This window comes from Parabacteroides sp. AF21-43 (assembly GCF_003635435.1).
In the GTDB taxonomy this organism is placed as follows: domain Bacteria; phylum Bacteroidota; class Bacteroidia; order Bacteroidales; family Tannerellaceae; genus Parabacteroides; species Parabacteroides distasonis.
In genome coordinates, this window is sequence record NZ_QTMG01000027.1 from 26,476 (window position 1) to 80,206 (window position 53,731).

Annotated in this window: 52 protein-coding genes; 29 read left to right on the top strand and 23 right to left on the bottom strand. The window is 44.6% G+C overall.

Going from position 1 to position 53,731, the window contains the following annotated elements:
• The first annotated feature begins 285 nt into the window (after nt 1-285).
• From rsfS to DWX84_RS16605, 3 genes are all read left to right on the top strand, one after another.
• Entirely contained in the window at nt 286-645 is a 360-nt protein-coding gene (rsfS, locus tag DWX84_RS16595) for a ribosome silencing factor (RefSeq protein WP_005854895.1), read from the top strand.
• A 30-nt stretch (nt 646-675) separates the two neighbouring features.
• On the top strand, nt 676-2,730 hold the full coding sequence (gene ftsH, locus DWX84_RS16600) for an ATP-dependent zinc metalloprotease FtsH (protein ID WP_036612872.1): 2,055 nt from the start codon (nt 676-678) through the stop codon (nt 2,728-2,730).
• Between the two features lie 142 nt (nt 2,731-2,872).
• Complete coding sequence (locus DWX84_RS16605; RefSeq protein WP_048927667.1) at nt 2,873-3,706, top strand: phosphatidate cytidylyltransferase; 834 nt, start codon at nt 2,873-2,875, stop codon at nt 3,704-3,706.
• On the opposite strand, the gene DWX84_RS16610 is transcribed toward DWX84_RS16605, so the two are convergent.
• A complete protein-coding gene (locus tag DWX84_RS16610; protein ID WP_008778155.1) occupies nt 3,693-4,394 on the bottom strand; it encodes a porin family protein in 702 nt (233 codons plus the stop codon). The genes DWX84_RS16605 and DWX84_RS16610 overlap by 14 nt on opposite strands.
• Nucleotides 4,395-4,547: 153 nt before the next feature.
• Between DWX84_RS16610 and DWX84_RS16615 the strand changes: the two genes are divergently transcribed.
• Nucleotides 4,548-4,718, top strand: a complete 171-nt coding sequence (locus DWX84_RS16615) for a DUF362 domain-containing protein (RefSeq protein ID WP_005854886.1) — start codon at nt 4,548-4,550, stop codon at nt 4,716-4,718.
• A gap of 107 nt (nt 4,719-4,825) precedes the next feature.
• Here DWX84_RS16615 and DWX84_RS16620 read toward each other — a convergent pair whose 3' ends face one another.
• On the bottom strand, nt 4,826-5,215 hold the full coding sequence (locus tag DWX84_RS16620; protein WP_048927666.1) for a DUF3276 family protein: 390 nt from the start codon (nt 5,213-5,215) through the stop codon (nt 4,826-4,828).
• Between the two features lie 223 nt (nt 5,216-5,438).
• Here DWX84_RS16620 and nusB point away from each other — a divergent pair, with 223 nt between their 5' ends.
• The 11 genes from nusB to DWX84_RS16675 all read left to right on the top strand — a co-directional run bounded on the left by nusB (nt 5,439) and on the right by DWX84_RS16675 (nt 15,720).
• Nucleotides 5,439-6,365 (top strand): transcription antitermination factor NusB, encoded by a 927-nt coding sequence (gene nusB / locus DWX84_RS16625; protein WP_005864942.1) that lies wholly within the window; start codon nt 5,439-5,441, stop codon nt 6,363-6,365.
• A gap of 62 nt (nt 6,366-6,427) precedes the next feature.
• Entirely contained in the window at nt 6,428-6,742 is a 315-nt protein-coding gene (gene yajC, locus DWX84_RS16630) for a preprotein translocase subunit YajC (RefSeq protein WP_005864940.1), read from the top strand.
• 14 nt (nt 6,743-6,756) lie between these two features.
• A complete protein-coding gene (locus DWX84_RS16635; protein ID WP_005864938.1) occupies nt 6,757-7,770 on the top strand; it encodes a YbbR-like domain-containing protein in 1,014 nt (337 codons plus the stop codon).
• Nucleotides 7,763-8,344, top strand: a complete 582-nt coding sequence (coaE, locus tag DWX84_RS16640; RefSeq protein ID WP_048927665.1) for a dephospho-CoA kinase — start codon at nt 7,763-7,765, stop codon at nt 8,342-8,344. Before DWX84_RS16635 ends, coaE begins: the two co-directional genes overlap by 8 nt.
• Nucleotides 8,345-8,555: 211 nt before the next feature.
• Complete coding sequence (locus DWX84_RS16645) at nt 8,556-8,993, top strand: DUF5606 domain-containing protein (RefSeq protein ID WP_005854873.1); 438 nt, start codon at nt 8,556-8,558, stop codon at nt 8,991-8,993.
• Between the two features lie 121 nt (nt 8,994-9,114).
• A complete protein-coding gene (locus tag DWX84_RS16650) occupies nt 9,115-9,939 on the top strand; it encodes an alpha/beta hydrolase (RefSeq protein ID WP_048927664.1) in 825 nt (274 codons plus the stop codon).
• A 144-nt stretch (nt 9,940-10,083) separates the two neighbouring features.
• Nucleotides 10,084-11,049: an ROK family protein gene (locus DWX84_RS16655; RefSeq protein WP_005864930.1), complete on the top strand. Its 966-nt coding sequence runs from the start codon at nt 10,084-10,086 to the stop codon at nt 11,047-11,049.
• A gap of 11 nt (nt 11,050-11,060) precedes the next feature.
• Nucleotides 11,061-11,801 (top strand): N-acetylmannosamine-6-phosphate 2-epimerase, encoded by a 741-nt coding sequence (locus DWX84_RS16660; protein ID WP_048927663.1) that lies wholly within the window; start codon nt 11,061-11,063, stop codon nt 11,799-11,801.
• Between the two features lie 65 nt (nt 11,802-11,866).
• A complete protein-coding gene (locus DWX84_RS16665) occupies nt 11,867-14,146 on the top strand; it encodes a pyruvate formate lyase family protein (RefSeq protein ID WP_048927662.1) in 2,280 nt (759 codons plus the stop codon).
• The gene (locus tag DWX84_RS16670) at nt 14,136-15,065 is read left to right on the top strand and encodes a glycyl-radical enzyme activating protein (RefSeq protein ID WP_048927661.1); all 930 of its coding nucleotides are present in this window, start codon (nt 14,136-14,138) and stop codon (nt 15,063-15,065) included. Before DWX84_RS16665 ends, DWX84_RS16670 begins: the two co-directional genes overlap by 11 nt.
• Nucleotides 15,066-15,129: 64 nt before the next feature.
• The gene (locus DWX84_RS16675; protein ID WP_005854862.1) at nt 15,130-15,720 is read left to right on the top strand and encodes a sugar O-acetyltransferase; all 591 of its coding nucleotides are present in this window, start codon (nt 15,130-15,132) and stop codon (nt 15,718-15,720) included.
• A 74-nt stretch (nt 15,721-15,794) separates the two neighbouring features.
• On the opposite strand, the gene DWX84_RS16680 is transcribed toward DWX84_RS16675, so the two are convergent.
• Nucleotides 15,795-16,688 (bottom strand): AraC family transcriptional regulator, encoded by an 894-nt coding sequence (locus tag DWX84_RS16680; protein WP_005864921.1) that lies wholly within the window; start codon nt 16,686-16,688, stop codon nt 15,795-15,797.
• A 168-nt stretch (nt 16,689-16,856) separates the two neighbouring features.
• Between DWX84_RS16680 and DWX84_RS16685 the strand changes: the two genes are divergently transcribed.
• The 6 genes from DWX84_RS16685 to DWX84_RS16705 all read left to right on the top strand — a co-directional run bounded on the left by DWX84_RS16685 (nt 16,857) and on the right by DWX84_RS16705 (nt 22,133).
• Nucleotides 16,857-17,633, top strand: coding sequence for a DUF1080 domain-containing protein (locus DWX84_RS16685; RefSeq protein ID WP_005854859.1), 777 nt, complete (start codon nt 16,857-16,859; stop codon nt 17,631-17,633).
• Nucleotides 17,634-17,654: 21 nt separating this feature from the next.
• Nucleotides 17,655-18,818 carry a Gfo/Idh/MocA family protein gene (locus tag DWX84_RS16690; RefSeq protein ID WP_048927660.1) on the top strand — a complete coding sequence of 388 codons (1,164 nt, stop codon included), beginning with the start codon at nt 17,655-17,657 and terminating at the stop codon, nt 18,816-18,818.
• Nucleotides 18,819-18,887: 69 nt separating this feature from the next.
• A complete protein-coding gene (locus DWX84_RS21920) occupies nt 18,888-19,394 on the top strand; it encodes a hypothetical protein (RefSeq protein ID WP_229103518.1) in 507 nt (168 codons plus the stop codon).
• Nucleotides 19,312-19,803, top strand: a complete 492-nt coding sequence (locus tag DWX84_RS21925; RefSeq protein ID WP_229103517.1) for an endonuclease/exonuclease/phosphatase family protein — start codon at nt 19,312-19,314, stop codon at nt 19,801-19,803. Before DWX84_RS21920 ends, DWX84_RS21925 begins: the two co-directional genes overlap by 83 nt.
• Before the next feature lie 30 nt (nt 19,804-19,833).
• Nucleotides 19,834-21,315, top strand: coding sequence for a Gfo/Idh/MocA family oxidoreductase (locus tag DWX84_RS16700; RefSeq protein ID WP_005864916.1), 1,482 nt, complete (start codon nt 19,834-19,836; stop codon nt 21,313-21,315).
• Between the two features lie 2 nt (nt 21,316-21,317).
• Nucleotides 21,318-22,133, top strand: coding sequence for a sugar phosphate isomerase/epimerase (locus tag DWX84_RS16705; RefSeq protein ID WP_044544664.1), 816 nt, complete (start codon nt 21,318-21,320; stop codon nt 22,131-22,133).
• Between the two features lie 137 nt (nt 22,134-22,270).
• Here DWX84_RS16705 and lon read toward each other — a convergent pair whose 3' ends face one another.
• On the bottom strand, nt 22,271-24,742 hold the full coding sequence (gene lon, locus DWX84_RS16710; protein ID WP_022192022.1) for an endopeptidase La: 2,472 nt from the start codon (nt 24,740-24,742) through the stop codon (nt 22,271-22,273).
• 88 nt (nt 24,743-24,830) lie between these two features.
• On the opposite strand from lon, the gene DWX84_RS16715 reads away from it, so the two are divergent.
• Entirely contained in the window at nt 24,831-25,544 is a 714-nt protein-coding gene (locus DWX84_RS16715) for a tRNA1(Val) (adenine(37)-N6)-methyltransferase (RefSeq protein ID WP_048927659.1), read from the top strand.
• Here DWX84_RS16715 and DWX84_RS16720 read toward each other — a convergent pair.
• Entirely contained in the window at nt 25,529-26,500 is a 972-nt protein-coding gene (locus tag DWX84_RS16720) for a diacylglycerol kinase family protein (protein WP_005854843.1), read from the bottom strand. The genes DWX84_RS16715 and DWX84_RS16720 overlap by 16 nt on opposite strands.
• Nucleotides 26,501-26,698: 198 nt before the next feature.
• On the opposite strand from DWX84_RS16720, the gene DWX84_RS16725 reads away from it, so the two are divergent.
• From DWX84_RS16725 to DWX84_RS16735, 3 genes are all read left to right on the top strand, one after another.
• On the top strand, nt 26,699-27,886 hold the full coding sequence (locus DWX84_RS16725) for an aminotransferase class I/II-fold pyridoxal phosphate-dependent enzyme (RefSeq protein WP_005854840.1): 1,188 nt from the start codon (nt 26,699-26,701) through the stop codon (nt 27,884-27,886).
• A gap of 174 nt (nt 27,887-28,060) precedes the next feature.
• Entirely contained in the window at nt 28,061-29,575 is a 1,515-nt protein-coding gene (locus tag DWX84_RS16730; protein ID WP_010183701.1) for a regulatory iron-sulfur-containing complex subunit RicT, read from the top strand.
• Nucleotides 29,496-30,068, top strand: a complete 573-nt coding sequence (locus DWX84_RS16735; RefSeq protein WP_029257204.1) for a gliding motility lipoprotein GldH — start codon at nt 29,496-29,498, stop codon at nt 30,066-30,068. The genes DWX84_RS16730 and DWX84_RS16735 overlap by 80 nt, the downstream gene beginning before the upstream one ends.
• Here DWX84_RS16735 and rodA read toward each other — a convergent pair.
• The 9 genes from rodA to DWX84_RS16780 form a co-directional block, all read right to left on the bottom strand.
• A complete protein-coding gene (rodA, locus tag DWX84_RS16740) occupies nt 30,028-31,473 on the bottom strand; it encodes a rod shape-determining protein RodA (protein WP_005854836.1) in 1,446 nt (481 codons plus the stop codon). The genes DWX84_RS16735 and rodA overlap by 41 nt on opposite strands.
• Entirely contained in the window at nt 31,463-33,331 is a 1,869-nt protein-coding gene (gene mrdA, locus DWX84_RS16745) for a penicillin-binding protein 2 (RefSeq protein WP_005864905.1), read from the bottom strand. Before mrdA ends, rodA begins: the two co-directional genes overlap by 11 nt.
• Nucleotides 33,321-33,839, bottom strand: coding sequence for a rod shape-determining protein MreD (gene mreD / locus DWX84_RS16750; RefSeq protein WP_005854832.1), 519 nt, complete (start codon nt 33,837-33,839; stop codon nt 33,321-33,323). The genes mrdA and mreD overlap by 11 nt, the downstream gene beginning before the upstream one ends.
• Nucleotides 33,832-34,686, bottom strand: coding sequence for a rod shape-determining protein MreC (gene mreC / locus DWX84_RS16755; RefSeq protein WP_005854831.1), 855 nt, complete (start codon nt 34,684-34,686; stop codon nt 33,832-33,834). Before mreC ends, mreD begins: the two co-directional genes overlap by 8 nt.
• A gap of 102 nt (nt 34,687-34,788) precedes the next feature.
• Nucleotides 34,789-35,808 carry a rod shape-determining protein gene (locus DWX84_RS16760; RefSeq protein WP_005854830.1) on the bottom strand — a complete coding sequence of 340 codons (1,020 nt, stop codon included), beginning with the start codon at nt 35,806-35,808 and terminating at the stop codon, nt 34,789-34,791.
• A gap of 11 nt (nt 35,809-35,819) precedes the next feature.
• The gene (gene purH, locus DWX84_RS16765) at nt 35,820-37,343 is read right to left on the bottom strand and encodes a bifunctional phosphoribosylaminoimidazolecarboxamide formyltransferase/IMP cyclohydrolase (RefSeq protein WP_005854829.1); all 1,524 of its coding nucleotides are present in this window, start codon (nt 37,341-37,343) and stop codon (nt 35,820-35,822) included.
• A 722-nt stretch (nt 37,344-38,065) separates the two neighbouring features.
• Nucleotides 38,066-39,160 (bottom strand): acyltransferase, encoded by a 1,095-nt coding sequence (locus DWX84_RS16770; protein ID WP_122377567.1) that lies wholly within the window; start codon nt 39,158-39,160, stop codon nt 38,066-38,068.
• A gap of 615 nt (nt 39,161-39,775) precedes the next feature.
• Complete coding sequence (locus DWX84_RS16775) at nt 39,776-40,126, bottom strand: DUF86 domain-containing protein (RefSeq protein ID WP_005864896.1); 351 nt, start codon at nt 40,124-40,126, stop codon at nt 39,776-39,778.
• A complete protein-coding gene (locus tag DWX84_RS16780) occupies nt 40,119-40,415 on the bottom strand; it encodes a nucleotidyltransferase family protein (RefSeq protein ID WP_005854828.1) in 297 nt (98 codons plus the stop codon). The genes DWX84_RS16775 and DWX84_RS16780 overlap by 8 nt, the downstream gene beginning before the upstream one ends.
• Nucleotides 40,416-40,611: 196 nt before the next feature.
• Between DWX84_RS16780 and DWX84_RS16785 the strand changes: the two genes are divergently transcribed.
• The 3 genes from DWX84_RS16785 (at nt 40,612) to DWX84_RS16795 (ending at nt 45,012) form a co-directional block, all read left to right on the top strand.
• On the top strand, nt 40,612-41,457 hold the full coding sequence (locus tag DWX84_RS16785; protein ID WP_122377568.1) for a Bro-N domain-containing protein: 846 nt from the start codon (nt 40,612-40,614) through the stop codon (nt 41,455-41,457).
• A 73-nt stretch (nt 41,458-41,530) separates the two neighbouring features.
• Nucleotides 41,531-43,147: an ABC-F family ATP-binding cassette domain-containing protein gene (locus DWX84_RS16790; protein ID WP_005864892.1), complete on the top strand. Its 1,617-nt coding sequence runs from the start codon at nt 41,531-41,533 to the stop codon at nt 43,145-43,147.
• The gene (locus DWX84_RS16795) at nt 43,144-45,012 is read left to right on the top strand and encodes an LTA synthase family protein (RefSeq protein ID WP_008773382.1); all 1,869 of its coding nucleotides are present in this window, start codon (nt 43,144-43,146) and stop codon (nt 45,010-45,012) included. Before DWX84_RS16790 ends, DWX84_RS16795 begins: the two co-directional genes overlap by 4 nt.
• A gap of 63 nt (nt 45,013-45,075) precedes the next feature.
• Here the strand turns inward: DWX84_RS16795 and rny are convergent, their stop codons facing one another.
• The 9 genes from rny to hpt all read right to left on the bottom strand — a co-directional run bounded on the left by rny (nt 45,076) and on the right by hpt (nt 51,622).
• On the bottom strand, nt 45,076-46,614 hold the full coding sequence (gene rny / locus DWX84_RS16800) for a ribonuclease Y (protein ID WP_005854819.1): 1,539 nt from the start codon (nt 46,612-46,614) through the stop codon (nt 45,076-45,078).
• 107 nt (nt 46,615-46,721) lie between these two features.
• The gene (locus DWX84_RS16805; protein WP_005864888.1) at nt 46,722-47,012 is read right to left on the bottom strand and encodes a cell division protein ZapA; all 291 of its coding nucleotides are present in this window, start codon (nt 47,010-47,012) and stop codon (nt 46,722-46,724) included.
• A 5-nt stretch (nt 47,013-47,017) separates the two neighbouring features.
• Complete coding sequence (locus DWX84_RS16810) at nt 47,018-47,311, bottom strand: hypothetical protein (protein WP_005864886.1); 294 nt, start codon at nt 47,309-47,311, stop codon at nt 47,018-47,020.
• A gap of 150 nt (nt 47,312-47,461) precedes the next feature.
• The gene (locus tag DWX84_RS16815; RefSeq protein WP_005854813.1) at nt 47,462-47,662 is read right to left on the bottom strand and encodes a winged helix-turn-helix domain-containing protein; all 201 of its coding nucleotides are present in this window, start codon (nt 47,660-47,662) and stop codon (nt 47,462-47,464) included.
• Between the two features lie 122 nt (nt 47,663-47,784).
• On the bottom strand, nt 47,785-48,474 hold the full coding sequence (locus DWX84_RS16820; protein ID WP_005854811.1) for a B3/4 domain-containing protein: 690 nt from the start codon (nt 48,472-48,474) through the stop codon (nt 47,785-47,787).
• 27 nt (nt 48,475-48,501) lie between these two features.
• Nucleotides 48,502-49,329: a peptidoglycan editing factor PgeF gene (gene pgeF, locus DWX84_RS16825; RefSeq protein WP_121773339.1), complete on the bottom strand. Its 828-nt coding sequence runs from the start codon at nt 49,327-49,329 to the stop codon at nt 48,502-48,504.
• Nucleotides 49,301-50,461, bottom strand: coding sequence for a GTPase ObgE (gene obgE / locus DWX84_RS16830; protein ID WP_005854807.1), 1,161 nt, complete (start codon nt 50,459-50,461; stop codon nt 49,301-49,303). The genes pgeF and obgE overlap by 29 nt, the downstream gene beginning before the upstream one ends.
• A 15-nt stretch (nt 50,462-50,476) precedes the next feature.
• Nucleotides 50,477-51,049 (bottom strand): adenylate kinase, encoded by a 573-nt coding sequence (locus tag DWX84_RS16835; RefSeq protein ID WP_005854805.1) that lies wholly within the window; start codon nt 51,047-51,049, stop codon nt 50,477-50,479.
• 36 nt (nt 51,050-51,085) lie between these two features.
• The gene (gene hpt, locus DWX84_RS16840) at nt 51,086-51,622 is read right to left on the bottom strand and encodes a hypoxanthine phosphoribosyltransferase (RefSeq protein ID WP_010183721.1); all 537 of its coding nucleotides are present in this window, start codon (nt 51,620-51,622) and stop codon (nt 51,086-51,088) included.
• A 123-nt stretch (nt 51,623-51,745) separates the two neighbouring features.
• On the opposite strand from hpt, the gene DWX84_RS16845 reads away from it, so the two are divergent.
• Nucleotides 51,746-53,257 carry a bifunctional ADP-dependent NAD(P)H-hydrate dehydratase/NAD(P)H-hydrate epimerase gene (locus DWX84_RS16845; protein WP_005854801.1) on the top strand — a complete coding sequence of 504 codons (1,512 nt, stop codon included), beginning with the start codon at nt 51,746-51,748 and terminating at the stop codon, nt 53,255-53,257.
• Nucleotides 53,258-53,731 lie beyond the last annotated feature (474 nt).

The window sequence follows — 53,731 nt, forward strand, 5'->3', positions numbered from 1 at the left end:
ATTTAACAAATCACCAACTCTCTTGTTAGCGGATGCAAAGGTATATACTTTTTCAAAATTTGCAAATAAACCTTCGAAAAAAATGTCCAGAAAAAACACGTACGTCTTTCGGATAAAACACGTACATGTTTTCTCAAAAAGACGTACGTGTTTTTTTAAAAGCTTATAACGATCGAGGAGATAGTCTCAAACAAGGTATTACACATATATTAATGAAAGAAAAAGACGTATGTAACGAATTAAGAAGTATATTTGCGACTTGGAAAATTATATCAATAGAAATAAATGGATCAAACAAAAGAATTAGTAAAAACGATTGTTGAAGGCCTTCAAGAAAAAAGAGGCAAAAATATTGTAACAGTAGATTTAAGCCAGACTTCTGGTGCCATTTGTCAATATATGGTTATTTGTGAGGGAAACACTCCTACCCAAGTTTCAGCGTTATCTGATTCCGTATGGGATTTCGCACGCAAGAACGCGAACGAGAAACCATTATCCATTGACGGTACACAGGGCGCTCAATGGATCGGCATGGATTATGGCACGGTTCTTGTACATATATTCCTGCCGGAACAACGTGCATTTTATAACTTAGAGAACCTTTGGGCAGACTCGAAGGTTATACAAGTACCTAACATTGATTAAGCCGGCCTAAATATTTGATGATAATCTCTTATGGAAAATAAAAACGATATATTTAATAAAACACCGAAGGGCGGGAAACCTAAGATGTTCCGCTTTAATTTGTATTGGATGTACGGGTTGATCTTCATCATGCTTGTTGCCCTATACATGACAAATGATTCTTCGGGAGCGAAAGAGCTAGGCTGGACAGAGTTCCAGAAACTAGCGCAGGAAAACGTATTCGATAAAATGACAGTCTACAACAAGAAGAACTTGGTGGAGGCTACAGTGAAAAATGGAAAGACTGAACAGGTCTTTGGGAATATGGACGTTTCTAAAATCGGGGTTTCTCCGAAAGTATACGTAAAGATCCCGTCGGCCGACAAGTTTTCCGATTTCTATGACAAAGCGGTAGCCGATAGTCACATCGATACACAAGTCCGGTTCGAGGAAGGCGATGACGCTATCTGGAATTTCTTGGTTTCATTTGGCCCGATTATCTTATTGATCGGTGTATGGATGTTCTTGATGAGACGTATGTCCGGTGGTACCGGCGCAGGTCCGGGTGGCGTGTTCAGCGTTGGTAAGGCAAAAGCTCAGCTTTTTGATAAAGATAATGACCGTAAGGTGACATTCAAGGATGTCGCCGGATTGGCGGAAGCGAAACAAGAGGTAGAGGAAATCGTCTCTTTCTTAAAGAATCCGGAAAAATATACCGAATTAGGAGGTAAGATACCCAAAGGTGCATTATTGGTAGGCCCTCCGGGAACCGGTAAGACATTATTGGCGAAGGCTGTTGCCGGAGAAGCTAATGTGCCGTTTTTCTCCTTGTCTGGTTCTGATTTCGTGGAGATGTTTGTCGGTGTAGGCGCCTCCCGTGTGCGTGACTTATTCCGCCAAGCGAAGGAAAAATCTCCTTGTATCGTCTTTATCGATGAGATCGATGCGGTAGGCCGTGCCCGTGGGAAGAACGCGAATATGAATAGCAACGATGAGCGTGAGAACACGTTGAACCAGCTGTTGACCGAAATGGATGGTTTCGGCTCTAACAGTGGTGTTATTATCTTAGCCGCTACAAACCGTGCGGACATTTTGGATAAAGCGTTGTTGCGTGCCGGACGTTTTGACCGACAAATCCATGTTGAATTACCGGATTTGAATGAACGTAAAGAGATATTCGGGGTGCATTTGCGTCCGATCAAGATAGATGAAAGCGTAGACGCTGAGTTCTTAGCAAGGCAGACTCCGGGCTTCTCGGGTGCTGATATCGCTAATGTTTGTAATGAGGCCGCTTTGATCGCCGCCCGTAACGGAAAGAAATTCGTACAGAAAGAAGACTTCATGAATGCGGTAGACCGCATTGTCGGTGGTCTTGAAAAACGTTCGAAGATCACGACGGAGGAAGAACGTAAATGTATCGCAAACCATGAGGCCGGTCACGCTACGTTAAGTTGGTTGTTGGAACATGCCAATCCGCTGGTTAAGGTGACAATCGTTCCCCGTGGTAAGGCATTAGGTGCGGCATGGTATTTGCCGGAAGAGAGACAGATCACCACCCGCGAGCAATTACAGGATGAGATGTGCGCTACCTTAGGAGGACGTGCCGCAGAGGAATTAGTCTTGGGAAAAATATCCACAGGCGCATCCAACGATTTGGAACGTGTCACGAAACAAGCATATGCGATGGTCGTTTACTTCGGTATGAGCGATAAACTTCCAAACTTGAACTATTACGACTCCACCGGACAGGATTGGGGATTCACCAAGCCTTATAGTGAGGAGACCGCGAAATTGATCGATACGGAAGTACAGAAGATCATCAATGAGCAATACGACAGGGCAAAACGGATATTATCCGAGAATAAGGAAGGACATAGTAAACTTGCGCAGGTATTATTGGATCGTGAGGTAATCTACTCGGAAGATGTAGAGCATATCTTCGGGAAACGAGCCTGGATCTCCCGTTCCCAAGAGATTCTGGAGTTGCAGGAAAAGGCTAACGGAAAGAACAAGGAGAATGCGGATAAGGAGGCGGAAGCGGACGCAACAACGGAAAACGTAACCGATACTCCTACTGAAGAAAACAAGACAGGGAAAATAGCTTGACCAAAGTCAAGACATTCATAACAAGTAAGGCTGGGGCGTATCTTTGATCAAAAGTTACTATCCAGCCTTCCTTATTGCTGTATTATCAATTTATTAGTTATATTTGCAGCCAAAATTACAAACAAGCAAAAACACTATTGTTTTGAAAAATCTGATTACACGTGCATTGACTGGCATCATTTTCGTCGCGGTATTAGTCGGTGCGATCTATTTCCACTCCTATTATTTTCTTACGGTATTTGGACTCATTACCGGACTTTCTCTATGGGAGTTCTACGGATTGGTTAAACATTATGAGAATGCCGCCATCAAACGATTTGTCAGCTCCTTGGGGGGAGCCTACCTCTTCGCCGCCACATTCGGTTACGCCAATGGCTTGATTGGAGGCAATATATTTCTCCCCTATCTTTTATTCTTAATGTATACCATGATCACCGAGCTTTACGATAAAGCCAGTAATCCAATCAATAACTGGGCATTGACCTTATTCGGTCAAATCTATTGCGCAGGCTCTTTCTCTCTGCTAAACTTTATTACATCGGTACCTAATACGCCGGGCGAGATCGTACATATCCCCTATTTTGCCTTGGCTATTTTCGTTTTCGTATGGGTAAATGATACGGGAGCTTATCTAGTGGGATCTATGCTTGGAAAAAGAAGATTGTTCGAACGTATCTCTCCCAAGAAGTCCTGGGAAGGTTTTTACGGAGGGTTGGCATTCGTATTAATAACCTCCCAAATATTCGCTTGGTTCATGCCGGCCACAAACTGGTACACATGGCTTGGATTAGCCGGCACGATCGTAGTATTCGGGACTTGGGGCGACTTGATCGAATCTTTGATGAAACGTACGTTAGGCGTGAAAGATTCCGGGCATGTATTACCCGGACATGGAGGCATGCTGGATCGCTTCGATAGCGTAATGATGGCTATTCCGGCCGCTTATATCTATATCGAGTTATTTATTCGAAATTAAATGTCAGGATCACCATACGGGATGTAGCTTTCGATAAGGCATCCGTATATTTGATATTTGCTTGATCTACCAAGTCCGGACGATCTTTCTCCAATAGGTTAACCAATCCGAAACAGAATTTCAGCTCCGGGCATAACTTAAAGTAGGGTAGATAGATATCACATCCCAAGCCAAACTCAAATCCGAAGTCCGTGCTTTTCAATAGAATCGGATTACCTTTCTTACGGCCTATATCCACGGAGCCATAGATACCGCCGATCAAATAAGGACGGTAATTATTCAAGCGTAAAGCCGTATATTTAACGTCTAAGGGGAAATTCAGATAACTGGAACGAACGTTCGTGATGAATTCCTCTCCCGTAGCCTGTTCCCGAAACTTAAATTTCTTATCCCCGAAATGGATAGAAGGCGTGAAGCGTAAATTGAAATAAGGATTCATATACATATCTCCGATCACCCCGACACTAAAGCCGGGTGAGTAAGAAGGAATCTCCGCGAACCAAGTCTCTCCATTGGTCATGACACCGGTATGGGTCAATAACAAATCCTGCGAGTGAATACCCACATGAAACCCCAGATGAAGCCATTTCAAATCAGCGTACGGCTGATTCCTCACCCTTTCCTTTTGAGCCATGGCTCCCATGGTAGCCAAGCTTACCACATATAATATAAGTAATAATCGTCTCAAATCTCAACCTATTTTGTTTAATAACGAAAACCCGACAAAGATATTGCAAAAAAGAAGATTTTTGAAGAAAATAAGCCAGTAGATATTTTTTAAATAGAAAGAAAGCTATATTTTTGCACCTACTAATAGTTATCAATTTAAACGTTTAAAAAAATGGCTTACGTAATTAGCGATGATTGTATTGCATGCGGAACTTGTATTGATGAGTGTCCGGTAGGAGCAATTTCAGAAGGTGATAAATACAGCATCAACCCTGAAATGTGTACAGATTGTGGAACTTGCGCTGACGCATGTCCTACAGAGGCTATCCACCCGGCTGAATAATTCGCAGCAAAGAATAGGATTTTCCTTTGCGGAAAGCTCCTAACACATAACGGGCTGTTTCTCTCCATGAGTAAAACAGCCCGTTATCTTTTTCTCTTCGTGTTACATTAAAACTCAATATCCAACTTTATAGCACCGGAAGCCATATCCTCCTCCGAGGAATCGCCATGAATCGTTTCCTCCTCTTCAGGTTCCACCACGTCTTCCGCGGATTTCTTCAGATTTGAGTTCTTGATATAACTGATTACATCTTGCATTCCCTCCATAAACTTCTCAAAGTCCTCCTTATAAAGGAAAATCTTATGCTTCTCAAATGAGATTTGCAAACCATCCTTTGATTGAATTTTCTTACTTTCCGTAACGGCAACGAATAGGTCATCTTTCAAATTCCTCTTCACATCCAGATAATAAATCCGTTTTCCCGCTTTAATGGCTTTAGAGTATAGAATCTCCCTGTCGCCACCTTCAACATGTTTTTTATTCCTTGATTCTTCCATGACAGCTAACATTCGTTAAAAAACCACCCACTTTATATAACTTGCTTCAAATATGTGCATTTTTTTTTAATTAGCAACTATTTTAACGATCGAAAATACGCCCATTGAGGCTAAATTTGTAAAATATCATCTAACACATATAAAATTAAGTAAATCCGGATTCTTTTATGGAAAAAACGACTACCTTTGCAGCCTAATTTATAATAAGAAGTTCCTTCAAACGATGATCAACAGAATTTTAATCCGCATTAAAGTTTTACAGATAGTATACTCTTACTATCAAAACGGAAACGGTGACCTCAAAGTTGCGGAAAACGAATTGCTTTTCAGCCTTCAGAAGTCATATGACTTATATTATTATTTCTTACTCCTAATTATCGAAGTTACCAACCTGCAAAGAAGGATCCTTGACACCCGGAAGTGCAAATACATGCCTACCGATGAGGAGTTAAACCCGAATACACGCTTCGTAGACAATCGTTTTGTCGCTCAATTAGCGGAAAACGATACGTTGAAAAAGTATGTGGACGAGCAAGGTCTCTCATGGAGTAACGACGAGGAGTTTGTTAAAAACGTATTGGATACGATCTTAAGCTCTGAAATTTACGCCGAATACTTGAAAAACGAAGAAGACTCGTACGAGACGGATCGTGAGTTCTGGCGCCAGATCTTCAAGAAAGTAATCTGTGGGAACGAGATGATAGAGGAATATCTGGAAGACAAAAGCATCTACTGGAACGACGATATTGAGATCGTAGAGACTTTCGCCTTGAAGACTATCAAGAAATTCGAGGAGAAGAAAGGTAGTAAACAAGCCTTATTGCCAATGTTCAAGGATTTGGAAGACAAGGCTTTCGCAATCAAGTTATTTCGTCAAAGTTTGTTGAAAGGTAAGGAATATCGTGAACGCATCGACAAACATATGAAGAATTGGGAAACCGAACGTATCGCCAATATGGACTTGATCATCATGCAAGTCGCCTTAGCCGAGATTTTATCGTTCCCGACCATTCCCATCAACGTTACCTTAAATGAATATATCGATGCCGCAAAGTATTATAGTACACCTAAAAGCGGAACATTCATTAACGGAATTCTGGATTCAATAGTCAACGAATTAAAAAAAGAGAAGTTATTGCTCAAAGATTAATTATTATCATTACATTTGTGCATATCATTATTGATATTAACTTGTAAAACGATTATTATAGTATGAACTTACTCAGTATTTTACTTCAAGCTCCAGCTGGAGGAAGTCAGTGGTCCGGTATTTTGATGATGGTAGTTATCGTAGCTATCTTCTATTTCTTCATGATCCGTCCGCAACAAAAGAAACAAAAAGAAATCCAGAAATCACGTGAGGCGTTGAAAACAGGCGATAAAGTGATTACCGCCGGAGGTATCTATGGAAAGATCAAAGAGATCGGTGATACTTATATGCTAATCGAGGTAGCGGATGGAGTACGTATCCGTGTAGATAAAACTTCTATTTTCGCTTCAGCGGAAGACGCTCAGCAGCAGAAATAATCTAACTACAGAATATGTCACGACTTGAGAACATACAAAATTCCTTCAAGTCTATCCAAGCAAAGACTAAGGCTTTTTTCCACGGAGACAGATGGAAAGAGGTCTTGGTCTTTTTCTTTTTCGCCCTTTTGGCTTTCGGTTTCTGGCTACTCCAAAGCTTGCAGCAGGAATATGAGATAGAACTTGTTTTTCCGGTTAAGTATAAGAACGTACCTGCCGATATAGCGTTTAATGCCCCTGAGGTGGAAACGATTACCGCAAAGGTAAAAGACAAGGGTAGCGTTTTACTCAACTATACTTTTGGAAGATCGTTTGCTCCGATCGAAGTGAACATGAAGAATACGAAGGAGAAAAATGGTTCGGTTCAAGTAAGTAAAAGGCAGATCGAGAACGATATTCAAAAACAATTGATAGCCACTACGGCATTACAAAGTTTTGATCCGCAACAAATAGATATGGATTTCAGTCAGCGGGTCCATAAGGAAATACAGGTCGTTTTTAATGGTGATATTCATATGGAAGCCGGCTTTCAATTATCCGGGGATATCCAAATCAATCCCCAAAAGATCAACGCTTATGCCACCGCAGCGATCTTAGATACGTTGACCTCGGTCAAGACGGCTTTCACTGAAGTTAAAAAAGCGAATAAAAACATTACGAGAACCGTACAACTAATCAAAGTAGACGGCGTTAACTTCGATCCGGAAAACGTATCTATCACGATTCCGATAGAGGAGTACACGGAGAAGACATTGGAAATACCTGTCTCTTGCAGTCATATACCGCCACATTATACGGTACGTATGTTTCCGGCGGTCGTAAAAGTGACTTGCAGTGTGCCCTTGTCCCGATTCAAAGGACTTTCGGAAGATATGTTCTCGATTCATATACCTTTTGAGGATCTGGAGCAAAACGTATCTGGTACCCTACCCGTCAAACTCACCAAGAAACCAGACTGGGTACATACGGCAACCTTATTGCCAGATAAGGTAGAATTTATTTTGGAACACAACAATAAGCATGATTAAAATAGGCATTACAGGAGGGATCGGGAGCGGCAAATCCGTCGTAGCCTCTTTATTAGCGTTATCCGGTGTACCCGTATACATAGCGGACGAGGAAAGTAAATGGCTGACAAATAACTCCCCGGTTATCCGTGAGAAATTAACAGCCCTTTTCGGTCCGGAGATTTATACGAATGAGGGATTGAACAAGAAACTTCTAGCCTCCCACATCTTTAATAATCCGGAACAATTACAACAGGTCAACCAGATCATTCATCCTGAGGTAAACCGTCATTTCTCGGCTTGGGTAGAGAGACAGACTTCCCCTTTATGTGCCATCGAATCCGCCATATTATTCGAATCCGGTTTCTACAAAGTGGTAGACATAAGCTTGATGGTCTATGCCCCAAGAGAACTCCGCATCGAAAGAGCCTTGGGGAGGGACTCAACCTCGAGAGAAGAAATCGAACGCAGAATCAACAGCCAAATGTCGGACGAGGAAAAGAAAGATCGCTCCGATTACGTTATCTATAATGACAACAGACAGGCCCTTATACCGCAAGTAGGCAAACTGTTATGTTGGCTTCAATCCCAATAATCACCGATAGCGGGACGAGTGGCTTTTACAGCATCTTACCTTCATCATCCAATGAACTTAAAATACTTCGTCAACGAACCTAAGATACTTTGTCGATGCACCTAAGATACTTCTCCAACGAAGTTAACTGTCCTCATGACGGAAGAATTCCACTTTTTCTTATTACCTTTGTCACCTCGAAGTTTAACACTAATAGAAAATAAAAAACATTATGTTGAAGACTATTTTGTCTATTTCGGGAAAACCCGGTCTGTATAAACTGGTTTCCCATGGAAAAAACATGTTGATCGTTGAATCGCTGACTGATAACAAGAGAGTACCCGCATACGCAAAAGATAAAGTAATCTCATTAGGCGATATCGCAATCTATACGGATGAAACAGAAGTGCCTTTGCATGAGGTATTGACTAGCGTAAAGAATAAAGAAGAGGGAAAAGCCGCCTCTTTGGTACCTTCTAAAGCCACGACGGACCAATTGCGTGCGTACTTTGCCGAGGTATTGCCTAGCTATGATCGTGAGCGTGTTTATCCGAGCGACATCAAGAAACTACTCTCTTGGTATAACATCTTGATCAACGCAGGCATCACTGACTTTACCCCGGAAGATGCTCCGGCAGAAAAGGAAGCTGCTGAAAAAGAAGCAGAATAACAGCATACGACATAAAGATTAAAGAAAGGACCGTTCGATACCCATCGTCCGGTCCTTTTTTTAAACATACTTAAAGACTTTATTTTTCGCTATATTTGCATAATTCTAGATATCACTATTTATGAAAACAAAAACAGTTCTTCTCTTTCTTATCGTATTATTCTCAGGAATATGCCGGATACATGCGCAAGCCGATTTCTACTTGATGCAGGCATTAGGGAGTCGATATATCTACAACTCAGACTATTTTGAAGAGACCCGTGAAATGCAAGTCTATTTAAGCGGAGTAGATGGTAGCCTTAAAAGTGACTCTTTACTCGCTATTTATGTCTTAGACGCACAATATCCCCCCACATTCAATTTATTTTGTTCAACATTCGAGTTGACACATCCCAACATACCCTGTATTATTGTTGGAATATTTAATTCAAACAGGCAAAGTGAGCTGACCCCGCCTTTCACAGATTCCTTATCGGTAAAAAGATATGACAACCCGGGACATGGAAAAGAAATGCTCTCGTCATTAACGAATGAAATAATCCCTTTCATCCAAGAAAAATACCATGCGGGAAATAACAGGATTTTAGTCGGACATTCGTTGGGAGGGACATTCGTCACTTATGCGATGATGGAACACCCAGACTTATTTCCTTATATTATAGCCATATCACCGAACTATAAATACAGCGAAAATATGATGATTGATAGGTTACGAGTGTTCACGGAAACCTATCAAGGAGAAAAAAAATTATATATCTACCTAGCCAACGGAGACAAAGATAAAACAGAAGAAGACTTCAAGCCCATGATAAAAGAGGCTTGCTCCATCATCGAGAAAAATAATAGAATCGACCTACGATATGATTCTTTAAACATAAAGAAACACAGTCACACTATATTTGAAGGTTATTACAGAAGTCTCCTCTCGATAACACCTCTTCTCTAAAGTACTCTCGTAAGCTTGCGAGAGCACTTATGCAAAAATAGTCCATTATTTTAGGCTAAACCTCACATTGTCTAGGGCAGACAACTCCTCTATCTTTGCCAACAAATAATTCACTCTATTGACCTCATAAAATAAAGAGCAAAGATGGAAAGCACCAAGTATTATCTCGGTCTGGACGTTGGCGGTACCAATATGGTCGCTGGCGTAGTAGATGAGAATCACCAGATTATCGCAAAGGAGAGTATACCGACACAAGCCGGACGCACGATCGAGGAGATCACCACCGACATGGCGGAAGTCAGCAAAAAAGCGGTTCTCAAAGCAGGCTTGCAAATGGAAGACATCTCTTCTTGGGGCATCGGCATGCCTAGTTACGTAAATCCAAAGACGAACCTTTTGGTACATGCCAATTGTTTCGGATGGAAGAATGTCCCCATCTACGACTATTTAAAGAAGCATATCTCATTGCCTACTTATATAGCCAACGACGCCAATTGCGCGACCTATGGAGAGGTCTTGGCCGGATCGGCCAGCCAATATACCGACGCCATCATGCTTACGCTAGGAACGGGAGTTGGAGGCGGAATTATCATGGGTAAGAAGATTTATTCCGGATCCGATAATATGGGAGCCGAACTTGGACATACCAAATTGGTATACAATGGCGAACGCTGCACTTGCGGGCAAAAAGGCTGTTTGGAAGCTTATTGCTCATCCACCGCATTAATCCGTATCATGAAAGAGACCTTACAAAAGAATAAGGACACCTTGATATGGAAACTTTGCGGCGAAGACGAAAATAAAGTCAATGGAGAGATTCTTTTCGAGGCCGCTAAACAAGGGGATTCCCTCGCTAAACAGATCGTCGATGACTATATCAGTAGACTGGCCGCCGGAATCTCCACGTTCATAACCATCTTCCGTCCGCAAGTAATCATCTTAGGGGGGGGTATCGCACATGCAGGTGACCTGCTGTTGAAACCTTTAAACGAGAAACTACATACTTGTACCTTCGCCGCCGAGGAAATAGGTATCCCTCAAGTTATCCGTGCGGAATTAGGAAATGACGCCGGAATAATCGGCGCCGCGCTTTTAGAGAAAACGATGTAACGAAAAAAAATATGAAAACAAATAAGAAAGAACTTTTAGATTCATTCAAGGGAGGACTGATCGTATCCTGTCAAGTACAACACGATGATCCGACTTTTTCAGTAGACTTTGTCGTAAAAATGGCAAAAGCCGCCCAATGGGGAGGTGCCGTAGGCATCCGTGCCAACGACCCGGAGCAGATCAAGGCGATCAAAAAAGAGGTGGATTTGCCGGTAATCGGGCTTTGGAAAATCTGGCACGATGATACGGACGTATTTATCACTCCCACCCTAGAGGCCGCTAAAGCGGTATGGGAAGCCGGAGCCGAGATTATCGCCTTGGACTGTACGAGCCAAATCACTCATGAAGGCCGCCCGGCATACGAACTGCTACCGATCTTGAAAAAGGAAATTCCGGAAGCGATCATCTTCGCCGACGTATCCAATTATGAGGAAGCCGTACGTGCCGTAGAAATGGGAGCCTATATCGTTGGCCCTACCTTATATGGGTATACGGAAGCTACCAAACATATCGAGCAACCGGATTTACGGGAGTTCGCCCGTATGTGCCGTGACTTCAAGGGCAAGGCCTACGTCATTATGGAGGGGCATATCTACTCGCCGGAAGATGCCATGAAATGTATCTTCCTCGGAGCTCATTCCGTAGTAGTAGGCAGCGCGATCACCCGTCCGCACTTGATCACGAAACGTTTTACGGACTTACTAACCGGTTATCAAAATAATTGGCGGGAAGCCGAAAGAAGCAAACATTAAAAAATCATCTGCTTGTAGAGATAGGGCATGCCCCGTCTCTACACAATATTAACAACAATAATCATATGGCAAATTTCAATGTAGAAGGGGCGCAAAACGTAGAGATCAGCAAGAAATTACCTTGCGAGAAACCTCTGATCGTACAACTGGAGATCATGGAGCGGTATACGGCAGTCCATAAAGCCTGTGCCGCCCTACCCAAAGAGATACGTGAAGTGGAATGCCTGAAAGTTTTATACCCCACGCTATTTCGCAAGATCACGAATCAAGACTTGATCGCCGGACGTACGGACTTCCTACCGATCGGGTTCGGATGCGTAACTTCCTTAGGGGGTGTCGGGCATTATTGCGTATTCAAGAAACTCCGTGCCTTCCAGCAACAACTGGATGAAACTGAACGAAAACGGGTGGATGCGTTATATGATTATTGGTTGGATCACGATTTAAAGACCCAATTCAACAAGGAGGTCCTCACCGAGGATACATTGGGTATGTTCATCGACTGCGAATACCCGATGATCGCTACCGCACGTCTATCCGGAATGATGCTGGATTACCCGAAACTATTGGATAAGGGCATCGGTGGCCTTCGCTCTGATTTACAGGAGAAACTCAAAGAGCAACCCGATAATAACTTTTACAAAGCAGGCATCCAATGTCTGGATATTTTTGTAGATTGTGCTTCTCATCTCCAGCAAGACGCTAGAGAGCAAATGGCTTCAGCCAACATGAAAAGGCAAAAAGAATTAGAGCGTATCTGCCAAGCCCTAGAGAACATCAAGGAGAAGAAACCCGGTACGTTCCATGAAGCGATGCAGTTATTCTGGTTATTCGCTTTGTTGGCCGGTGTTATAAACTACGGTCGTCTGGATGATTATCTAGGCCCTTATTTAGTAGCCGATCTCAAGTCCGGGCGATTGACCGACGAAGAGGCATACCGATATATCCACTCGCTTTGGACCATGATTGAAAATCGCCGTACAACCGTAAACGGACGTATCATCGTAGGCGGTAAAGGACGCAAACATCCGAAAGAGGCCGACGTATTCCTGCATATCGCCATGAAAGTAGCGAAAAATTGCAGGTATGTAGAGCCACAATTCACCTTGCGTTTCGATAAAGATACCTCCGAGGAAATCTGGGACGAAGCGTTGGACGCTTTGGGTGCGGGAGCTACTTACCCGACCCTTTACAATGACGACGTAAACGTCCCGGCCGTCATGTACGGAATGCGTGTAGACGAGAAAGCAGCGGAACAATACGTGCCTTTCGGGTGTACCGAGTTCGTGATACAAGGACAAAGTACGGGTACGCCCAACATCTGCATCAATTTACTAAAACTACTTACGATTTATATGAATGATGGTATCGACCCGATTGACGGTAAACGTAAATCCGGGCCGGTACCTCTAAAGAAATTAGAGGAGTATCAGACATTCGAGGAATTCTATGACGGTTACAAGGCTTTACTCGATTATTATCTGGATCTGTCTGTCAAAGCCCAATACCATTCGTATGAGGTGATGAACCAGCACGTAAGTTTCTTGTTTACCAGCCTATTGACCGATGATTGCATCGCACGGGGAAAAGCGCTTTTGGACGGAGGCGTACGTTATCTAGGCGGGACAAACGAGACGTATGGCAATATCAACACTTCCGATTCCCTGTGGGTAATCCGGGATCTGGTATTCAATCAAAAAAAATACACGTTACGGCAATTGAATGATGCCATGCTAGCTAATTTTAACGGCTATGAGGCTTTACGAAAAGATTGCCTAAACTGTGATAAATATGGTAACGACCTTGAGACTGCCGATACGATGGCCAACGATTTGTACGAGTTCGTAGCGAAAGGCGTACGCAATCGCGGTATCGCCATCGGTATGCAATACTTCTTGATCGTTATCAGCAATAATCAATTAAACACGGAATGGGGAAACCGGACCGCCGCCTCACCCGACGGGCGATTATCGTGCATGTATATGAATCCTGCCAATAATCCGCAAGGGGGAGCGAATAAAAGCGGCCCCACGGCCATGCTGAATTCCTTGGCGAAGTTCGACGCCAAGTATCATGGAGGCTCGGTACAAAACATTAAGTTTTCTCCTTCCATGTTCAACGAGAACAGGGCTGTCATCAAGAGCCTGTTCAAGACTTATTTTGCGAAAGGGGGTTGCCATTTGATGGTGACTGTAGTAGATAAGGGAGTTTTAGAAGACGCGGTAGAGCACCCGGAAAATTACCCGGACCTAATCGTCCGGGTAAGCGGGTTCTCCGCGGTATTCGTCGATTTATCTCCCAATATTCAACAGGAACTTTTAAGCAGGGTATTATATGATGAATAAATATAAGGTTAGCGAGAATAGGTTATCAATCATGGAGATCGAACGGTTCGCCGTTCACGACGGCCCGGGCATCCGGACCGTCGTTTTCCTTCAAGGTTGTCCCCTACATTGTCCATGGTGCTCCAACCCGGAATCCCAGAAAAGGAAACCGCATCTGCTCCATATCAAGAATAAATGTATCGGATGCGGACGTTGCGAGGCGATTTGTACACGGGGAAATATCTCCATCCAAGATCATTATCCGGTATTTAATCGGCAGGCTTGTGTGGCGTGCAAGGCTTGCGAGCGTATATGCCCGCAGAACGCTATTAAGTTTGTCGGTGAATCAATTACCTCATCCGAGGTTATGGAAATCCTTTTACGTGACCGGGATTATTACCTGAATTCCGGTGGAGGGGTTACGTTTTCCGGAGGGGAAGCTTTCACGCAATTCGAGGGATTGATGGATTTGCTGATCCAATGCAAGAACGAGAAACTGCATACCTCCGTAGAGACTTGCGGGCAAGTGAATCTTGATAAGATAAAGCAAGCGCTTCCGCTTATCGATTTGTTCTTGTTCGATATCAAACATACGGACAAGGATTTACTTCAGAAAGAAACCGGAGCGAACTTGGATACGATCCTCACGAATTTACGGTATATATCCAGTAAGAGCGCTAATAAAGTAACGATCCGTGTACCGGTAATCCCCGGTTTCAATTTCAATGAGAATACGCTTCGGGAAATATTCATGCTGGCGAAAGAAAATCGTATCAAATGCGTACACCTGCTTCCCTACCATACATTGGGAAAAGATAAATACGAGCAATTAGGTCTCACCTATCCTTATCCCTGCGAGCAAATGCTAGCCAAAGAAGAGCTGTTCCCCTTTAAGGAGATGGGGGAAAAAATGGGTTTGGAAATACGAATCGGAGGATAAACTCCTCCCAATAAAATAGTATCTTCGCGCAAATCATCGTTTTATAAATCTTAGTAAGAGACATATGAAAACAGAAAAAGAGAAAGCGGCGGAAGGTCTATTATACAATGCGAATCATGATAGTGAGCTTCAAGATGAGATGAAAAGAGCGAAATGCGTCCTTTTCAAATACAACCAATTGCCCCCCGACCAAGAGGAAGAAAAAGATCGGATTCTAACCTCTTTTCTAGGCAAGAAAGGGAAGAACACCGTTATCCTATCCCCTTTCCAATGCGATTATGGCTATAATATCGAGATTGGGGATAATTTCTTCGCCAACGTGAATCTCGTTATCTTGGATGGAGCGAAAGTTCGTATCGGCAATAACGCATTCATCGCCCCGAACGTAGGCATCTATACCGCCGGCCACCCTTTTGACGTAAAGCAACGTAATGAGGGTTTGGAATACGCTTTTCCCGTGACCATCGGCGATAACGTATGGATCGGTGCGCAAGCCTGTATCCTTCCGGGGGTGACCATTGGCGATAACACGGTAATCGCCGGAGGTAGTGTCGTAACCAAAGATATTCCGGCCAATGTTATAGCTGCCGGCAATCCCTGCCGTGTAATCCGGGAAATAACGGAAGCCGACCGGAATAAATACCGCCAGCCCTAAGCTCCCGTTTAGGGTATCCCTAAGCCCTCGTTTAGGGCAGCCCTAAATTCCCGTTTAGGTTCATCGTAAATATCTCACTTCGGTAACGAGTGCCGGTAATCCTTGGGTGATGTCCCTACTATCTTCTTAAAGATACGGCTGAAATAGTAGGGATCGTCAAAGCCCAGTTTCAAGGCGACTTGATTGATCTTCATATTCGTATGTAATAATAGCTGGCAAGCCCGGTCTATTTTCATATGCAAGAAATAATTCATCGGAGCATAACCGGTTTCCTTGAAGAAAAGCCTGTACATATAAGATTCCGAATAGCCGAAATGAGAGGCCAATTCCTTTAATGTCAATTTATTTTCCAGATTCTCCGTCATGAAGTGGGTCGCCAAACTAATAAAGAACGTATTCTCCGCCTTGCTTTTGGAGAATTTAGCCTCCCTATACGTCTTCACATAGAGGAAAGAGGCGATCAAATGATTGAAACTTAAATTGACGTAATTAACCGTAGCCTCATCCGTCCCACTCTCCAACACATTCAATAGTTCATCAAAAAAAGCGATACGATCGCCGATACGGGAATTATCATCCATGTCGATCGGGATCACCCCTTGCAGTTGATCGCTGATATACTTCGCCTTTTTCCCTTTAAAATGTGCCCAATAAATATACCAAGGATCATGCTCGCTCGAACCATATTGATGGGGCTTCTCTGCCGGGAGGATGAAAAAATGATTCTCGGGTACGACATATCGTTTTCCATCCAACACGTACCAGCCCTCTCCTTTGGTGCAATAAATTAAAAGATACTCTCCACAACCGGACGCACGATCAATATAATGGTTTTCCGCCTTCGGAAAATACCCCATAGAGTGTACGACCAAGTCCGCGACCAACGGGTTGTTCAACGCTTGTTCTATAATGTAGAAAGGATAGACAATCAACCGCTGACCGGAAAAACCATGCTTTATTTTCGCCATAAACCAAAACTTTTAGATGGTTACTGAATAACGCAAAGATAATCCATTTTTTTTAGCTAGATACTCTATTATCCAAATCCTTTATGTGCAGTATTTTTGCCAATGAACAAATAAACCATATCAAATGGCGTTATCATAAGGAGATAATCAAACTAAATATTCTAACAGATGAAAAAGATCGTATCTATTTTTCTAGTAACCATTTACGGGATGTGTATGGTTGCATGTGGAAGTCGTTCCTCATCCACGGAAGTAAAAGATAATGTATTGACTGAGGAAGAAAAAGCGGAAGGCTATACCTTGTTATTCAATGGCAAGGATTTTACCGGTTGGAAAATGTTCAACGGGGGTGATGTCAAGGGATGGCAGGTAGAAGACGGGGTGATCGTCGGCTACGGAAACGGTGGTGACGTGATAGCGGATACTACGATCAAGGTAAGTACCGATATCGTTACCGTTAAGAATTACCATAATTTCCAGATCAAATGGGACTGGAAAATCGGAGCGCAAGGAAACTCCGGATTCTTATATCACGTACAAGAAGGACCTAAGTACAAAGCTCCTTTTGAAACCGGCCCGGAATACCAGTTGATCGATGACGATAACTATCCTTGGGTCAGCGAGACCGGAAAAGAGGGATTGGAAGACTGGCAGAAAACGGGTTGCAACTACGCTATGTATGTACCGGAAACCAAACAGGTGAACCCTCCGGGAGAATGGAACTCCTCTATGGTACTTTACAAGGATGGATATGTTGAGCACTGGCTGAACGGAGAAAAACTATTCTCTTTCCAAGAAGGGTCCGAAGATTGGAAGATGCGTCGTTATAGCGGTAAATGGGAAGCTTTCCCCGATTACGGTATCTCTACCACCGGTAAACTTTGTTTTCAGGACCATGGAAGTAAAGTATATTTCAAGAATGTGAAGATTAAGGATTTAGACTAATTGTATTAAGAAATCAATGCCATGAATAGAAAAGAATTCTTTAAAGTATCGGCCGCGGCAAGTCTCGCGTCACTACTATCACCCCTTTCCGCCTATGCGGAGAAATTCGAATCGGAAGATAAAAAGGTGAAAGTAGCCGTTATCGGTTGCGGAAGTGTATCTACCCAATATTTTCCCCATATATCGAAATGCCCGTATGTAGAAATCGTGGCTTGTTGCGATATCAAACCGGATCGTGCTCAAAAGGCGGCCCAGCAATATAATATACCTAAATGGTACAAGCATATCGATGATATGCTTAGCGGTTCCAAGTTCGACTTGATGCTTACATTGACCGATATGCAGGTTCACGGAGAGTTGAACCGTAAGGCTTTGATGGCAGGAAGAAATGTCTGGAGCGAGAAACCTTTGGCGAATTCCTATAAGGAAGGCAAAGAATTATACGATCTCGCTACTAGCAAGGGGCTTCGTATCTGGGGTGCGCCTGCCGTTGTAAACAGTCCTCAATTTGCCTTTATGGCCGAACAAATCAATAAAGGAACCCTAGGTAATCTGGCATGCGCGCACGGACATTACGGACATGAAGGTCCTTCTTGGTCCGCTTTCTTCTACGAACCGCTAGGTGGCAGTATGCCCGACTTAGGAGTTTATAATATCGCTACCCTAACCGGATTATTGGGACCGGCTAAATCCGTTGTTGCCATGACTACAATCGTAACCCCGGAGAGAACCGTAGACGATAAGGGCAAGATCAAAGTTCGAGAAGAAGATAATGCCATGATTATCATGGAACACGAAAAGGGAGTCCTTTCTCATATCGAGTGTGGTTTCAACTATTTCGATCCATACGGACATTTAGGTAAAGGACAGGAGAAAGCGACGATCTCCTTATACGGTTCACACGGCAATATGCATATGGTAGGTTACGACTGGGCACCGAACGGGGTGGACTTATCGACGATGGATCATCCGGTACCCCAGCGTTTCGTTCCGGACACCAATGGCTATGTTTGGCAAGAAGGTGCTTCCGATATCAGCAAACACATGGCATTAAACACGGAACCACGTATAAATGTCGAGCATGCGTTACACGTATTAGAGATTATCGAGGCCGCCCGAAAATCACAAGCTACAGGTCAACGCATCCAGCTTGTATCGAAGTTTCCTTGGCCGATGGTAAAATAAATTAAGAAGTCTTAGTAGTGAAAAGAACGGGACATTTAATATATTTGTTTCTGTAAATACCAGAGAAACATGAGGAAGATAAGTGAAATTTTATGCTGCGTAGCCATACTTTGTTGTGCATTGAGCGCATGTAGCGACAAGCCGGCAACGGTAAAAGTCAGTAGTTTCAATATTTGGTTGAATACCCTAGGGGGAAAGCTTCCCCCTAGCCAGACAGCGAAAGTGATCGAGGCTAGCCAGACGGATATCGTAGGAATCCAAGAAGGGCATATCTATGAAGAAGACGGCATCAAGCACGATCATGTACCGGAAATCGCGGAATCCCTAGGTTTCCACCTTTTCAACCAAGGGGAGGGACATTATATCTTATCTCGTTATCCGGTCGTCGACAGTACGGCTTCCCGCTACGGGGTGAAGATACAGGTAGGCAAAGACAAATTCTGCTGGATGTTTAATTGCCATCTATATTATAATCCCGTATCAGCCTTATCAATTGAATGGGATTCCTTATGGCGATTATCCGTTTATCGATACCGAGGAGGAAGCTGTCCGGTTCGCCAACGAGGCCCGGCGTGAAGAAGTAACTCGTTATCAAAAGGATATACAGCAAGTCATGAAAGAAGGTTATCCTGTCTTTTTAACAGGAGATTTTAACGAGCCTTCTTTCTTGGACTGGACACAACGGGCCGCCGATGCCGGTATCCACAAGATCAAGGTGGAGTGGCCGGCAACCAAGGCTTTCTCTGAGATCGGGATGAACGACTCCTACCGGACAATCCATCCGGACGAGGTCTCCACACCCGGCTATACATGGACTCCCGTTCCTAGCGAACAAGAAATACTAGACCGTCTGGATTTCGTACTATATTCCGGATGTAAGGTAACAGACTCATTTATCACAGGCGAAAGCGAGGCCACCTCGGACGTGGTAGTCTCCCCTTACCCTTCAGATCATAGAATGGTAACCTCCTGTTTCAATTTCTAACAGCAACTACTAAAAAACAAATTATACAACATGGAATCAAGAAGAGATTTTCTGAAAAAAGCAGCCGTAGCGGCAGCTGGTCTAACAATCGTTCCCTCTAAAACGATCGCTGGATTAGGCCATAAGGCACCAAGTGATACAATGAATATTGTCGGTATCGGTATCGGTGGTAAAGGCCACCCGAACTTGGTCGGCATGAAAACCGAGAACATCATCGGGCTTTGCGATATCGACTGGAAATACGCGAAGAACTGCTTCGAGGAATTCCCGGACGCTAAACGTTATTGGGACTGGCGGAAGATGTTCGATGAGTTGGGCGACCAGATCGACGGTGTCATGGTAGCTACTCCGGACCATACTCATGCCACGATCGCGGCCACGGCCTTGACAATGGGTAAACACGTATATTGCCAAAAGCCGCTTACCCACTCTGTTTACGAGAGCCGTTTATTGACAAAACTCGCCGCTAAATATAAGGTAGCGACCCAGATGGGTAACCAAGGGAACTCCGGCGATGGTGTCCGTCAATTATGCGAATGGATCTGGAACGGAGAGATCGGTGAAGTAAAAGAAGTACACGCATGGACCAACCGTCCGATCTGGCCGCAAGGATTACAGCGCCCAACCGAAAAACAACGTTGTCCGAAGACGATGAATTGGGACTTATTTATCGGCCCGGCCGCCATGCGTCCGTTCCATGAGATCTACACCCCTTGGAACTGGCGTGGATGGTGGGATTTCGGAACCGGAGCTTTCGGAGATATGGCTTGCCACGTACTCGACCCGGTTTACCAATCCTTGAAGTTAGGTTATCCGGATCGTGTACAAGGCCGTTCTACCCAGATCAATACGGAATCCGCTCCTCAATCGGAGGTGGTAGAATTCCGCTTCCCGGCTCGTGACAATCTTCCAAAGGTAGCCTTGCCGGAAGTGAAAGTATATTGGTACGATGGCGGTATGCTTCCTCAGCGTCCGGACTTATTACCGGATGGTGTAGATATGATGCGTGACGGTTTGGGTGGATGTATCTTCGTAGGTACTAAAGACACGTTGATCTGCGATTGCGGAGGTTTCAACTCCCGGTTATTATCCGGCCGTGTACCTCAAGTAACCCCCTATTTGCGCCGTATCCCGAACGCTACCGGATACTTTGACGGTTTCCATGAGCAAGACTGGATCCGTGCTTGTAAAGAATCGCCGGAGAACCGTGTGGAAGGAACTTCCAACTTCGCTTATTCCGGACCATTCAACGAGATGGTGCTATTGGGTGTATTAGCGATCCGTCTGCAAGGCTTGAACAAGAAATTGATGTGGGACGCCCAAAACATGCGTTTCACCAATATATCCTCTTCCGACGTATTGAAGATCGTAACCAGCGATGATTTCAAGGTGATAGACGGTCACCCCTATTTCGATACGAAATACGCGGAGTTCAATGCGCTAGAGGCTGCCAACGAATATATCAGACATACCTATCGTGAAGGCTGGAGCCTTCCGGAAATGCCGGTATAAGTATGAAACGATATATTATATTAGCACTATGTACGGTCATGCTCCTTGGGCAGGCCGTACAGCTGGCGGCGCAAAAAGCGGACTGGAAGGTGGGTATACAGACTTGGACTTTCCACAATCTTACGTTGATGGAGACCTTGGATAAGACCCAACAACTGGGCATGGGGTATGCGGAGGCTTTCTTTTTCCAAGAATTGGGCGCTCCGTTCCCAAAAGAGACGTATTTAAATTACGACTTGAGCGATGACGACTGCGCTTTATTACGCCATGAGTTCAAGAAAAGGGGAATCAAGCCGATCGCCTTTGGTGTAGCCTCTTATGGGACTAACGAGGAATGGGATAAGTTCTTCGCGTTCGCTCATAAAATAGGCGCGCATATCGTGACTGTCGAACCGGAGTTAAACCAGTTAGACTACATCGAATCCCTCGCCAAGAAGTACGATATGGAGGTAGCGATCCATAACCATCCGAGTCCATGCATTTACGCAAGTGCCGAGGTGGTAGAGAAAGCGCTGAAAGGCCGTTCTTCCTTGATGGGAGTATGCGCCGATATCGGCCATTGGAAACGGGTGGGTGAAGATCCGCTCAAAAATCTCCAGAAGTTATCCGGACGCATCAAGGTGGCACATTTGAAAGACCTCACCGACAAGATGGAAGACGCTACATGGGGAACCGGGATCTTACCGGTAAAAGCGTTCGTCAACGAGCTGAAGCGTCAGCATTTCAACGGGCTTATCTCCATTGAGTACGATGATTTCAAATCCGATATCCAAGAGATACGCAACAGCTTGGAATTCCTACGGAAATGCTCTAAATAGAAGTATACGCTTCCCTTAAAAACACCTATATCGGCGTAGGCCCACACGTATATACGTATAGGCTTACACCGATATTAATATGGGCCTACACGTATATACGTATAAGCCCACACCTATATATGCCTAAAAAGTCGTTATCAGAACAAGGGATTATCCACCTTTTCTCTCAGCAACGCAAGATCTACCACCTGTTGAATATCACTCACATAATGGAACACCAAGCCTTTCAAATACTCCGGTTTGATCTCATTGATATCCTTCTCATTCTCCTTGCAAAGAATCAACTCCTTGATCCCGGCACGTTTAGCCGCCAAGATCTTCTCCTTGATACCACCTACGGGAAGCACTTTCCCACGCAACGTGATCTCGCCGGTCATAGCCAAGTTCTTTTTCACCTTACGCTGAGTAAAGGCGGAGACAAGAGAAGTCACCATCGTTATTCCGGCACTCGGTCCGTCTTTCGGGATCGCCCCCTCCGGTACGTGGACATGCACATTCCAGTTCTCGAACAACTCCTCGTTAATATTAAACTGAGCCGCATGCGCATGGATATACTCAAGTGCCAACATGGCAGACTCTTTCATCACATCTCCCAGATTCCCGGTCAAAGTAAGCTTTGACCCCTTACCTTTACTTAAGCTCGACTCCACGAAAAGAATCTCACCACCAACAGCCGTCCAAGCTAATCCCGTAACCACGCCGGCATAGTCATTCCCTTGATATTTATCGCGGGAATATTCGACCGCCCCTAGATATTCATACAAATCCTCCGGCTTAATGCTCGTCGGGATAGGCTCGTCGCTAGCGACCTTACGGGCTAGCTTACGCATGATTTTGGCGATTTTCTTATCCAATTCCCGGACACCGCTCTCGCGTGTATAGGCTTCAACGATCACTTGTAAGGTTTTCTTGGGGAATTTCACGGAACCTTTCTTCAAGCCGTGTACATCCATCTGCTTAGGCACGAGATGCTTCGCTGCGATCTCTACCTTCTCCTCCATGATATAACCGCTCACCTCGATCAGTTCCATACGATCCAGCAATGGCTGGGAAATCGTATTCAAATTATTAGCGGTAGCGATAAACATCACCTTGCTTAAATCGTAATCGATATCCAGATAATTATCGTGAAACGCGTTATTCTGCTCCGGGTCCAAGACCTCCAATAAAGCGGATGCCGGATCCCCCTTGAAATCATTCGTGATCTTATCGATCTCATCTAAGATAAAGACAGGGTTCGATGTTCCCGCCTTCTGTATATTCTGGATGATACGTCCGCACATAGCACCGATATAGGTACGACGATGTCCGCGAATCTCGGCCTCATCGTGCAATCCACCTAAAGAGACACGTACATATTTACGGCGCAAAGCCTCTGCGATGGAACGCCCCAATGAAGTCTTGCCGACTCCCGGAGGACCGTACAAACAGATAATCGGAGATTTCATATCCCCTTTCAGCTTCAATACGGCCAGATGCTCGATAATACGCTCTTTCACCTTCTCCAAACCATAATGATCACGATCTAAGACCTTCTGGGCATGAGACAAGTTGAAATTGTCCTTACTATACTCGTTCCACGGCAAGTTAACGATATTCTGGACATATTGCGTCTGTACGGAATAATCCGGAGATTGCGGATGCAATCGTTCCAATTTTCGCAATTCCTTCTCAAAGACCTGCGCTACCTCGGCAGGCCATTTCTTACGACTGGCTTTCTCCCGTAATTCTTTTATCTCCAACTCATTGATATTCCCGCCCAATTCCTCTTGAATGGTCTTGATCTGCTGTTGAAGGAAATATTCTTTTTGTTGTTGATTGATATCCTCATGTGTCTTCATCTGGATGGAAGCTTTCAACTCCACCAGCTGATACTCGCGGTTCAAGATAAAAAGTAACCGATACGCACGCTCTTTTAAGTCCCCGATCAATAACAATTGCTGTTTCTCGGCCGATCCACTCGGTATATTGCTACAAGAGAAATTGACCACATACAAGACATTCTTATTATTCTTGATCGAGAAGATCAAATCCCGGGGAGGTTCAGCCACGGCCCCAAGCATCTTGATGGTCAAATCCTTGATCGTTGAGATCAAAGCCTCGAACTCGCGGTCTGTCTTGTCCGGCTTCGTGTCCTCCAACACGGTGATCTTACCGGAAAGATACGGATCTGTCTCGGTCAACTCATTCAATTCAAAGCGTTTCTTACCTTGAAGAATAACAGTAGTGCTACCATCTGGCATCTCTAAGACACGAACGATGTCAGCGATTACCCCGGTAGTATATAAATCCTCTAAAACCGGATCTTCCGTATCCATCTCTTTCTGGCAAACAACTCCGATCAAACTCTTTTTATGTACAGCCTCTTTGATCAGGCGCATCGATTTAGGACGCCCGATAATCACCGGCAAGGCAACACCCGGAAAGAGTACCATATTCCTTAACGGAAGAATGGGTATAGTGTCTCCAACTTTCTCTATTCCTTCTGTGAAATCCTCATCTACATCGCATTCTGTAAGAATTGGCATTACGATACCAATATTGTCATCCAAGTCATCAAACGAATTCTGGCAAAATACTCTCGTCTTTTCTTTCATATATACATTCATCATTGTATATGTTAATACAATAAACGTGCCAAAGTTACAGCTTTTCATTCAATTCTTACTAATTTCGCGGCATACAATCGATAGAGATATGGCAAATCCTTATTTTCAATTCAAGAAATTTACGGTATGGCACGATAAATGTGCCATGAAAGTCGGAACGGATGGCGTTTTGCTTGGGGCGTGGGCTAGCATAGAGAGATGTCAGAGGATTTTGGATGTGGGAACCGGAACGGGATTGATCGCCCTCATGCTGGCGCAGCGTAGCACCGCGATCCTAGACGCTATCGATATAGATTCAGACGCATGTTTACAAGCTCGGGAAAACATCGCGAAATCGCCTTTCGCCAACCGGATACAAGTCTATCAAACCTCGCTCTCCGAATATATGCCGGATGAGAATATCAAATATGACTTGATCGTATCCAACCCACCCTATTTTATTGATTCATTGAAATGCCCGGATACTAAACGTAATCTAGCCCGGCATACGGATACTCTATCTCTCCCGGATTTATTGCGTGATAGCCGCAAACTGTTGGCACCCGAAGGAAATATCGCCTTGGTGCTTCCCTTTGATCAACGGGAGTCTTTAATAGACCTCGCTCGAGAAGAGTCTTTATCGCCATCGAGAGAAGCCCACGTTTCCCCCATACCGGACGCCCCTCCTAAGCGCTTATTAATAGAACTCTCAGCGACGCCGGTAGCAAAACCCAAGTCGTCTCATCTGACCCTAGAAATCGAGCGGCATCGATATAGCGATGAATTCACCGCTATAGCTAAAGACTTTTACTTGAAAATGTAAGGAAGTTTTTTATCGAAGAAGCGAGTTACCTCGTCAAATAAATTATGTACCTCCTTGGTGAAAGACACAACCTCCGGAGTCAGCACATGTAAGGCCTTTGGTTCCACCGTAATATCGATACGGCGATCTGCCATGATCGGTTCTCCATCCAAGTGCATCACGCCCGGATGTTGGCGAATAATCGTGACTTGCTGGGCTTTCATCGTCTTAATCTTACTATTCCGATCAATCTGTTTGGTAAACAATTGGATGGCCAAAGGAGCGATATCCAATGGCATAAAAGGGGATAAGATCGTAACGTCCATCCGTCCGTCCTGTATATTCGCGTGCGGAGCGATAAACGCGTTATTACCATATTGCGAAGCATTCGCGCAAGCGACTAGAAACGCCTTCTCCTTGATCGTCTGATTATCTACCACCAATTCATAAGGCTCAGGCTTATAGCTCAGATACTCCTCTATCGTATTCTTTATATAAGTAAGAGACCCGCGCCGTTTCTCATTTGCGAATTTCTGGCTGACGGCGGCATCAAAACCGACTCCACAGGTACAGAAAAAGACCTGTCCGTTCGCCCGGCAGCAATCTATCGTCGTAACATGCCCTTTCGCGATCAGATCGATAGCCCTTTTCACGTCCATCGGTATGTGCAATTCTCTAGCTAAGCCATTGCCCGAACCTTTCGGGATGATACCTAAGATCGCGTTCGAATGGATCATAGCTCTCGCTATCTCATTCACCGTCCCGTCACCGCCTACCGCCAAAATATATTCAGCTCCTTCCTCTATGGCTTGCCGAGTCAACTCGCTGGCATGGCCTGCATACTCTGTAAAAGAAATGTTTAACGAACAGTTCTTTTTCGAGCAGATCCCTTCGATCATCTTAGGTATCTTGCGCTTCGACCCTACACCTGATATAGGGTTTATGATAGCTTGTACTTTTATATCCCGTTCGCTCATCCTCACTTCTTCTTTTTTATTTGAGAGGACAAAAATAATGCTTTTATAAAACTTTTAAAGCATTTCGACTACTATAAGTTATTTTTTTACTACTTTTGCGGCTGGATTTGCCGAAACATGGGATTATGTACGCGGCGAACCTGTGTTCTTTATTAGAATAAATAAATAGCGAGATAAATCATTCTCTTTTATAATAATATGAAACTTTTACAAGAGAAACTAGCAAAGTACGACGCTCCTCAAAGAGCCATGGCAATGGGAATCTATCCTTACTTCAGGGAAATCCAGAGCGATCAGGACACGGAAGTTCTAATCAGCGGGAAGAAAGTCTTGATGTTTGGTTCTAATGCGTACTTAGGATTAACCAATCATCCTAAAGTAAAAGAAGCAGCGATCGAGGCCATTAAAAAGTATGGTACAGGTTGTGCCGGCTCACGTTTCTTAAACGGAACGTTGGACTTACACCTCCAGTTGGAAAAACGTTTAGCAGAATTTGTTGGTAAAGAAGACGCCATCGTATACTCTACAGGTTTCCAAGTTAATCTAGGTGTTGTATCCTGTATCACCGGACGTGAGGACTATATCCTTTGGGATGAGTTGGATCATGCATCCATTATCGAAGGACATCGTCTTTCTTTCTCCACGAAATTGAAATTCAAGCATAACGATATGGACTCCTTGGAGAAACAACTCCAGAAATGCGAGCCAGACAAGGTGAAACTTATCGTTATCGACGGTGTCTTCAGCATGGAAGGTGATGTCGCTAAATTACCGGAAATCGTAGCTCTCGCAAAGAAATATAACGCAAGTGTAATGGTTGACGAGGCTCATGGTATCGGTGTATTCGGTGATCATGGCCGCGGTACTTGTAATCACTTCGGCGTTACGAACGATGTTGATTTGATCATGGGAACTTTCAGTAAGTCTTTCGCTTCTATCGGTGGTTTTATCGCATCAGACGAACCGGTTATCAATTACTTACGTCACCACTCCCGCTCCTATATCTTTAGCGCAAGCAACACGCCTGCCGCTACTGCCGCAGCGAACGCGGCATTAGATATCATGTTAAGCGAACCGGAACGTATCCAACATTTATGGGATTTGACTCATTACGCATTGGATGGTTTCCGTAACATGGGTTGTGAGATCGGACATACTTCTACCCCGATCATCCCGTTGTTTATCCGTGACAACGACTTGACATTCCTTATCGTAAAAGAATTATTTGAGGCCGGAATCTTCGTAAACCCGGTAGTAGCTCCCGCAGTTGCTTCCGAGGATACACTGATCCGCTTCTCCCTTATGGCTACCCACACGAAAGAGCAACTAGATTACGCTTTGGAGACAATCCACAAGGTATTCAAGAGCCATGGGTTGGTAGACTAATCGTGTAAATATATAAGAAAAGGCCCGAAGGTTAGGTATAACACCTATCTTCGGGTCTTTTTTTATAACTGAAAAAATCATAACTATGATTTTGAATGGGAATAAATCACTATTTTTGCATATTTAGATAAATTGGGTGGTTATGTCGATGGCCCTCTTACAAATTAAAAATAAATGGATTTCATATTAGATAAAGGAAGTAGCCATATGGGCTGCAAAGGTTGCAGCAAAAGGCAAAACAATAAACTGAATACCTATGATTGGTTGTGCGATGTACCCGACGCGGAAGGCTCGACTGACTTCGTAGAGGTTCAATTTAAAAATACCCGCAAAGGGTATTACTTGAATAGTGCTAAAATACCTTTGGAAAAAGGTGATATAGTAGCCGTAGAGGCAAGTCCCGGTCATGATATCGGTACGGTTTCTTTAACGGGAAAATTGGTTCTGCTGCAAATGAAGAAGAACAACGTGCGCACGGAAGCTGAGCCAAAACGGATTTACCGAAAGGCAAAACCGACCGATATCGAGAAATATGAGGAAGCGAAAGCAAAGGAACATGCCACTATGATTCGCTCGCGGCAAATCGCAGCCGATTTAGGATTGAATATGAAAATCGGTGATGTAGAGTATCAAGGTGACGGTAATAAGGCGATCTTTTATTATATAGCGGATGAACGTGTAGATTTCCGTCAACTAATTAAAGTGCTAGCGGAGGCTTTTCGTGTTCGTATCGAGATGAAGCAGATCGGTGCTCGTCAAGAAGCCGGACGTATCGGTGGTATCGGCCCTTGCGGTAGAGAACTTTGCTGTTCCAGTTGGATGACAAGTTTTGTATCGGTCGCTACCGGAGCTGCCCGTTATCAAGATATTTCCATGAATCCCCAGAAATTGGCCGGACAATGCGCTAAATTGAAATGTTGTATCAATTATGAGGTAGATACATATGTGGAAGCCCAGAAACGCCTTCCTTCCCGGGAAATTGTCTTGGAGACCAAAGATAATAATTACTATCATTTCAAGACGGATATTTTCAAACGGGAAATTACCTATTCTACGGATAAATCATTTGCGGCTAATCTTATCACGATTCCGGCAAGCCGTGCTTTCGATGTCATTAACATGAATAAGAAAGGCATGAAGCCGATATCTCTAGAGGCGGATACGAAGCCACAACCACCGAAACGAGACGCTCAAGATATTCTTGGGCAAGAAAGCGTCACACGTTTCGACTCTGTTAAAAAGAAAAAGAAAAAACGTCCTGCCAACAAGAATAATGGCGAGAACAATGGAAACGGGAACGGAGCTAACACCACTGCGACGGCAGTTACCAACACCGACGCACCTGTTTCTGAGAATAAGAACAACGGAGGAAACGGAGCCGGTGGCAATAATCGCCGCAACGGAGGAAATAATAGGAATAGCAATCGTGAGAATAACCGGGACAGAGAGAATAACCGGGAGAATAACAAAGATAATAGCCGGGAAAACAGTCGGGAGAATCGGGAGAACAACCGTGATAATAACAGGGAGAGCAACCGAAACAATCGCCCGAAACAAAGGCCGAGAGCTAATAACGATAAGCAATCCAACAATGACAAGCCTGCGAATAATGACAAACCTCAGCAACCGATCAAACAGGCCAGACCTGATAAAACGGAGAATAGGCCAGAGACAAAGCCTGAGGCTTAAAAAGTTCATTGCCGCCTGTGTAACATGCTTCTTATGCTTCTCTTGCGAGAATGAAGCTGTATACGATCAGTATCAAGCTATCCAGAACACCTCGTGGGAGAAGAATAAGGAGTACTATTTCACTTTCTTGATTGAGGATATATCGGTTCCGTACGACCTAACCTTGGAAGTACGGAACAATAATATGTATCCGTATCAGAACCTATGGGTATTTTGCAGCGAGGAACTTCCGATAGGTCCTTTAAAAAGGGATACGATCGAATGTATGTTAGCTGATGAGTTTGGGAAATGGTATGGGGACGGGATCTCCCTGTTTCAATCCAGTTTCCCGATACGGTCTGCTTACTATTTCCCCGTTAAAGGGCAATATACCTTTAGCTTCCGGCAGGGGATGCGTAACGACCAACTTCCGGGCATTCAGGAAATCGGCTTACGGGTCTTACCTTCTTCCACTAACGCTCCTTCCGAGAAGCGTCCAAACGAAGAAAAATAAACAATAAGATCGTAAATCCCCAAAGCGAGGAACCTCCATAGCTAAAGAAAGGCAAGGGAATGCCGATAACCGGAGTCAATCCCGTCACCATGCCGACATTAATCGCCAGATGGAAAAAGAATATGGAGGCTACGCTATAGCCATAGACTCGCCCGAAAGCATTATCTTGCCGCTCCGCCAATACAATCAGACGAAGAATAAAAAGTCCGAATACGATCAATACGGCAGAGGCTCCCAAAAAGCCTTGCTCCTCGCCTACCGTACAAAAGATAAAATCCGTATCCTGTTCCGGCACATACTTCAATTTGGTCTGCGTCCCATTCAAGAATCCTTTTCCGGATAATCCTCCGGAACCGATAGCGATCTTGGACTGATTCACATTATACCCCGCCCCGCTTGGATCATCCTCCAAGCCTAAAGAGACTTTAATACGAATTTGTTGGTGAGGTTCCAATATGTCATTAAACACATAATCCACAGAAAATAGGAAACAGATAGAACCTAAAGCGAACAGAGCGATTAACGCATAATGCCATACCCAGTTTCGAATGGATAAATAGAATAAATAGATTGACGCGGCTCCTACCAAGCCTATCGATATCCAAGCGAAGTTTACCGGGACAAACAAAGAAACGACATACCCGATCAAGAATGTCGAAGCAATTCCCCCAAGCATGATCTTAACGCTTATATAATCCTTACGGACACTCCCAACTAATCCCATGGTTATTAATAAGACAAGGCAAGAGACGATTAATTCACCCAATGGGGTAATACCCACCATCACCTCTGAATATTTCATTCCCGTAACGAAAAAGACGACCGCACAAACTCCTATCAACAAAATATATCCAGTCATTCCTTCCCGGTATAACATCAGGAAGAATGCCAAGTAAACCAATGCCGACCCCGTCTCTTTCTGTAAAAGAATACAAACCATCGGCAAGAAGATCAAGAACAAAGTGATTGAGAAATTCTTGACCGTCGTTAGCTTAAAGCCATAGCCATTCATAAACTTCGCCACGGCCAAAGCGGTAGCGAACTTAGCCAACTCCGCTGGTTGCAAACGGATAGGTCCCAATACGAGCCAAGAATGCGATCCCTTGATATTAGGTGCTAAAAATATAGTGGCGATCAACAATACGATCACGCACGCATAGATCAGATAGGCGAATATATCGAAGAAGTCACTTTCCAGCATCAATATGACGAAAATAAGGGCGAGTGAGGTACCGATCCAAATCATCTGCATCCCCGGACGACCCGACGGATCGAACAAGCCAACGTTATCAAACTCGTAGCTCGCCCCACAAATACTAAACCAACCGGCGATTACCATAATCAAATACAACAAAATGGTAATCCAGTCTACCGACTTCCATATTTCCGTTTTCCTATAGCGCATTGTTCGGTAGTATTACGGCATTCATAATATATTCCTCCGTCGCCTTGTTAGCCTCGGATATTTCTCCTTTCAAATATTTCTCCAACATCAATTTACCGATAGGCACCGCATAGGTAGCACCGAATCCGGCGTTTTCCACAAACACGGCAATGGCGACCTTCGGCTTTTGATAAGGAGCAAATCCCATAAAAATAGAATGGTCCTTACCATGCGGGTTCTCCGACGTTCCCGTCTTTCCACAAACCTCGATATCCGGTAAAGCCGCCCCACGACAGGTTCCACCATAAGCGGTTCCCGTAACAGCCCCTCGCATACCCTCGGCAATATAACTATAATAATGCGTATCCACCGATGTATAATGCCTCTTACTATATAATGTATCCAGCGGGGTGTCTTGAATCTCTTTCACGACATGCGGAGTAATATAATATCCCCGATTAGCGACAGTAGCCGCCAAATTACAGATTTGCAAAGGCGTAGCCAATATCTCACCCTGACCGATAGCGATCGAGATAACCGTACTGGAATTCCAACGTCCCCGGTACACCTTATCGTAGAACTTACTATTCGGAATGAACCCTCGCTTCTCCCCCGGAAGATCGATTCCCAGCTTATAGCCATACCCCATAGAAACCATATAATTCTTCCAAACCTCAAAAGCCTCCTGTACCGACGGATATCGCTTCCGGCTGTCGATCATATCATGCAGTCCCCAAGGGAAAAAAGAGTTACAAGAGGTCGCCAACGCCCCGACCAGATTCAGAGGAGACGGATGCCCGTGACAAGCCGGCTTACCTCCCCGGAAGGTATATCCATGCGCACAGGTATATTGAGTTTCCGGAGTAATCACCCCTTCTTGCAAGAAGATCAAACCTTGAGTCGGTTTAAATGTAGATCCGGGAGGATATTGCGCCATGAGCGGGCGGTTGAATAAAGGTTTCAACGGGTCCTTCTGCAAAGCCACGTAGTTCTTTCCCCGCTGGCGCCCGATCAAGATACTCGGATCATATGTAGGAGCGGAAACCATACAAAGTACCTCCCCTGTCTCCGGCTCTATCATCACGATACCCCCTAATTTATTCTGCATTAACTTCTCCCCATAAGCCTGCAAGTCCATATCCAAGGATAATTTCAAGTTCTTGCCGGATTCAGGCTGGATATCGTGCATGCCTTCCTCGTATCGCCCCTTGATACGTCCGTGAGCGTCACGCAACAGGATCTCGACTCCTTTCACGCCCCGCAAATATTCCTCGTACGATTGCTCGATCCCGGTCCTGCCGGAGTAATCGCCTTGTGTATAATAAGCGTCATTCTCTATATCTTTCCGGTTTACCTCGCCGATATTTCCCAGCACAAGAGCGGCATTGGGATACTCGTATTGGCGGATCGTGCGATTCTGGATATAGAAGCCGGGAAATTTGTATAACTTCTCCTGCAACACGCCATATTCTTGTGCGGAAAGCTGGTTCATAAATACTTGAGGGACATAGGAAGAATAACCGGGATTTAACCGCCGGTTCTTAATATCCGCTATACGTTTGAGGAATTGCTCTTTCGTGATGCCCAGCACATCACAGAAATCGAGGGTATCGAAAGGCTGTATCTCACGCATGATAAGCATCACGTCGTAAGCGGGCTGGTTATAGACCAATAATTTACCATTACGATCGTACATCATACCCCGGGAAGGATATAAGGTTTTTTTCAAGAAAGCGTTACTATCCGCCCAAGCTTTATAATCGTTGTCGACCACCTGAAGGATGAACAAACGGATAATAAAGATGATAACCAACAGGATCACCGCCCCACCTAAGACATAGCGCCTGTTCTCAAACTCATACTTGGTATTATTCTCCACTTTTCTGAGACTCTATATTGAATGCTTCTACCGTACAAATCAATAAGGTTGTCATCACCACGCTCGAGAGGATACGGACAACCAGAAACAACGGGTCAAATAAAGTCAACGACTCAATCACAAAAAGAGTCGTATGTTGTATCAACACAAACGATAACACATATCGGAAAAAGCCTCCGAAACCAAAGGTCTTATAAGACGGGTAAATACCTTCCGGCAAATCTTTCCCCATGAATACACGGATTAACGGCTCCCTGCAAAATCCCGCCAATGTACAGGCGGCCGCATGCATACCCGGTGTGTTGCTGAACGTATCAATAACCACCCCGGCTATGAAAGAGAAGAAAACGACTTGCGTCCGTGAGCTACCGACCGGCATCTTAATAATGAAATAGAGATACAGAAACGGGGTAGCGATCCGCAAGAAATGAATGTTGTTCAAGACCAAGACCTGAATCAACACAAACACCACGAAATATATGAAACCACGCAGTAAATTATTAATCATTTCTTTTCGCCTCTTGTTCTACACCAATTTGCTCCGTCTGACGGAAATTCTTGATAATACGCACGTTGTTCAACGCTTGAAAATCCGTAGCCAGCTCGACCTGTAATGAATAGAAATTATCATCGTGTTGTTTCTCGAAATCAGCGACCGTACCTACGATAATACCCGAGGGGAATACGGCGGAGTAACCGCTCGTCACGATCGTATCGCCTTTCTGGAACTCCACATGGCGCGGCAACTCATCGAGGTTGGCGTACAGCGTATTGCGTCCATTCCAGCTTAATGACCCGAAATAACTACTACCTAATACCTTACAACTCAACCGGAACTTAGGATTCAGCAACGGAATGATCACGGAGAAATGATCGGAAACCGTCGATACGATACCAACCACACCTCGTTCCGAGACAACTCCCATATCGGGCATGATCCCATCCAGCTTCCCTTTATTCACGGTAATATAATTGGACAAATGCGTGACACTGTTGTTCACTACATCCGCCACGACAAACGAATAAGGAAATTGCTCCGTCGAATCCGGCGCGAATCCCTTAAAACTAACCGTATCCGCAATCAGCGCATCTAACTGATCTTGCAGATCCAGCATTTGCAATTCCAACTGTCCGTTACGCTCCAATAACTCCTTATTGATATCCCGAAGATTCAAATAAGAAGTAACAGATCCGGATATCGAGGCGATATATCCTGTCACGACATTCGCTGAACTGAATATAATATTCCGTTGGTACGCGTTATTACGATAGACCAACATCAACGAAACAGCCTCAAGCAGAATGAACAAAAACCAATGCCTCTTCCCGATCAGGAACTCTAGTAACTTACGCATAGGAATTGAAAACTGAAAGTTGAGAATTGAAAATTGAAAAGAACTAGACCTATCGGCTCGCTAATTTTCAACTTTCAATTCTCAATTCCCAATTATTTACTCTTATCGGATTAAGAAATTAAACTTCTCAATATTCTTCAAAGCGACTCCCGTACCTTTCGCCACGGCATGCAACGGATCCTCGGCGATATGGAACTGGATATTCATCTTATCCCGCAAGCGCTTATCCAAACCGCGAAGCATAGCGCCACCGCCAGCCAAATAGATACCGTTTTTCACGATATCGGCATATAACTCGGGAGGGGTTTGCTCCAAGGCACTCAAGATAGCCGCCTCGATCTTCGAGATAGACTTATCCAAACAGTGGGCGATCTCCTGATAAGAGACGGGTACCTCCATCGGTAAGGCAGTCATCTGATTCGGGCCGTGAACCACATAATCCTCCGGAGCGTCCTCCAATACAGTAAGCGCGGACCCCACGTTGATCTTGATACGCTCGGCCATACGCTCACTCACCTTCACGTTGTGTTGGCGACGCATATACTCCACGATATCAGCCGTTAAATCGTCACCCGCCATACGGATTGATTTATTCGACACGATACCACCTAAGGATATGACAGCGATCTCGGTAGTACCACCTCCTATATCCACGATCATATTACCCTCGGGGGCCAAGACATCTATACCGACACCGATAGCGGCAGCCATCGGCTCAAAAACCATGTACACATCACGTCCACCGGCATGCTCGGCAGAGTCTCGCACGGCACGTATCTCTACCTCCGTACTACCTGAAGGGATACCGATCACCATACGTAAGGACGGAGCGAACCAGCGCTTCCTTCCGCTCGCCATCTTGATAAAGCCGCGAATCATTTGCTCGGCAGCGTAGAAATCCGCGATAACTCCCTCACGAAGCGGTCGTACGGTACGAATATTCGGGTGCGTCTTCTCGTACATCTCACGGGCCACCTTACCGACAGCCAGCACCTTGTCCGAGCGAGCATCCAAAGCAATCACCGAAGGTTCGTCTACCACCATCTTATCATTACACGTGATAATGGTATTAGCGGTACCCAAATCTATGGCAACTTCTTGTGTGAAAGAAAACAATCCCATTAGTCTTATTATTAATGTTTAAAATGACGAACACCTGTCTTCACCATAGCCAAACCATGTTGGTTACAGTACTCGACAGACAACTTATCATTGATAGAGCCTCCCGGCTGGATTACGGCCGTGATACCTGCTTGGTCTGCGATCTCAACGCAATCGGGGAACGGGAAGAAAGCGTCGGAAGCCATCACGGCGCCATTCAAGTCGAAGCCGAATGATTTAGCCTTCTCTATGGCTTGTCTCAAAGAGTCCACACGAGAGGTCTGCCCGATACCGCTGGCGCAAAGCTGCTTGTTCTTCACCAAGGTGATCGCGTTGGACTTGCTGTTCTTCACGATCTTGTTGGCGAACAACAGGTCCTCAACCTCCGAGGCTGTCGGCTGCTTATCCGTCATAGGCTCCAAATCAGCCTTACCTTGGATACTCAAGTCCTTCTCCTGCATCAAGACACCATTCAATAAAGAACGGAACTGCATCGGGCAAGTCTTACAATCCTTACGGATCAAGATGATACGGTTCTTCTTCTGTTGAAGTACCTCCAGCGCATCAGCGTCGTAAGCCGGAGCGATAATCACCTCGAAGAAAATCTTGTTGATTTCCTCGGCCACTTCCTTGTTAATCGTAGTATTCGTGATCAAGATGCCACCGAAAGCGGAAACCGGGTCACCGGCCAAAGCCTCTTTCCAAGCCTCAACCACATTACCGCGGGAAGCGATACCGCAAGCGTTATTATGTTTTAAGATAGCGAACGTCAGCTCGTCGAACTCATCGATCAAGTTCACGGCGGCGTCGATATCCAATAAGTTGTTGTAAGAAATCTCTTTTCCATGGATTTGATCGAACATATCGTTAAACTTACCATAGAACTTAGCGGCTTGATGAGGATTCTCGCCATAACGCAAATGCATCGGGCTATCTACCGTTGCACGGAAATGGGAACCTTCGCGGCCATCAAAATAATTGAAGATAGCGGAGTCGTAACCCGAGGAAACGGCGAATGCCTCTTTGGCGAACCATCTACGATCCTCGATGCTTGTCTCAGCGCCCTTCTCGTTCAAAAGATCCATCAACGGCTGGTATTGAGCCTTGGAAGCTACGATTACCACATCCTTGAAGTTCTTCGCGGCAGCACGTATCAAAGAGATACCGCCTATATCTATTTTCTCAATAATTGCTTGTTCCTCAGCGCCGGAAGCGACAGTCTCCTCGAAAGGATATAGGTCAACGATAACCAAGTCAATCTCCGGGATCTCATATTCAGCTAATTGTTTCTGGTCATTCTCGTTCTCACGGCGAGCCAAGATACCACCGAATACCTTCGGATGAAGCGTCTTCACACGACCGCCCAAAATAGACGGATAAGAAGTCAAGTCCTCTACCGCATCACAAGGCAAACCCAATGACTCGATAAATGATTGAGTACCACCTGTTGATACAAAGCTCACACCCTCGCTATGCAATTTCTTTAGGATTTCGTCCAGCCCGTCTTTGTGAAACACAGAGACCAAGGCACGTTTCATTCGTTTCGTTGCAGCCATCTTTCTATTTTCGTTTACTTTAATGTTTTAGAGCACAAAAGTAGATATTTATTTCCAATTAGCCCTTATTATTCAGATAAAAACAAGGCAACCATACCAAATTTCATCCATAGCCAAAGAAACATGAATCCATCGCACATGATACGGGAGACGGGGCGTGCCCCGTCTCTACAACCTATGACATTGCCCTAAGATAATGAGATTTCCTTTGTTAATAATAGAAGATCGCCCAATTTGACATTCTGACATTTTGTCCCCTAAAGCTCCAGAGAATCGAATATTTCGCCCCAGAGTACAGTCGGCTTCCATATTTGAGAATAAAAATCCGCAATTAGTTATCTTTCAATGATATATCGTTTTTGGGGCTTTTATTCTAGCGAGGATTCCCGTCTCTTATCACCCTCAAACATACAAACAATAGACTTCTTATTCGAAAACAATAGACTTTTCACTCGAAAACAATAGTGTTTCGCTCCGAAAACAATAGCATTCGCAGTCGAAAGCAACTAACAACGCCGCCGTAAACACCCTACAACTGGATCGTAACAACCTTACAATGCCTATCCGCAGACCCGAAAACCGGTAAAAACCGACCTTTTTCGCTCTCCTTTCCCTCCAGTTCACCCTGCCTATAAAAAGGCATTGTCAGCGTAAAACGCCAATCCTGACCAAATAGTCATAACAAAGCGCCTCCCACTGACAAGTCATCACCCCACAGAAAGCTATCGGCCTCCCGTGATTGCAGAGAGAAGCCTAGGTAGGAAGCGCCGAAGCATGGCATAGAAAGCCAAGCAGATCAAAATAGCTCCCAAAGCAACCCCGAAGTAAATCCCAATAATCGCCCATTCCGCAGAAGACCGGAAGAACCATAATATCAATCGATATATAAAGATCTGCACGATTACATGGGACGCAAAGACAAAGAAACTAGCCCCCTCCAAGAAGGAGTTAGTCCGCCAAAGAGCCTTTTCCAATCCATACGCCGAAAGAGAGATCGCAAAGACACAGCCCACAAGAATGCCTACATTATGCACATAAACATTCCATCCTAATTCCTTTGAAAGAAGATCCGCTAAAGCCAAAACCACATAAAGCAATGCCGCCCCCCGTAATAAAGGACGCGTCTCCACTACAAAATTCCGCCGATGCACGCTATAGAAAGCACCAAGCGAGAAAAAGAACCAAGCGGTCGGACTTAAACCCGGCGAACTGGCCCCATCGTAAATGAGCCAAAGAAAGCCAAGTAGCGTTAACGCATATTGCCGTAAATAGCGTACCATAGCATACACCAATGGCGAGAATACCACCAATACCATCAAATCACGGATAAACCACAACGGATAGTTGATCGGCATCGGCATTCCTCCCGGCTCACTAGGTTCTCTCGCCCAAAAGATATCCCACCAATCACACCATCCGTAATCCAGCACAGGTTTAACCTCACCGGAAAGCACAGATGGAAACAAAAGTTCTATCAAGAGGCGCAAACCCACCAATGCTCCATTCCAAAACAGATAAGGCAACAGCAAGGTTTGTGCCCGCTTTCGCAATTTAGAGCCATACATAGGCCAACTAAAGGAACTCTTATAAAAGAACAGATAACCGGATATCAAGAAAAAAAGGGGTACGGCAGTACGTGCCAGCACTTGAGAAAACAGGTCCGCTATTAATTTATAAATGGGATATTCATCCATTACGGGAACCTTAACACCACCTATCGGCAATTCTTTATAATAGCAATGTATCAATACCACCCCCACGATCAAGGGAAAGCGCAAAAAGGCAATCGTCTTCGATTGCAACTCATCATTTGTCATCGTAAAAAGATTCGTTTTTAAATTGTTTGAAACTAAAAGTGCGCCACGCTCTGCATCTCCATCCAACAGGGAAAAGAATGCAAAAGCGTGTCGCACCCATTTCGAAACAAAATAAAACGGGGGCGCATCCACCTTTACCTTTCTCTGGGCTTTAAGAATAAAATTGGTCGTTTTTCTTCCGGAGAAATGCGGCGAAGCATAAATTAAGGAAATAAGGAAAGAATGGGTTTAAATCATAGGCTATACTATTATGGGGTTAATAAATAAGAGGCATAAGGACACAAAAAAGGTGTGAACCCTACTTATTCAGAACGTAGAAGGTACGACCAAGCACCCAAGCCCAAACCAAATAAGCACTAGGAACACACCCCGTTTGGGTGTACTCGCTAACGAACTTATTTCTTCTTGAGCTTTTATTATTTGGTCGTTTTACTACATTAAGAAATAAATAGCAAATACTAATATGTCAATCTCTTATATCTCTATTGTTTACTCTCTGTTTCTTGTTATTTCGTTTTTATATTCGCCGCAAATATACGACATAAAACTGTTCCATGCTAGATAAGCACCTACGAAATAGCAGGGTTTCTAAACATATCTAACACAACAACTCTCTCAACGACTCTGTTCTTTCTCTATCACCGCTTCTATTTGAGGTTGCAATTTTGGAATAATATTCTTTGCCACATCCCAAACAATCAGATAATTAACACCCATATAGTCATGAATCAACCGATCTCTCATTCCAGCCATATGTTTCCATTGAATGTCACTCCATTGATATTTAACATCTGCGGGAATTTTCTTAGTCACTTCACCGACAATCTCCAAACTACGGCAAACCGCCCTCTTTAACGTTTCATCCGAAAGAAATTGATACATAGGCAGATCATCCGTAACTACAGAAAGGATGTAGTTACATTCCTCCAATATATGCAGCAAATAAGCGATAGGGGTCTTACACATATTCTACCTCCTTTAATATCTGCTGGCCAATAAAAGGGCTTAACCCTTTAAGGGTGACTATGTCCACTTTCAATCTGTCAAAAAGCTTCTCTAATATCTCACAAGCCAAAAGGAAATTGGAATAAGTCTCTTTATCATCCTCAAAGTCGATCAATATATCCACATCACTACTTTCCGTATTGCTCTCACGAACAGTAGAGCCAAAAAGCCCCAACTGCTTTACACCGCAACTCTGCGACAAAGGCTGCTTTGCTTTCCGAAGAAGAGATATGACAGATTGTTTATTCATTACACAATTGGATATTAATGTATAATGCAAAGATAAGCAATATTTTTCGTACCTTCTCATTTAAACCGCGTATCGTTTGCTTAAATGAGATTAATATACTTACTTTGCGATAAATAAACTTTTAATCAAACTATTAAACTATGGATATACTAAATTCTCATTTACCTTTGTCTATAACTACTCAAAGCAACTACAAATGACACAAAAAGAATCTATCCGCTTATTCGAAGAAAGAAAAGTTCGCGCCATATGGGATGACGAACAAGAGGAATGGTATTTCTCGATCGTTGATGTTATATCTATTTTAACAGATAGCCCCAACCCTCGAAAATACTGGAGTGTATTAAAAAACAGATTGAAAAGAGAAGGTAGCGAGTTGACTACAAATTGTAGTCAACTGAAAATGCAGGCCGCTGATGGCAAGAAATATTTAACCGACGTAGCCAATACCGAGCAACTCTTCCGCCTTATCCAATCAGTACCATCTCCCAAGGCCGAACCTTTCAAATTATGGATCGCCCAAGTAGCGAAGGAACGTTTGGATCAAATGCAAGATCCGGAGTTGTCTATTGAGCAAGCCATGGTCGATTATAAACGATTGGGCTATTCGGATAATTGGATCAACCAACGATTGAAATCCATAGAGATACGGAAAGATCTAACAGACGAATGGAAGAAGAGAGGACTGGAAGAAGGCCTCCATTTCGCTACATTAACCGACATAATCTATAAGTCATGGTCCGACATGACCTCCATGGAATATAAACGATTCAAAGGATTAAGAAAAGAGAATCTTCGAGATAATATGACAAACAAAGAGCTTGTATTAAACATGCTGGCCGAGTTATCTACCAAGGAAATATCAGAAGCATCGGAACCAGACACCTTTAGCGAGCACATAAATGTCGCCCAACAAGGAGGCGAGGTGGCTCGTAACGCCCGATTAGAGCTGGAAGCCAAAACCGGGAAAAGCGTTATCTCACCGCTCAACGCCCAAAAGATAATTAGCCTAAAAAAGGGAGAGAACGAGCGGGATGTATGACATCCAATGATAAGATAAACAATATTTTTCGTACCTTTGCATCCTCAATCGCAATTTAATAGGTATACGAAATATGATAACAGTTAACAATCTGGACGTACAGTTTGGAAAACGCATCCTTTTTCAGGATGTGAACATGAAGTTTACACCGGGCAATTGCTACGGTATTATCGGTGCTAACGGGGCCGGAAAATCTACGTTTCTCCGTGTAATCAGCAAGCAATTAGACCCTACCAGAGGTAGCGTTAACCTAGGACCGGGCGAACGTCTTTCCGTATTGAGCCAAGATCACTTCGCGTTCGATGAATATACGGTTATGGATACCGTATTGATGGGACATACGACCTTATGGGAGGTGATGAGCGAGAAAAACGCCCTTTACGAGAAACCTGATTTCAGTGACGCCGACGGTATCCGCGTATCGGAACTGGAAGAGAAATTCGCCGAGATGGAAGGCTGGAACGCGGAGAGCGACGCCGCCAACCTATTGAGCGGACTAGGCATCAAGGAGGATTTGCATTATATGTATATGAAGGACTTGAGCGGTAAGCAGAAAGTACGTGTCTTATTGGCCCGTGCCTTGTTCGGACAGCCCGATAACCTATTATTGGATGAGCCGACGAACGACTTGGACCTTGAGACGGTTTCTTGGTTGGAGAATTATCTCTCTAATTTCGAACATACCGTATTGGTTGTTAGCCACGACCGTCACTTCCTCGACTCCGTTTGTACGCATACCGTGGATATCGACTTCGGTAAATTACAATTATTCGCCGGAAACTATAGCTTCTGGTACGAGTCTAGCCAGTTAGCCCTTCGTCAACAGCAGAATCAGAATAAGAAAGCCGAGGAAAAGAAGAAAGAGTTGGAAGAATTTATCCGCCGTTTCAGCGCCAACGTAGCGAAGTCCAAGCAGACCACCAGTCGCAAGAAGATGTTGGAGAAGCTGAATATCGAGGAGATCAAACCGTCCTCACGCCGCTATCCGGGAATCTTGTTCACGCCTAACCGCGAACCGGGCAACCAGATCCTTGAGGTGAAAGGATTGTCGAAGAGTATCGACGGACAGGTATTGTTCAAGGACTTGAACTTCTTCGTGGAGAAGGATGACAAGATCGTATTTATCAGTCACGACCCTCGTGCCATGACCGCCTTGTTCCAGATCATCAACGGTGAGGAGAAAGCGGATGCCGGTACGTATCAGTGGGGACAGACGATCACGACCTCTTATCTTCCTCTCGATAACTCCAAATATTTCAATACAGATATCAACCTGCTCGATTGGTTATGCCAGTTCTCGCCGGATACTAACGAGGTATTCTTGAAAGGCTTCCTCGGACGTATGTTGTTCTCGGGCGAGGAGCTTATGAAAAAGGTAAGCGTACTTTCCGGAGGTGAGAAGATGCGTTGTATGATCTCACGTATGATGCTCACCGACGCCAACTGCTTGATCTTGGATACTCCGACCAACCACTTGGACTTGGAATCCATCCAAGCCTTCAATAATACATTGAAGACATTCAAGGGAAATATCCTGTTCTCCAGCCATGACCACGAGTTCATACAAACCGTGGCGAACCGTATCATCGAGCTGACTCCTAACGGTATCATCGATAAGATGATGGATTACGATGATTACATCACAGATCCGGCTATCGCTGAGTTACGGGAAAAGCTATATTCGAAATGAAAAAAAGATTATTATTCATACTAATCGTTTTTATCGCATGGCTACCGGTTTTTGTTATTCAAAAACCGGTATTTATGTTTTATCAGCATGCGTTGTCCGAGGCTTGTACCTTCACGGACTTCCTACAGGTTATGCTTCATGGGCTGAAGCTGGATTGTACGATAGCGGGATACCTTACCGCCATCCCTCTCCTATTGACTTTAGTATCAGTTTGGATTCCGGGCGTTTGGCTAAAGAAGGTATTGAAAGGGTACTTCTTGATCATGGGAATTCTGGTATCCGCGATCTTTTCCGTAGATGTGGCTTTATATAGCTTTTGGGGATTCAGGTTGGACGCTACCTTATTCTTCTACCTACAATCGCCCGCCGATGCGATGGCGAGCGTTCCGCTGGGAATGTTCTTTATCCAATTATTGGTATTCGTGGCATATGCGCTAGGTATCTATGCTTGGTTCACCTTCATCCTCCGGTTCGCGCCAGTAAAGCCTAGCTTTCCACCTACGGGATTGGAACAATTGGGAAGTACTTTCGCCATCCTCTTAGCAGGGGGAATATTGTTTATTCCGATCCGGGGAGGCGTAACTACGTCTACGGCAAATGTCGGCATGGTTTATTTCAGCCAGAACCAGTTCTTGAATCATTCGGCGATCAACCCGTGTTTCAGTCTGATAGCCTCATTGAGTAAGCAACAGGATTTTGCCTCGCAATTCGATTTCTATCCGGAGGAAAAGCGGAAAGCCTTATTCGATACGCTCATTCAAGCCCAAGACTCCTTATGCCCGGGAGATTCCATACCTACAGAGCCTGTCAAGCTATTGACAACGACTCGTCCCAATATTCTCATTATCATCATGGAGAGTTTCACGGCAAATGCTATCGAGGCTGTTGGTGGTGAGCCGGGAATTACGCCGAACTTGAATCGGCTGAGCAAAGAAGGTGTATTATTCACGAACCTATATGCCAACTCGTTCCGTACCGACCGAGGCTTAGTCTCCGTATTGAACGGCTATTTAGCCCAACCCACCACCTCCATCATGAAGTATCCGGTGAAAAGCCAGACCCTTCCATCTATCGCAAAGAGTCTTAACAAAGAAGGATATACGGCGGATATGCTCTATGGAGGTGATATCAATTTCACGAATATGCAAAGTTATTTCTATAGTTCCGGCTACAGCAAGATAACGGCAGACCGTGATTTTCCCTTGAGCAGCCGTCTGAGTAAATGGGGAGCAAACGACGATATCACGTTCTCGCATCTTTACGAGGATATCAAGCAAAGACCAGTCGACGGCAAACCTTGGTTAAGTACATTCCTGACATTAAGTAGCCATGAGCCATTCGAGGTCCCGTTTCACCATTTGGAGCATCCTTATCTAAACTCCGTCGCGTTTACGGATAGCTGTATCGGTAATTTCATTGATACGTTCAAGGAACTGCCGGCATGGAAAAATACGGTAGTCATCTTTGTCTCCGACCACGGATACCGTTACCCTGAAAACATGCAGGAGTACGGACCTTTACGTTTCCACATACCTATGCTATGGCTAGGCGGAGCGATCGCCGAACCTAAAGTGATCGATACGTATGCGAACCAAACCGATTTGGCAGCCACCTTATTAAATCAGATGGGTCTCCCCACGGATGAGTTCTCATTCAGCAAAGATATATTGAATCCTTGCGTCCCGCATTACGCCTTTTATACATTCAATAATGGATTTGGCTTTATAGACGAATCCGGTGTTTCCGTATACGACAATGAAGGGAACAAGATTTTAGTAGAAGAACCTGAAAGCGGAAACGAGACCCGCTTGGAGAAAGGAAAAGTCCTATTACAAACTTTATACGACGATCTGGGAAATCGATAGCGACAGATATAAAAAAGGCCGACTTACACAAGCCGGCCTTTTTTATTTATATTAAATATATTCTTACTTAGCGTAGCTTACCGCACGAGTCTCACGGATCACCGTGATCTTAACCTGTCCCGGATAAGTCATCTCATCCTGAATCTTCTTAGCGATCTCAGCGGACAAGTTCTCGGTGTCCTTATCGTCAATCTTATCAGCGCCAACGATTACGCGCAACTCTCTACCCGCTTGGATAGCGTAAGTCTTGACAACACCCGGATACGATAAAGCCAATTGTTCCAAATCATTCAAACGCTTGATATAAGCCTCTACGATCTCACGACGTGCGCCCGGACGAGCACCTGAAATAGCGTCGCAAACCTGTACGATCGGAGCCAACAGCGTCTGCATCTCCACCTCATCGTGGTGAGCGCCTACGGCGTTGCAAATATCCGGTTTCTCCTTATATTTCTCGCAAAGCTTCATACCCAAGATAGCGTGCGGCAATTCCGGCTCATCATCGGGCACTTTACCAATATCATGTAACAATCCGGCACGTTTCGCTTTCTTCGGGTTCAAGCCCAACTCGGAAGCCATCACGGCACAAAGGTTGGCCGTCTCACGAGCATGCTGCAATAAGTTCTGTCCATAAGAAGAGCGATACTTCATCTTACCGATCATACGGATTAATTCCGGATGCAAACCGTGCACTCCCAAATCGATCACAGTACGCTTACCGGTCTCTACGACCTCGTCTTCCACTTGCTTCTTCACCTTCGTTACCACCTCCTCGATACGAGCCGGATGGATACGTCCGTCCTGCACCAATTGATGCAAAGCCAAACGAGCGATCTCACGACGAACCGGGTCGAATCCAGAAAGAACGATAGCCTCAGGCGTATCATCCACCACGATCTCAATACCGGTAGCGGCCTCCAAAGCACGGATATTACGTCCCTCACGACCGATGATACGTCCTTTGATCTCGTCCGATTCAATATGGAACACGGTAATAGAGTTCTCGATAGCCGTCTCCGTCGCTACCCGTTGGATAGACTGGATCACGATCTTCTTCGCCTCCTTATTAGCGGTCATCTTCGCCTCCTCGACGATCTCGTTGATGTAAGAAGCGGCTTGCGTCTTTGCCTCATCCTTTAAGGACTCGATCAAACGCTCTTTGGCTTCCTCGGCGGACAACCCGGAGATAGCTTCCAAATGCTCCACTTCCTTCTGATGAAGTTTATCCAAATCTTGCTTCTTCTTCTCCACCAACTCCAACTGAGAAGATAAATTCTCCTTTACAGCCTCTACCTCGTTATTCCTACGCTGTAACTCTTCCTGACGTTGATTCATCGTCAGTTCTCTTTGTTTCAATTTAGTCTCGACAGACTGGATCTTAGCGTTACGCTGTGATACCTGTTTTTCCAAGTCCGCTTTCAAATGAAGAAACTTCTCCTTTACTTCCAGCATCTTGTTCTTCTTTATCACCTCGGCCTCCTTCTCCGCCTCTTGAAGCACGGAGTCGTACTTCGACTTCAGAAGGAAACGCATGCCCAGCCACGCAAGCAACCCACCAATGATGAAGGTTACTATCGGTATGATTATATACATTCCAACCATTTAACTAATAATTTAAGATTCATTTATTTATATACAAAAAAAGCACTACCATCACACGGTCTTACCGTGCAAAGCAGTGCGGAAACTCTCTTCTTACAATATGTATGTTATTTCTTCAGATATCCTTCCAACTCGGTTGTAAGCTCCTGTATCTTATCCGTAAAAGGATTTGTATCATTCCGTTTTTCCAACTCCAGATTATGCATCGAGAGTTGAAAAGCCACCATGGCTAACAAATCTTTCGTATCCACCTCGACCGCAAAATGCTGCCTGTATTGAAGAATCTTGCTGTTGATCTGATCAGCGGCGGCACGTGCCAACTCTTCCTCATGACGTTTGATCGTAAGCGGATATTTCTTTCCGGCTATCACTATATTTATAAGAAATTCTTCGTCCATCGCTTCTATTCATTTAAAAGTGCGATGCACTTGTCTACTTCCCGCACTAATTTTGATAACCGCATCCGGGCGTTCTTCATCTCTTCCTCATTCGTAGAAACAATTCGCGCCGTCAGCATGTTATCACATTTGGCATTCAATCCTTCAATCATATCCTTCGCCTGCCGCAACTCCTCGTCTTTAAGGCTCAAAGCAGCTGTAAGTTCGTCAATTCTACGTTTCTGCTGATCGCATAACGCCATCAAATCACGAACTCTAACCTCAAATACAGCTAACAATCTCTTATGATCTTCGGTCATTTCACACCAAATTCTACACAAAAGTAAGTTTTTGAATTGAATTAACCAACTGTAGACTTAATTATTTTGACAGAAAACGTATGGACAAATAAAAAGGCCGTCCAAAAAAATCGAACAGCCCTCCCTAATTCTTGTAAACGTTCCTCTTGTTTACACTAAAGAAACATACATTTCACCTTCAATCTCCTCGAAAGCTAATTTACCTTCTTTCGCCAACCAACCAAAAGCGGCGTACATATCTTTTTCCGCTTTAATCTTCGTGGCTTTCTTCACTGCCTTAAAACTCATTTTACCGCCTTCATTTAAAACGTTCCATACAAGGCCGGCGTTTGTACCAATTAATTCAATCATTTTATGATAACATTTGATTACTGGGGACAAATTTATAGATTAAATGATTAAAACAAAAGATTATAGATGTTTTTTAGCATAAAAGATGGACATTTTTCGCTTTGTAAACAATATTAACACGGTTATAACGTTATTTTTCCTCTGTTTTCTCGGCATATCAGTTCCGCTTCCACGTTTACCGCTGAGACATATCTTTTTAATAAGTCAACCGAGTAACCACCCGCTTCCAATAAGCCCTCCTTACCGGAATAACCATTCAGAATCATTAACAATGAAGTGGTCGACATTTCAATCTTGGTACGTTCCTCATCGCTGGTAGGCGTTCCGACACCCGCTACTCCATCCCTGTAGACTGGAAGACCGGCGATATTCAATTCACCACGTCCGATACCGTGATAAATTTCCCCCTCTTTTCCGACACCTAGTTCCAATCCGCCTACAATCTTATCTGCGTCAAATCCTCCGATAGAATAACCGCTACGGATAGAAACCAGATTGACGATATCCACCAAGGTATCTATCTTATATAAAGGAAGCCCGCGAAGTATCCGCCGTCTTAACGCCTCGGCGGAAGGGCGATACCGGTTCGGGTCTTTCCCCAGACGTTTATAAGCTTGACGGGTAGCGAAAATAGGAGTCCACTTATTAATATCCTCTATCTTACAGGTAGAACGGATGTCCTCCTCAACACGGGTTATTTCTTCCCAAAGTCGTTCATCGGGCTCCGTGTTCTTTACTTGGCAGGCGATAGCCAACACGTGAAGATCGGGGCAAGCCTCCGATATCTCAGATGAAAGAGTGATTGAAATCATGTCTATTATAAGTTTGAGCCAATATAACTAAGATTTTTTCAAGCATATCCCGGTAAGGATCCGGCCGCTTTTGACACCGAGGCGACGAGCGGAGAAATAATCCTCATACCGAATATAAGTACAGATGCCAGCGATCTCTATATGCTCGGAGAGCAATCCTGCCTCTAACAATTGTAAACGGTTGGTTTCCCATAGATCGATATGCGCTTTTTGAGTCTCCGCATTACGTCGAAGAATCCGCTCCATTGGGAAGCCCGCCATTTGAAAAGCTTTTACGACTTCCTCTCCCACCTCAAATGCCGCTTGACTGATAGAGGGACCTATTCCGGCAACCAATTGAGTAGGATCGCAATCGTATGCCTCGATCATCAAGCTTGCCGCCTTACGAGCTATGTGTAAAACCGTACCCCGCCAACCCGCATGGACGGCAGCTACCACTTTACGATCCGGCGCATATAACAAGACAGGGACACAATCCGCCGTAGATACGGCTACACATACATCCGGAACATTCGTCACCAAAGCGTCCACGCCTTCCAAACGTAGCTTTCGCTCTTTATCATTCAGCGAAAGGAAAGACGCGTCGATCGCCAATACTCGATCCTCATGGGTCTGATGAGGTATAACCATATTCTCTAGGGAAATCCCGACCGCATCCGAAAGAAGTTCCAAGTTCTTCCGGATGAAGCCCGGATCATCCTCGGTATAAACGCCCGGATTCATCGAAGCGTACGTTCCCGTACTCACGCCGCCATGACGTGTTGTCGTAAAATGAGAAATGTCGCGGTATCCGCTTAACCCGGAGAACCGCGACACCTCTATTTGCTTATTTTCTTGTATCTTCATCTTCATCATCGTCCCAGTATTCCTCGTATTCCTCATCCGGGTCATCCTCGTCCTCATCCACGGGGAAGATGTATTCGTCGTCGTCCTCAAATTCCAACGTGCTTACATCTATATTCTTATGGACAATTCGCTCTGCCTCATGGAAATTCTCCTTATTCAGCTCTTTCCATAAAAGGTCTTTCAACTCGACAATACCCAGTCCCGTGATAGAAGATATAAAGACATACGGAATTCCCTCCGGCAAGTCTTGCGACAAAGCCTCGATCAATTCCTCATCCAGCATATCGCTCTTGGTGATGGCCAGTACACGGCGTTTATCCAGCAATTCCGGATTATACTTCACTAACTCATTATGCAAGATCTCGTATTCTTTCTTGATATCGTCTGCCTCAGCGGGAACCATGAACAATAACAAGGAATTACGTTCGATATGACGTAAGAAACGAAGTCCCAAACCTTTTCCCTCGCTTGCTCCTTCGATAATACCCGGTATATCGGCCATTACGAACGAACGGTTATCGCGATAACTCACGATGCCTAAATTAGGCTCCAACGTAGTAAAAGGATAATTAGCGATCTTCGGTTTAGCGGCGGATACGACAGAAAGCAAGGTAGATTTACCCGCATTCGGGAAGCCTACCAAACCGACATCGGCCAGCAATTTCAACTGAAGAATCACCGTACGTTCCAATGCCGGCTCACCCGGTTGCGAATAACGGGGCGCTTGATTGGTAGCCGTCTTGAAGTTAAAATTCCCCAGACCGCCACGACCGCCTTTCAGCAACATCACTTGCTGACCGTCTTCCGTAACGTCGCAAATAAACTCTCCGGTCTCAGCATCGTAAACAACCGTACCGCAAGGAACCTCGATTACTCGATCCTCCCCGTCTTTACCCGAGCTACGCTTCGCGCTACCACTCTCACCATTGGTGGCCATGATATGACGCTCATATTTCAAGTGAAGGAGCGTCCAGTAATTCCGGTTACCACGGAGATACACATGACCTCCTCTCCCTCCATCGCCCCCGTCGGGACCTCCTTTCGGAATGTATTTCTCACGACGGAAGTGAGAAGATCCTCTTCCACCCTTTCCTGAGCGGCAATAGATCTTGACATAATCTACAAAGTTCGATTCAGCCATATTGGTTTATTTCAATTATTTTACGTTATTAACCGCCTCTTTGATACGACCGAAGATTTCCTCGATTGTTCCCATCCCTTTGATGGCTACGTGCTTGCCTTCACCTACATAGTAGTCTGCCAAAGGAGCTGTTTGAGTATGGTAAACATCCAGTCTGGATTTGATCGTCTCCAAGTTATCGTCAGAACGTCCGGATACTTTACCGCGCTCCAATAAACGCTTGATCAACTCCTCTTCCTCTACTTGAAGGTTCAACATAACGGAAACGTCTGTTCCACGCTCGTTCAACATCTTCTTCAAGGCTTTCGCTTGAGGGATCGTACGAGGGAAACCATCGAAGATTACGCCCTTAGCCGGCTTCTTGCTATCCAATACATTCGCCAACATATCAACGATCAACTCGTCCGGAACCAATTGTCCCTTCTCGATATAATCCTTAGCGATCTTGCCCAGTTCAGTCTCAGCCTTCATCTCGCCACGCAATACATCGCCAGTAGAGATATGATCCAAACCGTATTCTTTAATAATCAACTCACTTTGTGTTCCCTTACCTGAACCGGGAGCACCAAAAATAACCACGTTCAACATACTATTGTTCCTTTATTATATATAATGTATACTATTTTATTCCACAACCTTGTAGATATCCTTATATGAGCGGCCCAACTCATCATAATCCAAACCATGTCCCACGATAAAATCAGCGGGTATCTGTAAGCCTACATAATCCGGAGTCAACTCGCATTTCAAGGATTCCGGCTTGAAAAGCATCGTTGCCAATCTTACATCGGCGGCACCCTCGCTCCGAAGCTTCTCCATCACGTAGCTCATCGTAAAGCCCGTATCGATAATATCCTCCAATAAGATCACCATACGTCCGCGAATATCAGCCTGCACCGGCATGATCTCATTCAATATGCCCGTACTGGAAGTTCCTTGATACGAGGAATAACGAGCGAATGTCAGCTCATACGGAACATCCAGCTCACGCATCAGCTCGGCGACAAACATAAAAGCCCCGTTTAGCACACCCACGAATAGAGGATTTTTCCCTTCCACATCCGCTTTAATCTGAACGGCCATTTTAGCGATAGCCGCCTGAATATCCGACTCCGGAATAAACAGTTCAAATTCTTTGTCTTTTAGACGAATTCTGTCCATAAATCTTTCGGTTTTCGAGGGGACAAATGTACAACTTTTTCGGCGATGCACAAAAAAGTGTAGCAACATACCAAAGTTTGTTATACATTTGTAAGCAGAATAAAACCCCAGACATCTAGAATTATGATTAAGATATTCGCTACAGACAAGGTAAAGGAGCTCGACCAATATACGATTCAACACGAGCCAATTAGTTCGATCGACTTAGTGGAGCGTGCCGCTACGACGTTCGTCCATGAGTTTTGCCGGCGCTACTCCAAGCAGGTCCGCATCGTGATTTTCGCCGGTCAAGGCAACAACGGAGCCGACGCTTTGGCCATCGCCCGCCTTTTGAACGAGGAATCATACCGGGTAGAGACGTATTTATTCAACCCGACGGAGCATCTGTCCGTAGAGTGTGAGCAAAACAAGCAGCGTCTGCTCGACATGGAACGGATCGAATTTACGGAAGTGGTCCGTGACTTTGAGCCGCCGACGCTAACCGACCGAGACGTGGTGATCGATGGCTTGTTCGGTTCGGGATTAAACCGTCCTCTCACCGGAGGTTTCGCCGCTATGGTCAATTATATCAACCAATCCGAGGCGGAAGTCGTAGCGATCGATATTCCTTCCGGCTTATTCGGGGAAGATAATCGTAAGAATGACTCGGAGGCGATCATCAAGGCCAGCTTAACCTTGACATTCGGCTTCCCGAAACTGGCGTTTCTTTTTCCGGAGAATGAGCAATACGTAGGCGAGTGGAAAATACTGGATATCGGAATCCATCCGGACGCAATTTATGAGACGGCTTCCCCTTACTCATTGGTTACGGAAGAAGATATATCCTATTCGTTAAAGTCTCGCAAACGTTTCGCCCATAAGGGAACGTTCGGACATGCTTTATTGATCGCCGGAAGTAAAGGAAAAATGGGAGCCGCCCTATTATCCGCAAAGGCATGCTTACGGAGTGGAGCCGGACTATTGACCGTGCATATCCCGACCCGAGGCGAATCAATCTTCCAGACCGCTTTCCCGGAAGCGATGTTAAGTCTAGACGCAAATCCTGATTATTTCTCTACGGTTCCCGAGATAGGTAGTTACTCCGCTGTTGGTATGGGACCGGGACTCGGACAGCATTTAGAATCCGCAGCAGCGATCGAACGTATCCTGCAATCCAGCACAAAACCAGTCGTTATCGATGCGGACGCTATTAATATAATGGCATCCAACAAGGACTTATTCAATAAGATCCCGCCACGGAGCATCCTCACTCCCCATCCGAAGGAGTTCGACCGGATAGCGGGTGAAAGCACGAACTCATACGACCGTTTGATGAAAGCGCAATCTTTCGCCGCCGAACATAAGATTTGTATCGTATTGAAAGGTGCTTATACCGCTATTTGTTCTCCGGCAGGAAACATTTATTTCAATAGTTGCGGAAATCCGGGCATGGCAACCGCCGGTAGCGGAGACGTGCTGACGGGTATCATCCTCAGCTTATTGGCGCAAGACTATTCTCCGGAAACTGCCGCTGTAGTCGGAGTATTCTTGCACGGCACAGCCGGTGATCTCGCCGCCGCTTTCCGCTCGGAAGAGAGCATGATCGCCAGCGACATCACGGATATGCTCGGAAAAGCGTTTAAGCAAATCAAATAAATCCAGCAAAAACAACGGGCGTTTTTACTCTCGTTTGTTACAATTACTACCGCTATTCCATATATTATACGGACTTACAGTGTACATATAGAATGGTGGTAGTAAATTTTCATGGTACCCCAACGCCTTTTGCTATCACATTTCAACCTTTTCTTACTCACTCGATAATTGTCAGCGATATCTTTTATGACAAAGCCCTGTAAAGTAGAGTTATTGTAACTTTTAAACATGTATAGTTGTATCCCTATCATTTTATAGAAAAACACGTACATGAATTTTTTTAAACATGTACGACTTTTTTCGAAAACACGTACGTGTTTCAGCATAAACATCATGATATTTTCACAATATTGATTATCAACACTTTAAATAAAGTATTCGATTACTGGCTTATTGTAGTATTTTCTGTAAAGAAAAGCTTCAGTCGTTGATACCATAACTATTACAGTGACATGATACAGATTTACTTCACAC

Coding starts and splice junctions, on each gene's coding strand:
- rsfS (WP_005854895.1), top strand. CDS start 286: ATGGATCAAACAAAAGAATTAGTAAAAACGATTGTTGAAGGCCTTCAA.
- ftsH (WP_036612872.1), top strand. CDS start 676: ATGGAAAATAAAAACGATATATTTAATAAAACACCGAAGGGCGGGAAA.
- DWX84_RS16615 (WP_005854886.1), top strand. CDS start 4,548: ATGGCTTACGTAATTAGCGATGATTGTATTGCATGCGGAACTTGTATT.
- DWX84_RS16620 (WP_048927666.1), bottom strand. CDS start 5,215: ATGGAAGAATCAAGGAATAAAAAACATGTTGAAGGTGGCGACAGGGAG.
- nusB (WP_005864942.1), top strand. CDS start 5,439: ATGATCAACAGAATTTTAATCCGCATTAAAGTTTTACAGATAGTATAC.
- yajC (WP_005864940.1), top strand. CDS start 6,428: ATGAACTTACTCAGTATTTTACTTCAAGCTCCAGCTGGAGGAAGTCAG.
- DWX84_RS16635 (WP_005864938.1), top strand. CDS start 6,757: ATGTCACGACTTGAGAACATACAAAATTCCTTCAAGTCTATCCAAGCA.
- coaE (WP_048927665.1), top strand. CDS start 7,763: ATGATTAAAATAGGCATTACAGGAGGGATCGGGAGCGGCAAATCCGTC.
- DWX84_RS16645 (WP_005854873.1), top strand. CDS start 8,556: ATGTTGAAGACTATTTTGTCTATTTCGGGAAAACCCGGTCTGTATAAA.
- DWX84_RS16650 (WP_048927664.1), top strand. CDS start 9,115: ATGAAAACAAAAACAGTTCTTCTCTTTCTTATCGTATTATTCTCAGGA.
- DWX84_RS16655 (WP_005864930.1), top strand. CDS start 10,084: ATGGAAAGCACCAAGTATTATCTCGGTCTGGACGTTGGCGGTACCAAT.
- DWX84_RS16660 (WP_048927663.1), top strand. CDS start 11,061: ATGAAAACAAATAAGAAAGAACTTTTAGATTCATTCAAGGGAGGACTG.
- DWX84_RS16665 (WP_048927662.1), top strand. CDS start 11,867: ATGGCAAATTTCAATGTAGAAGGGGCGCAAAACGTAGAGATCAGCAAG.
- DWX84_RS16670 (WP_048927661.1), top strand. CDS start 14,136: ATGATGAATAAATATAAGGTTAGCGAGAATAGGTTATCAATCATGGAG.
- DWX84_RS16675 (WP_005854862.1), top strand. CDS start 15,130: ATGAAAACAGAAAAAGAGAAAGCGGCGGAAGGTCTATTATACAATGCG.
- DWX84_RS16680 (WP_005864921.1), bottom strand. CDS start 16,688: ATGGCGAAAATAAAGCATGGTTTTTCCGGTCAGCGGTTGATTGTCTAT.
- DWX84_RS16685 (WP_005854859.1), top strand. CDS start 16,857: ATGAAAAAGATCGTATCTATTTTTCTAGTAACCATTTACGGGATGTGT.
- DWX84_RS16690 (WP_048927660.1), top strand. CDS start 17,655: ATGAATAGAAAAGAATTCTTTAAAGTATCGGCCGCGGCAAGTCTCGCG.
- DWX84_RS21920 (WP_229103518.1), top strand. CDS start 18,888: ATGAGGAAGATAAGTGAAATTTTATGCTGCGTAGCCATACTTTGTTGT.
- DWX84_RS16700 (WP_005864916.1), top strand. CDS start 19,834: ATGGAATCAAGAAGAGATTTTCTGAAAAAAGCAGCCGTAGCGGCAGCT.
- DWX84_RS16705 (WP_044544664.1), top strand. CDS start 21,318: ATGAAACGATATATTATATTAGCACTATGTACGGTCATGCTCCTTGGG.
- lon (WP_022192022.1), bottom strand. CDS start 24,742: ATGAATGTATATATGAAAGAAAAGACGAGAGTATTTTGCCAGAATTCG.
- DWX84_RS16715 (WP_048927659.1), top strand. CDS start 24,831: ATGGCAAATCCTTATTTTCAATTCAAGAAATTTACGGTATGGCACGAT.
- DWX84_RS16720 (WP_005854843.1), bottom strand. CDS start 26,500: ATGAGCGAACGGGATATAAAAGTACAAGCTATCATAAACCCTATATCA.
- DWX84_RS16725 (WP_005854840.1), top strand. CDS start 26,699: ATGAAACTTTTACAAGAGAAACTAGCAAAGTACGACGCTCCTCAAAGA.
- DWX84_RS16730 (WP_010183701.1), top strand. CDS start 28,061: ATGGATTTCATATTAGATAAAGGAAGTAGCCATATGGGCTGCAAAGGT.
- DWX84_RS16735 (WP_029257204.1), top strand. CDS start 29,496: ATGACAAACCTCAGCAACCGATCAAACAGGCCAGACCTGATAAAACGG.
- rodA (WP_005854836.1), bottom strand. CDS start 31,473: ATGCGCTATAGGAAAACGGAAATATGGAAGTCGGTAGACTGGATTACC.
- mreD (WP_005854832.1), bottom strand. CDS start 33,839: ATGATTAATAATTTACTGCGTGGTTTCATATATTTCGTGGTGTTTGTG.
- mreC (WP_005854831.1), bottom strand. CDS start 34,686: ATGCGTAAGTTACTAGAGTTCCTGATCGGGAAGAGGCATTGGTTTTTG.
- DWX84_RS16760 (WP_005854830.1), bottom strand. CDS start 35,808: ATGGGATTGTTTTCTTTCACACAAGAAGTTGCCATAGATTTGGGTACC.
- purH (WP_005854829.1), bottom strand. CDS start 37,343: ATGGCTGCAACGAAACGAATGAAACGTGCCTTGGTCTCTGTGTTTCAC.
- DWX84_RS16770 (WP_122377567.1), bottom strand. CDS start 39,160: ATGACAAATGATGAGTTGCAATCGAAGACGATTGCCTTTTTGCGCTTT.
- DWX84_RS16775 (WP_005864896.1), bottom strand. CDS start 40,126: ATGTGTAAGACCCCTATCGCTTATTTGCTGCATATATTGGAGGAATGT.
- DWX84_RS16780 (WP_005854828.1), bottom strand. CDS start 40,415: ATGAATAAACAATCTGTCATATCTCTTCTTCGGAAAGCAAAGCAGCCT.
- DWX84_RS16785 (WP_122377568.1), top strand. CDS start 40,612: ATGACACAAAAAGAATCTATCCGCTTATTCGAAGAAAGAAAAGTTCGC.
- DWX84_RS16790 (WP_005864892.1), top strand. CDS start 41,531: ATGATAACAGTTAACAATCTGGACGTACAGTTTGGAAAACGCATCCTT.
- DWX84_RS16795 (WP_008773382.1), top strand. CDS start 43,144: ATGAAAAAAAGATTATTATTCATACTAATCGTTTTTATCGCATGGCTA.
- rny (WP_005854819.1), bottom strand. CDS start 46,614: ATGGTTGGAATGTATATAATCATACCGATAGTAACCTTCATCATTGGT.
- DWX84_RS16805 (WP_005864888.1), bottom strand. CDS start 47,012: ATGGACGAAGAATTTCTTATAAATATAGTGATAGCCGGAAAGAAATAT.
- DWX84_RS16810 (WP_005864886.1), bottom strand. CDS start 47,311: ATGACCGAAGATCATAAGAGATTGTTAGCTGTATTTGAGGTTAGAGTT.
- DWX84_RS16815 (WP_005854813.1), bottom strand. CDS start 47,662: ATGATTGAATTAATTGGTACAAACGCCGGCCTTGTATGGAACGTTTTA.
- DWX84_RS16820 (WP_005854811.1), bottom strand. CDS start 48,474: ATGATTTCAATCACTCTTTCATCTGAGATATCGGAGGCTTGCCCCGAT.
- pgeF (WP_121773339.1), bottom strand. CDS start 49,329: ATGATGAAGATGAAGATACAAGAAAATAAGCAAATAGAGGTGTCGCGG.
- obgE (WP_005854807.1), bottom strand. CDS start 50,461: ATGGCTGAATCGAACTTTGTAGATTATGTCAAGATCTATTGCCGCTCA.
- DWX84_RS16835 (WP_005854805.1), bottom strand. CDS start 51,049: ATGTTGAACGTGGTTATTTTTGGTGCTCCCGGTTCAGGTAAGGGAACA.
- hpt (WP_010183721.1), bottom strand. CDS start 51,622: ATGGACAGAATTCGTCTAAAAGACAAAGAATTTGAACTGTTTATTCCG.
- DWX84_RS16845 (WP_005854801.1), top strand. CDS start 51,746: ATGATTAAGATATTCGCTACAGACAAGGTAAAGGAGCTCGACCAATAT.